We start from the raw sequence: 57,671 nt of genomic DNA on the forward strand, positions 1-57,671 counted from the left end.
AAGTGCTATCAACTGGGTTGAAATATTGAATCCTGAAAAAGGTAGTATGCTGATTACCAACAACCCCCACCACATACTTGGCATTGCTGGATTAAAGCGCTTTAAATATCGGCCAAATGCAAGTAGAGCAAAGCACAGCAAAACCCACACCATCGCATTAGCCAAGGGTGCTATTAATGCTACGAAACTCATGTTAACTTCCCTTTTTATCCTGCGCTGAGAGCGATTCTAATAGGTCTTCAAGTTCACTAAGTTCTTCTTTTTCAATGAGTCGGCTATCTGCAAACAAAGTAACGGGTAGCGGACCATCTAGCTCAAATACGTTTTTTGCAAACTCCTGCGCATACAGTGCAAGAGTAGCAACTTTATCTACTTTGGCTTGGTATGATTTCTTATTTCCATCTTCGCCAACAAGCAACAACCCTTTCTCCCCCATACGCTCTAGTGTTTTACGGGTTGATGAATAAGACCAATGAAACTTGCTCTCTATTGCTTCATGTATTTCTTTTGCGGTTCTTGGTTGTGAACGCCAGAGTAATTTTAATATTTCCAGCTCTGTACTATTGGGTTTCATCATAACAACATCTCCATGTGACATATGTCGCACTTTATCAAACAAAAAAGTGCGACACAAGTCGCACATTTGATTTATTTAAACTTTCCCAATGCTGCTAATTAAGAATGGGCGATAAGTGCTCCGGAGCAGTCACCAGATCTCGTACACCGTGCGCAGCATGTTCTTGGAATGGATTTTCACTGCACCATGTCCCCAAACTATGAATATCTACCTTCAGGACCTGTGGCCGAACATTCCAAGTAACCTTAAAAGGAGAACCCTTGCGATTATAATTTGGACCTGTTGTAGAACCTGTGTATTCAACACCCTGACCCGTATTTGATGGGATATTAGGCGCTTGGTAATAACCATTCACTTGCTCAAATTTAGTGAGTGAATTGAAATCCACCCCCTTGCCATCATTGGTCAATACCATTACCTGTGCCTCAACTCTCAGCTGAGGATTTTTAATATGTTCGCTCAAACAAGCACTCAAGGTCGACCCCGGCGCGACAGGTGCTGAACTATGTACGTAATGAAGCTCAATGGTGTCTCCAGAATTAAGCCCTAGTTTGTCTGAAGGACAAATAGGCTGAGCCACGGGTGCTCGCTGGGCTCGGCTTAGCGTACCAGAATAAACAAACCCCATTTGCTTTTCACTCGCATCGGCAGGTCGATTAAACTCACCTCCCCTGTGCTCAGCATTTTTATGGAAATGAATATTACAAAGGTTCATCACATCCCGCTTTGGGGCTGCGGAAAAAACAATAGGATTGAGTCCCTGCGTGCTATCTATGTCTCTGGGTGATTGCGGACCAAAACCATGCAGCTTATCGCTCACTCCTCGCGCGTTTGATGTTTTAGTCTCGTGTAAATGCGCGTGAATGCTTGCTAAATTCCCTGTGGCAAGAACATAGTTGGGTAGCAACACACTCAAGGCTACCGCCAAACCCTTGATATTTTTCATTGATTAATCCTTTTGTTAATAAAGCTCCAACTTTAACGTATGATGGGTAAAAAAAGATCAAACATGAAAATATAACATATTGAAATAAAACACTATTATGTTATTTTATTGAATAATACTAGTGGCAAAAGCAACGACCTGTTTATTGCTGTGGGTCAGCGTTGCTCGTGTAAACTAGCCAATATTGTTAAACCATGAGGAGCACTCTACGGTGTTTCATATTCCCGAATTAATCGAAAGCACTGCTTTTGCGCTGCTGCTGGCTAGTTTGCTGAGTGCTTTTGTGTCTCAACGGATCAGCTTGGTATTATTTCTAATCACCTTAATGGTGGCATTTTTTGGTAGCATTGTTACCTTCCCTGCCTTGCTCGCACTTGCCATTATTATGTCTCTGGCTTACCTTACGCATCATATTGATACGGCTAAATTTCGTTACCCTGTTACAGCCTTAACATTGCTAGCATGTATTGCGCTTGCCGCTCACCAGGTACCCGGATTCAATAACTTACTGGTGCTTGAACAAGTTCAAAAATCTTCAAATAGCTTACCATTTGACTTGTATTTTAACTTTGATAAGTCTGCTGTGCTGTTTGTTTTGTTGCTGTTGTACCCTGCTCTTTTACACAACGGGAGCCCTTTGATAACCGTCAGTGAGCAACACAAAGCGAAGCTAACCGCTTTATTTATGGTGTTGTTTTTTCTTGTTTTGGCAAGCGCATGGTCACTTGAGTTAATCATGCTACATCTACACCTGCCAGGCTGGTGGTGGTTATTTGCACTCAATAACTTAGTGGTAACCTGCGTGATTGAAGAAGCATTTTTCAGGGGCTATATACAGCAAAAACTCAGCGCACGACTCAATCCCTATTACGCACTTATCATATCCAGCCTCCTATTTGGCCTAGCGCATTTTTCAGGCCCGCTAGAGTATATGCTGGTTGCAAGTGTTGCGGGTGGTTTATACGGTGCCGTGTATGCATTTACTGGCAAGTTGTACTGGGCGGTCATCTGTCATTTTTTGATTAATTTTGTACATTTGGCGTTGTTTACATACCCGATGGTGCACCATAGCTAACCCCTTTTTAAAAAAGCATTTAAAACGCCAAAAAAGATGCAGACTGAATGAGCAGCATGACACACTACTGACATTCCCTGACAGTCATTCATGATTTACTACTTAGCGACTTAAACAACTCTGTAAGGAAATCAGAATGTCACAAAATGTCATTGAAATTGTTAAATTTAAATTAGCGGCTGGCGTAAGCGAGCAGGACTTTCTACCACTAAACGATGCGTTTCAAACGTTTATTGCAGCACAATCAGGACTGCTTTATCGATCATTAGCTAAACAGCCCGACAACCAAGGCTACATTGATGTGATCTACTGGCAATCTATGGAAGATTCAAAACGAGCTGCTGAGGCATTTAATCACTCAGCCGTGTGTATGGACTTCTTAACCGTTATCGACAAACAATCCGTAGTTATGACACACAATATGATCATTGCACAAAGTACCTGTACTGGTTAAGCTGCTCAGTCCAGCGGTTTCGAGTAACGTACGCTCACATGCATAAATCAGAACGACTTTTTCAGTTAGTAAACCTTCTAAAAGGGCGACGTTTGGCCATCACAGCCAAGCAGTTAAGCGAACGTTTTGACGTATCTGAGCGTACTATTTACCGCGACATAGAAAGCCTGCAAAGTTCGGGGCTTCCTATTTACGGCGAGGCAGGAGTTGGCTATATCATCCATGATCATCCTCTGCCTCCTATGATGTTCAGCCTTGATGAGCTCACGGCGTTATTACTTGGCAGTAAAATGGTCAGTGCATGGACCGACCCAACACTAAGCGGCCACGCAAAAGCCGCGATGGAAAAAATCGAAGCAGTACTACCCACTCAGCTAAAACAACAAAGTGAACAATCACCTTATCTTGTTGCCAGTTTTAATCATGGTGAACAACAACAAACTTTCAGCGCATTACTCAGAGAGGCTATCAACGCGAATTACTGTGTAAACTTACAATATCAAGATGCCAATGATGCACAAAGTGTCCGCATTATAGAGCCGCTCGGTATGGTTTATTGGGGCGGAAAGTGGACGTTAGTGGCACATTGCCAACTGCGAAATGATTACAGAGAGTTTCGCCTAGATCGCATGTTAGATCTCAGTGCTACCACAACCCCATTTGTCACCAGTACACGCAAAAACCTTGAACATTACGTTGCCTTGGTCAGAGCCAAATATGCAGAGCAAAATTAATCTTGCTATTTGTTGATTACATTTGAGCAAATACACGACAAATTAACATTGTATACATTATTCTTTAATCTTGATCTGTAACGCTACTTCGCTTTTACTAACCAAGGAAACTAGTTATGAAGTACGTGTTATTCGCTGTCAGCATCAATACTGCGGCACTCATAGGCCCAAATACGGCGCTGGCCCATTCTTTTCACGTTACCCCCTTTTTACAAACAGCCTCACCCACCAGCATGTGGATCAGCTGGGAAACCAGCGGTGGTGACGAGTCGATTGTACATTGGGGTACGAGCACAGCACTTGGCCAACACACCTCGGGAACAAGTAAGAGAGGTAACTTACTTAGCCGTATTCATGAGGTACAATTGAGTGAACTGCAACCTGATACGGTTTACTATTATCGCGTAAAAACGGGGGATGCATTGAGCGATATTTATAGCTTTAGAACGCCTCCCATTGCCTCTCAAGAAAAAAGCGCCCGTATCCTAGCCATGAGTGATATGCAGCAGGACTTGGCGAACCCGAATAAGTTTCGTGAGGTGATCAACCATGGAGTGATCCCATACATTGAAAACACCTTAGGCGTCAGTCTACATGATGGACTCAATATGACCCTGATCCCAGGTGATCTGGTTGACAACGGCAACCATTACGACAGTTGGCGTAACACCTTTTTCGCACCCATTGCGCCGCTTGCTGCACATGTACCAACTTATCCAGCGCCGGGTAACCACGAAAACGACTCTAGCCATTTTTTCAATTACTTTAACCTACCTAAAAATGGTTCACCGAACCATATAGAACACTGGTGGTATCAAGATCACTCCAACATCAGAGTCGTATCACTCGATACCAATACTGCTTATCGAACCGATGAACAACTGCAATGGCTCGACAATGTATTAGCACAGACCTGTACCAATACAGACATAGACTTTCTGTTCGCCCAGATGCACCACCCACACAAATCGGAAATGTGGTTAGCAGGAGAAACCGACTACAGTGGTCAAATTGTTGCCAAGTTAGAGCAATTTTCGAGTAACTGTAATAAACCCAGTATTCACTTTTTTGGCCATACACATGCTTATTCACGTGGCACCAGCCGCGACCACAAACACGCCATGGTTAACGTCGCATCTGCGGGTGGGAACTTAGATTATTTTGCTGAGTATGCCCAGACTGACTACACTGAGTTCTCGGTTAGTCAGGACGAATATGGCTTTGTGGTCGTGGATGTTCAAGCGGGTAACGATCCGGCTTTTGAAATCAAACGCATCTCATTGGGTGATGAGCACACCCCACTGAACAACACTATTCGCGATACCTTAAAAGTCAAACTTAACAACACCGCTCCGTACACACCTGAAATACTCTGGCCACAGGAAACTCACATAAATCCAAGCTGTAACTTGGCGGTTGCTTCGTTGTTTGCGGATGCCGACTTAGACAAATTCGGCGCGGCACACTGGCAAGTAAGCACGCAGTGTGACGACTTTTCGAACCCAGTATTTGATACATGGTATCAGCATCAAAATATTTGGAATGAGCGTGACACTCGCGCGGGCAAAGCGCCGAATCGCATCACGTTACCCGATCTGCAAGCCAATCAACAATATTGCGTTCGTGTGCGCATGCGAGACCGTGCTTTGGCATGGAGCCAATGGTCTTCTGGGGTGTCGTTTACAACCATACAAACCGCTCCTTTGAGTAATAACTTGCTCCACAACCCTGAGGCTGAACAAGGCATTGAACACTGGCAAGGAGTAGGACCAATAGAAAGCTTAGCGGATGGGCAATGTGATTCAGTCACCCCTTATAGCGGTACACACCTGTTCGCTGTGGGTGGCGTGTGTGGCAATGAACAAAGTGAAGGTGTGGCCTATCAGCGGGTTGATGTAAGTGACTATGCAACAATGATTGACCAAGGCAATATTAAAGCTCATTTTTCTGGGTATATGCGTAACTTTAACGGCAGTGACATCCCGCAAATTCACATCATTTTTAGAGGAGAACAACAACAAATTTTGGGCCTTAGCGACGCCCTTAAAGGCGCTAACTCAAGTTGGCAGTCATTCGCCAACAGTGCGATTATACCTGCTCAAACTCGCTACATTGACTATGTACTCACAGGCACAAGGAAAAATGGTACTGACAATGACAGCTACTTTGATTTACTGAGTCTAAAGATTGAGACTAAATCCTCTAATTGCCCTGTTACCACTGACCGCGGGCCCACTGGTGTACCCACAGAACATATCACTCAAGAGCACATACCGTCAGGGAACTTGCTGCAAAACCCAAGTGCTGAAATGGGGATTGATGGCTGGAGTGGCAAAGGACCTGTTGAATCACTAAGCGCAGGTCAATGTGATTCAGTCGCGCCCTATGAAGGCAATCAGTTTTTTGCCGTAGGCGGTGTATGTCAAAATGAGCGCGCCCTTGGTAGCGTGGTGCAACGTATTGATTTACAGGAATTTAGTCGTGTTATTAAAGCTGGTAACGTGACTATGAACTTTGGTGGCATGTTACGTAACTATAGCGGCAAAGACAGCCCAGCTATCAAGCTGTCGCTATTCAATGACTCTGGAGAACTCATTGAGCATAGTCAAACACTGACCTCACAAAGTGCGCAATGGCAAAGCGTTTCAGCACAAATTTCACTGCCCGATAATACCGATTTTGTGGATTTTGTTATGACAGGCACACGCAACCATGGTTCGGACAACGACAGCTATTTTGACGCACTCTTTTTGTCTTTCAACCAATGATCACATTACATAGGTGGCGAAGTAAAGCCACCTACTATCAATAAATACTGCCAATTTTAGCTACACAAACAAAAATCAATGTTGCCGATTTTGTTGCATGACATACAATAATAAAGGATGAGTTTTGATGTCGTAGTACTCTGAGAGGTGAAATGTTAGACGCTGAGAAGATGACCGCAGTACTCGCGGCGTTACCCGACCCAACTTTTTTAATTTCTCGTCGTGGCAAGTATGTCGCTATTTATGGTGGCCAAGATGAGCGCTATTATCACGATGGCAGCAGCTTGATTGGTCAGTACATTGGTGATCTAATCAAACCAGAAAAAGCAAATTGGTTTATTGCCACAATCGAACGCGCACTCACATCAAAAACACTATTAATCGAAGAATATGAACTAAGCAATAAGGACGTTAAGGGCCTGCCAGATGAAGGTCCCTCAGAGCCGATTTGGTTTGAAGGTCGTATCAAGGCGTTAGATTTCAAAATAGATGATGAAGATATTGTGATGTGGGTCGCCAGCAATATCTCGCAACGTCATGAGTTAGAAACTAGGCTGCGACAACAAAGTGACACCGACCAACTCACGGGATTATTTAACCGTCGTCGCTTGGAGCGAGAGCTGAGTTATCACTTCAACGCGTTCAAAAGGCATGGCTATGCCGTCTCTCTTATGATGTTCGACCTAGATCACCTCAAGCTACTCAATGACACCTGTGGGCACCATGCCGGCGATGAAGCGATCTGCAAAATTGCACATATTTGTCAGGGGTCTTTACGACAAACTGACATCACTTGCCGCTTTGGCGGCGATGAGTTTGTAATTGTATTACCACATCTAAACCTAGACCAAGCCACGATAACTGCAGAGCGGTTGCGCGTTGCTGTTGAGCAAGCGCTACTGAATACTCATCCGCTGCACACTCAAGAAAACATTCCAGTCAACATTTCGATTAGCATTGGTGTTACTGAGATTTCCGCTCAGGATGCGTCCTATGAACAGGCTCTAAAACGCGCTGACCGCGCATTGTACGAAGCAAAAAGAGGTGGCCGCAATCAGGTCGTCAGTGCCTAGCGGCGCACTCTATGTGTAGAACGACTCGTACAAAAGGTTTAGCCACTATACTGAGATTGTCTTAACAAGACCGACGATAAAAAATAAATTTTGCCACGCTTCATTAGCTTATCAGCTTTTCACAAAGTAATAACAACACCCTGAATTTTGCTGCCCTAAACTTAAAGTAATAGGTAATGAGTTATAGGTGATTTATGAGAAGATACCTCAAGTGGATAGCAGCAAGCTTGGCGGTGCTTGTAGGCGTTGTAACCATACTCATAACATGGCCAATGATCACGCAAGACGAGTATACACATAGACAAGTGAAAGCTACCTCTCCTGCAACTAGCAACCTGCTGCTAGATTTTCACCCACACATATCAAGGGTGACCCGCCCAGCGGAAACCTTTGCCTTTCCCATCGCGCTCGGGGAAGTTGGACCCAGCCAAAACCTCTACTCTGGCCCTAACCAATATCCCTTTTTCTGTATGACGCTCGATTCTGGGCTCGGCCAGCCAGAAGTTGACAATCAACAAGGTTATGGTGTGCCCGTTTACGATGAGCTAAATAATGTGGTGGGATATAGCAAAGACTGTAGCGTCAAGACTCGCCTGTCTTACTTTGCTATTGATGAGAATTTACAACCCTACCCTGTTTCGAGCGAACAGTTAACAACCAACACCGATAAGTTATTTAGAGTTGAACAAGGCACGATCAATCGTTTTATCTACACGCTGATCATGCCCATCACAGCGCAAGAAGTCGGTGATAGATTAGCTAAATCACAGTGGAATCAGCGACTTATCTATCAGTTTAATGGTGGCTCAGGCATCGGCTACCGCCAAGGTAGACAAAGCGCTTGGAAAGTCATGAAACGCCAAGCGCAGCAATTACTGGATGGTTATGCCGTCATCAGTTCAAGCGGCAATAAAACCAGTTACACATACAACATGTTACTCGCCGAAGACACCGCAAGACGCGTTAAAAAGCAATTCACGAGCCTGTATGGAGACCCTATTTATACCGTTGGCATTGGTGGTTCGGGCGGTGGTTTGGCGCAATATCTGATAGGCCAAAACAGTACAGGCATTTTAGATGGATTAATTCCTCTGTACAGCTACCCAGATATGATCACCCAGACCACTTATGCGCTGGATTGTGACTTACTAAACAACTATTTTACCTTCCGGGCAAAAAACCGAAAATCTTGGCGTGACTGGGAGCGTCGACGCCTGATTGAAGGCATGAACGCCATTAATGACTTTCCGCAACGTGCTGGATTCTTGCAACCCCTCAATCAGTTGATGGCAGGCTTCGTACCTTCATTTCCAAAGGGAAACAGTGAATGTATCAATGGCTACTTTGGCCTTTCTGCCTTCATTAACAACCCTAAGCAAGGCTTTTTACGCCAATTCTTTGCAAAGCCGGTTGTCGAGCAAACCAACTGGAGCTATTGGCAAGACATGCAACATGTATTTGGTACCGATGCCAATGGGTTTGGTCAAAGCACTTGGGACAATGTTGGAGTTCAATACGGCTTAAAAGCACTGCGAGATCAAAAAATCACCATGGCTGAGTTTTTGGATATCAATAAAAACATCGGCGCTTGGAAATATCAAAACGAAATGCACCGTGAGCATATAGTCACGCCTTTGGGCACGCAAATTCCCTTATGGCTATCATTGTGGGGAAGCGATAATATCACTGAATCTAATAGTTACTCCGCGAGTCGCCATCACGGCTCTTTGCAGGCCATGGAAGCGGCGTACCGTTCAGGTCAAGTATTCATCGGTCAAGTTCACCTACCAATCATTGATGCCCGCCACTATTTAGAGAATGACTTAGATATGCATCATATGTCGGCATCTTTTTACAGCCGACTCCGCATTGAAAAGTCACAAGGCCATCACCAAAATCACGTGATCTGGGTAGCTCACAAGGACCACGACCCAACCACACAAGCGTTCGCCATGATGGATAAGTGGCTGCTCAATATCAAACAGCCTACCCCTGAGGGCATCATCGCTGCCAAACCAATTGGTTTGCAAGACACCTGCTTTAACGCCGATGGAAGTGTTTTTGCCACCGGAGCAGAGGTATTTAATGGTCAGTGGAACCTGCAAAGTGATGGAGCCTGTCAATCTCGCTTTCCCATGTATAGCACTAGTCGTATTGAAGCCGGGGCGCCATGGGCCGGAGACATATTCAAATGTGCTCTGATGGATGTCGATACAGCAGTGCGCAAAGGAATGTATGGGAAAGACATCACCGCAAGAGAAATTATTGCCCTGAAGACAATTTTTGTTGATGGTGTCTGCGACTATAGTCAAGGTGATGTTGGTCGACCGAAGGATATTTAACCTGTTTCAGCGCTGATATTTTTGTTATAGTCTTGGTCCAATTTAGGCAACAGGAAGCAAACATGGAAGCGCTATTTTCATACGGCACATTACAACAATCACAAGTGCAGCTAGACACTTTTGGCCGCCTATTGGCAGGCGAACGTGATACTTTGCTTGGCTACCGCATTTGTGAAGTAAAAATCACCGATGCTGCCGTCATTGCCAGTAGTGGTAAAGATGTCCACCCCATTTTAGTTCACACAGGCAGTGCAAATGATAAAGTTGAAGGCACGGTTTTTATGATCACCGATGATGAACTGACACATGCGGACAACTATGAAGTAGATGAATATCACCGTGTATCTGCCAGACTTGCCTCGGGTAAACAGTGCTGGATTTACGCTGCGGCCGAGTAAAATGACCAAAACCGAGAAACGCCTTGAAAAAGCGCTAATACAACAACTAACACTCGCCTGTGAAGAACTAAAAGTGCTAACCCCACATTTTAGTTACTTAAGCCACACAGGCTCGATGAAAAAGCTCAATGCCACGCTAAATGTGCAACTCTATTGCTCTGAGCCGCTCACCAAAAGCGAGCTTGGTCAGGCGCAGGATTTAATCAACAATTACCTTGAAACACTTTCGTGTTCAGTTAAAGCCAATCAAATTAACGTAAAAGTCGATTCTAAGAACTGACTTGTATTAATTTGTTAATAATTGTTAGTTGCTATTTTATATACATGTAAGCTTCGCTAATATGACAAACTCATTTCTTGTGTACACTCTTATTAAGGATATTTGATGCGCCACTTCAAGCTTACTGGCATTGCGATATGCTGCCTGCTCGCAACGGCTTGTTCAACAGAAACAACCGATTCAAGCGATGTAAAAACAGAAGCCATTTGGTCAGATATTTACGTTACAACTAATGGCAATGACAGTCGAGTGATTGCCGAGCTCAACGTAAGCAGCCGCAATGGCAACAATCTCAATCTGGTTCAAGGCGATAAGTTGTTTGTCACCGCCAACAATACCAGCAAAGATATGGAGAAAGATGTCGATTTCTTTGACATAGACTATCGTGCAACCTTCCCTTTCTATGCAGAAGATACGCAATACGAGATAAAGCTTTATCGCGCTGAGGAAAAAGTTACCCTAAAAAGTACCGTAACCTTACCACAAGCAATTGATATCCTAGCTCCGCAAACTGAACAAACCTTTCCAGTGGACGAAATATTGGATCTACGCTGGATCAAAGCAAGCTCCCCCGCTGACAATGAAACATTAAAAATCACTATTTCCAGCAAGTGTAAAAACGGCAATGAAGAAATAAGCAGCACTCACATCCTTAGTGATGTTGAAGATGATGGTAAAAAATCAATTGATTTTGAGGCTCTTGAACTGTTCAAAAATGAAAAGCTAAACAATCGCTTTGATTGTAGTGTCAATTTTGAATTTGAACGTCGCCGCTACGGCAGTACAGACAGCCGCTATGCAGCGGGCAGTCGTACTTATGCCATCTCACACAACACGTTAGACAACATAAATATCACCCTAAAGTAGCACCCAAAATTACGGTAAGTAGACATTCTCATTACTTACCGTTCCCAAATTTAATAAAAATATAATTTTAGTTCCCTAAAAACAAACCTATAAGGTAGGCTATACTGACAAGCTTAAGACAAGTGCACGGAAGAGCGAAAATTTCTTGTCTAGAAGAATAAAAATCAAACTGTAACTAGGAAGTTATTCAAAGGATCTGGTTACAAATAAAAATTTATTGGAACAATTAGGCTATGTCGCTCACTCAGTTTTCAGATGAATTTATCACCTCGAGCTTTAATTCTGAACACTATGAACTCATTCACAAAATAGGTGAAGGTGGTTTCGGTAAGGTCTTTAAAGCTAAACATAAAAATACCAATCAACTGGTTGCAATTAAATTTCTCGCTCTTGAACCACACAGTGAAGAACAAAAAAAACAACGTTACATAGAGCGATTTAAACGCGAAACCGAGTTGAGCAGCCAGCTACAACACCCGCACATAGTGCGCTTGCTCGATAGAGGCCAGGTAAACGAAGATATTCTATTTGGCGTATTTGAATATGTAGAAGGTGTATCGCTTAGAGAATACCTCACTACAGAACACGCGCTTGATTCAGTGGCTGCGACCGACGTCATGTTACAAGTGCTTGATGCACTGATCCACGCGCACAGCAAAGGCATTATTCACCGCGATATTAAGCCTGCCAATATCATGTTGACCAAGTCAGGTGCCAAGACCTACGCCAAGATCCTTGATTTTGGTATTGGCACTTTAGTAACCGAGAATCGCCAGCCCGATTTTAATACACTGACGCTTACACAAGAAACGCTAGGCACACCGTCATATAGCGCGCCAGAACAATTGCGCGGTGAGCCCGCATCTGCCAAGTCTGACTTATATGTATGGGGCTTGGTATTTTTGGAGTGCTTAACAGGTCTTCCCGCCGTAACCGGTAACAGTATTGCATCGATTTATCACAAGCAACTAAGCGATGTGCATATTCCTATTCCCAGCGCTCTGCTTGGGCACCCTCTGTCTGAATTGCTGCGCAGGGTGCTACATAAGAACGCCACAGAACGGGTGATCACCGGAGCTGAAATCTATTCAGAGCTGTCAAAAATGAATGTCTCCAACCTAGTTGGCGTACTGGCAGATGTACAGGCACAACACGGCTTTGATGACACGACGATACTTATTCGTGATGACGATCCAAACCATAGGGCTGTGCAGGAATATACCGCACTCACCGAGCGCAAACAACTGACTGTACTCGCTGTAAGACTCAGCGTTAAAGCACTGAATAACAACGACAAAGACTATGACGTTATCGACACTGTTTATAAGTCACAGCGTAATAACCTAATCGATATCGCCACCCGTTATGGTGCCTATCATGTCGGTAATTTGGCTGATACTTGCTTGTTTTACTACGGCTACCCGGTTGCCAGTGATAACGACACCCGCTTGTGTGCGCGTACTGCCCTTGAAATGGTCAGTGAGCTCAGCAAACGTAATGCCCTAATGCACGAAGCGCATAATGTCGCAATCAATGTCCATTTAGGTATGCACACTGGCGTATTTGTTACCTACGCCAACGCAATTCCGGAAGGCTACAACGCTAACATTGCCGTAGCACTTGCCCGTGAAGCGGGTGAAAAGCAGATTTTATGTACCGCTGAATCAAGAGCCATCTTAGACTCTTACTCAGAGTTTACCTCATACGGACAAAGCCAATTTGGACCCATATTTGAACCAGTTAGCGTCTACAATTTAGTGGGTGAGCGACGTGTAGAAGCCTTTGGTTTTATGCGTGGTACGAGAAATAACCATGAGCTGATCGGTCGCCACCATGAGCTTGAGCAAACCCTGTCGATGATTAAAACGCAGGCAGATAATACCCGCATTGCGCACATTCATGGTGAAGCGGGTATAGGTAAATCAAGGTTGCTACAGGAAATTCGTGCCAATTCACCACAGTTCCAGCACTTGGTTGCGCAGTGTTTACCCGAACACCAAAATAACGCGCTCTACCCTATTTTGACGTTAGTTCGTTACCTATTTAACACCTCAAGCCTTGATGCTAAAGCGGCTATTTCTTTATTTACTAAACACTTAAGTGAACAAGACAGCACATTAAATATTGAACAAGCTTTGCCTATCTTATTAGTGTGGCTCAACATCGACTTAGCAGAAGAGCTACAACCATCGGCATTGGCACCAGATGCGCAAAAAGAGCTATTGTACAATGGTTTGAGCGCCCTGCTTTTGGCCAATCAACATAGTTTGAATGAATTCAAGCTATACATAGTTGAAGATATTCACTGGGCTGATGGTTCAACCCTTGAGTTTATCCATCATTTTGCGCAAAAGCTCACTGGCGGACACGTGCTGCTGAGCACATCAAGACAGAAAGTTCCTAGTCAGTTACATGATTTAACGCTGATGGAAGTGAATCTGCAAAAACTGACCGAGCAAGCCACCGAAGACTTTATCGTTAAACTGTTTGATGGCCGCAATGTGGCGCGTAACGTATTAGATGTATTAGTGAGCCGCACCGACGGTATCCCACTGTTTATCGAAGAATTAGTGGGGATGCTAAAACAAAAAGGCTTAGTTGCTGACAATGACGGACAGATTGACTTTGTAAACCCTGACAAACTCGACCAGGTACCCACCAGTTTACGTGAGTCACTACAACAAAAGTTAGATGGCCTGCAGTACGCCAAAGAAACCGCACAACTGGCCGCTACCATCGGCCGAGAGTTTGAATACGACCTGCTAGTCGCCGCCTCTCCTTTGAGCGAAAACCAAGTACAAAACGACTTAAATGAGCTAGTTGCCAATGATTTAATCATCCACCAACGCAGAGTCGAGAACGACAGCTATATCTTTAAACACGCCTTGGTGAGGGATGCGGCGTATGAGAGTGCTAACATCAGTGCAAAAGAAAAATCTCATAAGTTCATAGCTGTATCTATGGTTGAAGACGCCACAAAGACCTATGAACCACATGTGATTTCATCTCACTTCTATAAAGCCAAGCGTTTTAACAGTGCGATTGAATACAGGGTCAAAGCAATTGAAAAGCAAGTGAGAAACTCAGCACATATCTCAGCAATTGAAATGGGTGATGAGGCGCTCGCTTGGAGCGAGTTTAACAACACTGGTGAGAAACAACACATCCTTTGTGAGTTGGAACTACACAAAGCTATGTTACCTTCTATCATGACTATGTTTGGCTACGGAGCTGAGCGCGTACTCCATTGGGGTGAGAGAGTAGAATTACTCTCCACCGTGAGGCGTTTAATGCCTCAGAGAAACAGTCATTATTTGACATGTACAAAAAGAGTAAGTGGACATTATTTATGTCTGCTCACTACGCGTCACACCGAGTAAGAGCAAGAGAACTTGGCGAGAAACTGTTAAGTGATGTAACTAATTTTGGAACTAGGCAAGATCAAGTTGTCGTACTAGTTCACCTAGCCCAAGCCTACAATATTGATGGCGATCTGTTAAAAGCAAAAACTTTGTATGAACAGGCACTTGATTTATATGATGATGAACAAGACGAAGTGTTAGCCCTTGAATATGGAATGAACATCAAGGTGCAAATTTTAGCTTTGGCTTCATATAACTACCTGCACCTTGGTGAACTTTCAAAAGCAAAGTACTGTGCCTATGAAGCAGAACGCATAAGCGAGCATCTAAACTCTATTGGTGAAATCGTGTTTGCCAATATATTCATAGCGCTGTACCACATATTCTTAAAACAACACGACTTAGTTGTTGATAATTGGAATAAATTTAATGAAAAATACTCGAAGCAAGCTACCGGTAATGTTTTTCACTTACACTTCTTAGAATGCTACAGCTACTCATCCGCACGCAATACTGAGCTTTCTCGTAAAGCGCTAAATAAACAGATTGAAACTGGGCAAACTTTTGCAACTGGTTATTATGTCACACATTTAGCCGAAGCCTATATCGAAGAAATGAGGCTAGACGAAGCAATACAGCTAATTGAAGACTCGTTAGCGCGATGTGTAAAACAGGGTGAACTATCAGTCATTCCATTTGTAAAGAAAACTTATGCCGAGTGTTTATATTTAAAACACGGTAAAACCACTTCGCAATTATTAGATCTACTTCATGAATCTATCACGCAAGCACACAGCCAAGATGCCAAATTCTTCGAGCTAGAAAGTAGGCTTATGCTACATAAACTCGCCCACGATGCTGAAAACTATGAAAAATTAAAAATACTACATCAGTGGTTTATCGATCATGATGAAGTCGAAAATAGCCTTCTTTTCACAGAGTTGAAAGGATTACTTAAACAGGAGAATTTATAAATGTCTGAACAAAAAACACATAAACTTGGTGCGCGATACGGCTTTAATAGCGATGTAGCCAGCGAAGATAGCCCAACTCCTCTCGATAATACCTTAGCGATTAGTGCTTGGCATTCTGCATTAGGCAGAATGATTGCATATACATGGAAAAATTGGGATAACGATAAAGAACTCGGCTACATCATAAAGTTTCCAGAGTACTATTTAGCTAAATTTGGCTTTTTTCCACAAATCCCCGCGTACCAAACCAAAGTTAGATTTGTAATCAAGAAAGGTGACTCGGTTACGTTTACACACGGCAGTCCTGAACAAGGCGGAACGATTTCAGCTACAACTCAAGCACAAGAGTCAGAAAAAATAGTTGAATCCCTTCGTCCATGTCCTCAGTACATCGTGAACAATCCACAATTTCCAACTACATGCGACATTGAATCAGTAACAAGTGTTGTGGAAGGCGTCGATTCTCCGTCAGATGCACAAATCCGAGCGAGTCTATCAAAACAACTTGGTTTAGACGCTGATGCAGAATCAGATAGTACCGATTTCCCGTCACTACACAATGGTTGGCAGTTTGAAGATATGAGTGAGCTTACTGGTTGCTTCATAGTTACTATTCCGCCTAAGCCAAGCTTGCCTGATTCATTAAACAAAGAACAGCAATCTATGATTGAATCTCAAGCAATTAGTGACTTTATGGATATCTGTCGTAGCCAGCCATTTACTTCTTGCTAGTCACTCTACCTACAGCGCACATAGTGCGCTGTATCACCCTGATTTTTAGGCTGTTTTATGAAGATTTTCGACTGTGATCGGCATGTTATGGAGCCGCTCTATATTTGGGAAAAATACTTAGATAGTAAAATTTATCAGCAATATCCTGTTCATTTTAAGCACGATAACAAAAGCGATGTAAATTTACCCCCAACTTACTACATTGGCACTACTCCTATACTCAAGCATTGGAATGATGATATTCAGCTAGAGACAGCATTACGTCCACAAAACTCTGATGCCAGAAAACTTGCGATGTCAGGTCTTGGGCAACTTCAGAGCATGGACCAAGACGGTGTTGATAGAGCGCTGATTTTTCCAACATTTACAGGCTATATCGTTAATCACGAAAAACTCCCGAGTGAAGTATCACTCGCATATGCCCAAGCCTATAACCGCTGGATTTTAGACTACTGCTTGGTTGACAAAAACCGACTTATCCCTGCTGCGATGGTGAGCCGACAAGACCCCAGCTTACTTGCACAGCAAGTTCAGTTGATTGCACAACAAGGCTTCAAACTTATCACCATTCGCCCTGAGCCAATACAAGGGCATCACTTAGGGGAAGCTGTCTACTTAGACTTTTGGGAAGCTTGTCATCAGTTTAATATTCAAGTTGCTTTTCATGGCGGTACGCACTTACATGGAGACACCATAGGCACAAATAGGTTTAGCAGCCGATTTAGCTTACATGCATGCTCTCATGCACTTGAGGCACAAGTCGCCTTCTTAAGTTTGCTGGAAGGTAACGTTTTTGAATTATATCCAAGTATCAAATTTATGTTTCTTGAAGCCGGTGCCGCTTGGGTCCCCTATTGGCTATGGCGACTTGATAACATCTGTTACCCCGAGTTTCCCGCGCTAGTCAAGGACAAACTCCCCAATAAACCTTCATATTATTTTAAAAATAACTGTTATGTGAGCTTCGAATCTGGTGAACCATGCCTTGATGAAGTCGTCAATTGGATTGGCAGCGACAAACTACTTTTTGGCTCAGACTTCCCACATCCAGATCATCAAGACTTTGATCCACAAGAGCTGACACATGATCAAAGCTTGTCGTCAGAGCTTATTGAACGTGCGCTACAAGATAACCCTAAAGCATACTTTGGAGACTCTTTTGTATAACCAGTTTCAAAATGAAGGGTTTCACCTTTTTGACGAAGGCGCGATAGCCGTCGAACTTATAGACGCTGCATTTAATGCTATTCCAGATTTGTTTGATAACAAAAGTGACACAGGGCTAAGCCATTGGGGCATTACCAAAGGTCATGAGCAAGGTGCATTAACTCGTGTGGCACAGCCACACATTTGTAGTGAAGCTTTCTATAATCTACTCACAAAAAGCGATATTGGGACTAGTATTGCGCAAGTTTTACAATGCAATAAACTGCGTGTTTGGGGAAGTCAGTTATATTACAAGCCTCATGGTAACAACCCAAAAACAAACGTTGGCTGGCATCGAGATTCACAGCATATGCCATTTTTCAAAAGCGGCGTAGCGACCTTATGGATCCCACTGATTGATGTAACACCTGACACTGGTGCGCTATGTTATGTGCCCAAGTCACATCATTTAAACCTCTTCGAAACGCCAACAGGCGCACAAGATCTTGACTTAGAAACAGAAGCAATTCGTGTAATGGAGCACTCAACTAGCCAATGGACTGAGCACGCTTTGACGCTCTCTCGTGGGTCTTTTTCAATACATCAATGGGATCTCATTCACGGTAGCAAAGCCAACTATGCGAATACGCCAAGAGCAGCTTTGTCTGTTGGTATTTATACCGAGCATTTAAAAGTACAAGACACAGAGAATGATTACGGCTACAAGCAAATATTAGACAACGACTTTTATTGTCCAGTACTGTTTGAAAAATAATTAATTATGAATTTCCTATACCTAAACTGGCACCCTAAATTTACCGTCGCCACACACAAGAGCTCTAAAGTATTACTTTCGAGTAGTTCAACTAATTACATTTTAGATATCGCGCAATTGCCGTTTATCCAGTTTATTAACGGCACATTTACCGCTGCTGAAATAGAGCAAAAGCTAGAAAGCGCCTATGATAAATCCTCATTCCATTACTATTTAGATCACATGCGCAGCGCAGGCCTAGTATGCGATACAACACACATAGACAACGAAGCAACCGTACCTGCTGTGAAAATTTTACAACCGCAAAAAAACGCACACTTTTCAGCTTTTTTTGATACCTTAGATGTGCAGCTAATTGTGCTTACTAAAAATATTGCTCAGATAGATTACGCTCAAATACCACAGTCATCACGGTTTATCATCATTGAAGACTTTTACGACTCCTACGTTATAAGTCCAGTATTCTCGATTGATGAAACCTCACAAATTGACGCCTACATTGGCGCGAGACTAAATAATCTTCCACTAATTAATTTCATTGATCAGCATCAGGAGCATATTAAACTCTCCTACAGCGTTTACAATGAAGCATCACTCAATATATCAACGTCATTGCTCCATAACTTAGCTTATCATTACAACTGTACTGTTGTGACCAATGAACAAATTCTGGACAGTTACACAATCCCACACGCAGCAACCTCGCATCTTAGTGAGCCAAAAATAGAATTAGTAGACCAACCTATTGCCAATGATAAAGATGGTGGCTCCCGCGTTATTTCAGCACAATCAACGGTTGATAAGATATTGCCATATGTAAACCGCTACACGGGCCTTATTAATCAGTTATCACTGCTCACTGAAAACTCTTCGCCCATAAAGATATACAGAACAGCATTTTATAAGCAAGGGTGTCGTAGTTTAGCAACCGCTAAAATAGATCATTTTAATCAAACTTGTTTGGGTAAAGGGGTGGAACCAATTCAATCCAAAGCCAGTGCATTATGTGAAGCACTTGAACGAAGAAATGCTCAATTTAGAAGCTCTGATGTAGGTCTATACTCAACACCACAAGCTCTGAAAGCAAAGTACTACCAGTTCCAAAACCTCACTCCCTATAGTGAGTTACAATACAAACGCTTCAATGATAGGACCCACCCTGATTCAAAACGGCATCAAGCTGCAAAACCGTATAATGGCAGTGAGATATATTGGCAATCATGTTGGTCGCTGGCCCGTGATGAGGTTGTCTACATCCCCAGTGTACTGTGCTACGCAAATACTCCATATATAGAACAAGAATATGGCTGTTGGCATTCCAATGGGTGTGCAACTGGAAACACCCTAGAAGAGGCTATATTACAAGCAACCTTCGAGCTTATCGAAAGAGATGCAACCGCAATGTGGTGGTATAACAAAATCAATCGACCTAGCTTTGACCTAACCAGATTAGATCCTCAATATTTTACCCCCCTTGATGAATCGTTGACAGCAACCCATCACTATTGGGTATTAGACATCACCAATGATTTAGGTATACCTGTCATGGCAGCTATAGCTAGAGACAGAAAAACTAACGGCTTGATATTTGGCTTTGGTTGCCACTTAAACCCCGAATTAGCAGCACAAAGAGCGTTGACTGAATTGTGCCAACTTATCCCAATTCGTAACCAAAACTCAGCTCCGTTCGACTTTGATGCTATTACAGAGGAAAGCTTTCTAGACATTCATCGCAATGAGAAAGAGCAATCTTACATGATTGAGTCCACCTACAATCTTAAGCTTGATATTTTAAATATTGTTGAACACCTTAAAAGCTATGGTATGGATATGGTTATATTGGACTATAAACGCATAGAGTCACCAATGCACACAGCCAAAGTATTCGTTCCTGGTCTTTGCCATATCTGGCCTCAACTGGGCAACCCGCGTTTATACGACACCCCCGTCAAGCTAGGCTGGTTGGCAGAGCCGCTCACCGAGCAGACTATCAATCAGCAAGGTTTATATATCTGACATTTAATGTAGAATTGCGCTTAACGTTTAAAGTGTTTTGAGTGGTCTTCGCGTTTGCAAGGCCACATTGACAAGGAAATTCTATGAATAAATTACTCTGTGCTACGTTGGTAAGTGCTGCACTTGTTTCAGCACCAAGTTTTGCTGATATCGGTGTAACGGCCTATGCGGGTCAAACCTATAGCCAATCACTCACTACCAGCAAAGGTCAAGAACACGAAATTGCTGACGATGGCCATTTTGCTATCAGTGTCGACAGACATATGGATGGTACTAAATATGGCTTGTACTACAGCTTTTTTGGCGGTGAGTTAGAAAGTAACGCCGAGCAGAAGATAGACTCTGAGCTGCTGCTGTTTCAAAGCGCAGTGTATAGACCGGTCACAGAAAACCTCTCAACCTATGTCGGCGCTCAGCTAGGGGCAAACTACATCACCACCAACTTTGTAGAGAAAGATACATTCTTTGCTTCTGGTCTATTTGTAGGACTTGACTATCAACTCGCGGGCGGTTTAAGCGTGGGATCTGAGCTAAGATGGGTTGCTACAATCGTTAAAAATAGTTCTAAAATCAGCTGTGACAATGATTCCTCAACCGACGACAATTGCGGCTGGCACTTTGATGGCGACGTATTGAATCAATTTCAGGCAAGTCTCAATCTAACCTATCGCTTTTAATGAAAAAGCCCAGTATTCTGGGCTTGATGGGTCAAGAAGTGAGCTGTATATGATTACTTGTTGAATTCCTGTTTTGATAACTGGCCATCTTTATTGATATCCAAGTCATCAAATACTTGAATAAGTTGCTCTGACACGGCCGCTTCGCTTTTACTGATCGCGCCATCTTTATCGAGATCGTAATCGCTAAAGCTGCCAGCCATCGCGGCACCACTGGCCATAATGCCCACAGTTGTTACTAGTGCGTTTAGTTTTTTCATCATTCTCTCCTTAAATTGCAATTGCATTTATTTGCTGTTGATTAGTAGTGACTAAATTCAGTTTCGTTTAGCTTGCCGTCTTTATTGGCATCCAGCGCGTCAAAAATATCACTGAGCGCCTGAGATACAGCCGCTTCATCTTTGCTTATCAAGCCATCTTGATTTTTGTCAAAATCGCTAAAGTTTGCGGCCAAGGCTGCGCTGCTGCTTAAAATCAGCAAGCTACCGAAAAGGGTTTTAATACTGTACATACATAACTCCTATTGCTTAAAGCGAGCAAACTCTCTTGGACTCAAAGCATCGCTTTTGTCACTATCAAGCTGTGCGAATTGCTCAATCAGCGCGCTTGATATTTCTGCCTCGGATGGCGTGATAAGCCCGTTACCATCAACATCAAGTTCATGAAATGATAACCCTGCAGCCATGACGACCGAGGAAAAAAGCGCTAAGACTGTGGCGAATGTCAATGTGGTTGGGATATTCATTTACTATGCTCCTTATATTTGCTCGGTGAGCCCCCCATGGGAGCTCACCATGGCGTTTACAAGTTAGCCTGAGAACTTCTCGTACTCAGATTTAGAAAGCTCTCCGTTGCCGTCGGTGTCTAAATCTTTAAATTGCGCCATTAGCTTAGGGAGCGCTTTTGATTCGCTTAGACTGATAGCGCCGTTACCATCGGTATCTAGCCTGTCAAAACTGCTGCCTGCCTGTGCCAGCAAAGATACTGAAGAGATCAAAGTCAGTGATGTAGCAATAATGATGTTTTTCATAGTTAGCTTCCTTCTGTTTATTTAAGCGCTCGTACCGTAGCAGTACTGTTGAGCGATAATGCGTTCGGACTAACTATTCCAACTTTGATGCCAAACTTTAAAAACCTTTTATTTACAATTGGTTATGATTTTTATAGCACTTTAGTTCAGGGTAGGTTTAAGGGCGCTGTTGCTATTTGGCAACAACTTTTTATCCATGATGATAAGGCTATTTAGTTTTCAGTCAGTTAGCGTGTTGCTTTTTGGCAACAAGCCACCACTTGAGTGACCAAATGAGCAACGTCAAGCCGTAACAACGAGAAAAGAGCCTGAGGTTTGTGTGAAATGTTGAGGCTGTTAGCCAGTATCATAAGGGGTAAATTCAACAAACTTTTGATTGACCCACTGCAATTTGTTGCAAAATGGCAACAAACCAACGCTATCGCTGTGGAACTGACACTCTAAAGCGGATAACGCTGGTAAGCCTCTTGAAAACAACGCGCTATATTAGAGTCGTTCAGGCGCTCGTATTTAAGCCAAATTGATAGACTTCTAACTTTCTTATCAAGGTATTGTAGTTGTTAATAACCTCAGGTGTTGCCTGTCCCTGACCTTTCACTGTGGCAAGATTATCTTTCATGCTGGCGATGACGTTAAAACGTTCGCTGTTGGCCTGCTCAAGCGTTGTTCCCCCCAAGCTGCCATCATGCTCAATGAGCCCGTAACGGCCGGTCATAAATGCCATCTCTCCCATAGATAGCACTCCCTGTTCATACAGTACTTCAGCGGCATTTGACTGCTCCGATAAGGTCATATTGGTAAAATCAAACTCTCTGTCAACAGAACGGTTAGACAGTTCGGCAACCTCTTGCCCCTTGTTACTGTCACTCACCGTTTGCTCTACTTGGTGGCTCGCTCTAAAACTTTGATTTGTATAAGAAACTTGATAGTAGTTGCTCATCCCTTGCGTGATCATAATTAACCCTTAAACTGATTACGTGCATTAGTAAACTTTTAAGGCAAGTTGTGCTCCAGTTTTAGTCACTGTTTTCACACCACTGTGTTAATGTCACCTAACGCCTATAACCCATGCCACAAAAACATAGAGGATTGCTTACCTAATAACGAACAGCTAAATAACTCATCACTGGCCCTACCCGCCGCACCGTAGCAAACATGCAGCGGTAATAAATGTTCTTCTCGCGGGTGACAAAATCGCGCATCGGGCGCTTTTTCCCAGTGTGTTAATAACTGAGCACGCGTTTCTTCATTCAGATTTTGGCTGCTCAAGGTGGTACCCAGCCAAGTTTCAAAACGTTGATTTTTAACATTTTCACGCCCATCAGATGCAAAAAAAGCCGCCATATTATGAAACGAAAAACCTGAGCCTATGATCAGCAAATTCTGCCAATTTAACCTTGCGAGTGCCTTTCCCATCATTAAGTGTTTAGCTGCGTCGAGAGAGCTATCTAACGATAGCTGTACGCTGGGAATATCTGCCTCAGGAAACATGATTTTCAGTGGTACAAATAACCCGTGATCAAAACCGCGCTGCGAGTCTTGGTGAGCATCAATGCCTTGTTCAAATAAGCATTGCTGTATTGCCTGAGCTAATTGCGGTGCACCTTTACACGGATACTCTATCTCATAAGCGGGCTTCACAAATCCATGATAATCATAGATTAAGTTTGGCTCGGCTGCTGAGGTCAGAGTCGGCATTGCTGCTTCCCAATGCGCGCTTATCAGCAAAATGGCGGAGGGTTTAGCGATTTTGCTCACCATGATTTGTAACGTTTTAATCATGTTTTCGTGCGCAGGATCGCCCATTAGCGGCATTGGTCCGCCCCCATGAGCAATGTACATAATTGTGTGTGCGCTGTTCATCATCTACTCCAAAGTCGCAACCATCGAATAAACACCTGTTCAGTACTGAACAAGCCCGCATAGTGCATGAAGGCTTATTCCAGTGTTAGAAACTCAGGTTAACTGGCAAATTTATTACTTAGCCAATTGTCGGCAGAGTAACGTCCGCCACCTTGAATAGTCAGTGCCAGTGTGGCTGCAAGCAAGCTCAATGCAAATTCATAACCATTGTTTGACATAAACAAGCCATTGCTAAAGTGTACGCTAAAGATGGCGACGAGCATGGTAAAGGCGCTCACTAATGCCGCTGGGCGTGTAAGCAAGCCAGCGATAAGTGCTAAACCACCAAAAAATTCTGCGCTGCCAGCGAAAAATGCCATCAAATACCCAGGTTCTAAACCAATGCTTGCCATCCACTGACCCGTTCCTGCGAGGCCATAACCGCCAAACCAGCCAAACAGTTTTTGTGCGCCATGGGCTGCAAGTATAATTCCCACGGGAATACGTAAAACCAACGCCGCACTGCCCGCACCCGATGATAAAATTTTTAAAAGTGATTGCTTGTTCATAATCAATTTGCTCCAAATAAGTGTCTTTAGGCTGCCTGTGTACAGCCGCGTTCTGCTAGGTATAGATTACTGCCAACTTTTAAAACCATAAAGACGTGCTATATTGAATGATTATCAACATTTTGTTTATAAACTCGTATTCAGGAACCTCATGGACCGCGTTGATTTACTTAAAACCTTTGTCACAGTCGCAACACAGGGCAGCTTTACCAAAGCCGCAGACCAACTGGAAATCTCTAATCAGTTAGTCAGCAAATACGTCTCACAGCTCGAAAACTATCTGGGGGCAAGACTGTTTAATCGCACCACTCGGCGTATCCACCTGACCGAAGCGGGAGAGCAATGCCTGCAATATGCCAAACATATTCTAGAGGGTATCAGCGATATGGAAGGTCATGTCGGGCAGTTTCAGTCACAGGCGAAAGGCTTGCTACGAGTCAGTGCGCCCGTCACCTTCTCCACTTTGCATTTAGCATCTTTGATCAGAGACTTTAAACAAGCACACCCTTTGGTTGGTATTGATCTACAACTGAACGACAGAAAAGTAGCGGTTATCGAAGAAGGCTTTGATGTGGCGCTACGTATTGGCAACCTGAGTAGCTCATCTCTTATTGCCAAAAAAATCGCTCCGATTCGGTTAGTGATGTGTGCCTCGCCCGATTATTTGGCAAAACATGGTGAGCCCAAGCATCCTGAGCAGCTCAAAGAAGGCCACTATTTGAGATACAGCTACATGGATTACAGTCTAAACAACTCGCCCCTTATCAATACCTTGAAACAAAGAAGCCAAAGAGATGATTCAGGGTTGGTCATTAATAATGGTGAAATATTGGCTGAGGCAGCCATTGCAGGGCAAGGGTATGTCTTGCAACCCACGTTTATTGTCAGTAAAGCTTTGCAGCAGGGGAAATTAAAAATGATCCTATCTGATTATGAGCCAGCCCCCACAGCGCTGTATGCGCTCTATCCGCATCGTAAACTGATGTCGAACAAACTCAGAGTCTTTATAGATTTTTTGAGTAACTACTTTGGCCAGCCGCCGTATTGGGATAGTTTTGAGTAGCAGGGAAAAACACGAAGGTTCGCTGTAATGCCGTGAAATGTGAGCAGCCTTTAAGCATACCTGTTTTGCATTATACTGATCCATTACCAAACAGGTTGAGATAACCGCCAACGCCAAGCGTTGGTTTTCGTTCTCAGCTTTGTGTAAGCACAACGTAAAAGGACAGTTATTATGGCAACACCCACCCCAGTTAACGGCCAAGTCACTGATGCCGTGACACAAGTTAATACCAAAGTACTTGGCAATACCCACACCTGCAAAGCAAAACCTCTGACGCTGGCAGTACACTCAGCCCTTGTTGACGCTGCGCCAACCTCAGTTAACGGCCAAATCACCGATACCGTGACACAAGTTAATACCAAAGTACTTGGCGAAAGCCCAGCTCAAGTGATGGGTAATCTAATGATTTACACCAGTCAAGCGCTTGCTCAAGCCGCGCATAACACCGCACAGCAACAAGCGCAGGAAGGTATTGACGAGCAAGCCGCAACTGCAATGGCAATTAGTACTTTGTTTGATGTGGATACAGCAGCATCAGGGGTGGTCATTGAGAAGATATATCACTGAGGCCATACTTATCGGACCGCTAAAACACAAACAAAAAAGCCTGGCTAGGCCAGGCTTTGGGACGAGATTAAACTCTTCTAGGGGTTACTTGTTAAATTCGTCCTCTGACAGTTCCCCGTCTTGGTTTGAGTCCAACTCGTTGAACACTTTCATTAAGCTTTCAGATGCAGACGCTTCAATTTTGCTGATCACACCATCTTTGTCAGCATCCAAATCAGCAAAGGTTGCCGTTTCAGCCACTGCTGCTGCGCTGCTCATTATTACCATTGATGCAAATAGTGTTTTAAGTACGTTCATAATCACCGCTCCTACTTTTTAAATTGTGCAAATTCAACTGGGGTTAGTTCGTTGTCTTTATTGCTGTCCAAGTCTCTGTACTGCTTAGCAAGCTCTTCAGACACCTGTGCTTCTGTTGGGCTGATCACGCCATCATTGTTGCTGTCTAGCGTTTGAAATGTTAAATCTGCTGCAAAAGCAACGGCGCTGATCAAAGAAGCTGACGTTAGGGTAAAAACGTGTGTTAGTTTCATGTTGTACTCCAATTTTATATTTTTATCTCGTAATACCGTTATCTGGGCTTGTTATCGAGGAACTGTAAAGCCTTACTCGCTCTTGAAGTTCGCGAACTCTTCAGCGCTTAATGAGCCGTTTGCATCAGTGTCTAAATCTTTAAACTGGGCCATCAAACTTGGTAGCGCTTTTGACTCGCTTAAGCTGATTGCACCATCTTTGTCCGCATCAAGAGTCGTGAATACTTCAGAAGCCTGAGCCGTTGCTGATGCAGCCATAGCGAAAAATGCGATTGTGATAAGATTGTTTTTCATCATCTGATTCCTTATTTATTTGCTCAATGTCAACTCAGCGCCTACTCGCTGGTGACTATTGCGGCTGATAATTATTGACGCCAATGTGTGAGCGATTTATGCGTTCGACCTAGCTATTCCAACTTTGATGCCATAATTAAAAATCACTTTATAAACATAGAGTTATGAAAATATCCAAGAAATAGTTCAGTTTCGATTAAGGCTGACTGTTGCTTAATAGCAACATATCACACAAGCCACCAACTAAATTTCAATTTAATCAGTGACTTAGGGTGTTGCCTTTTGGCAACAAACGGTTTTGAAGGAAGCAACACATGGGAACAGTACGTTTAAAATGGCCTAAAATCCCGCACTTTGCGCAGATTAAAAACTCGCCTGCGAAATTTTTTTCTCAATCCTTAAGCCAACAGGCCAGGCTAGCAATGTTGTTGGCGCTGGTACCAATCATCATTCTGGCTTTATGGTACGCTCAACAAACTGCTTATCAGCAGCAAAAAACAAACGAAATATATAATAAGAATCAACTCCTTATACTCTCGTTTAATGGCTTGAAAAGTGATATCTCGGCACTTGAAAAAGCACATCTCAACAATCAACTGCTCAATAACGCCGAACTACAAAAAAGTATTGAAAGTAAATGGCAAACCACCAAAAAGCGAATCGACTTTTTAAAAAATTCTTATCCAGCTGAGCAACTGGTTGCCAAATGGCAACAACTGCAATTACTCACGCCCAGTGAGCGAGTTTCAGAAGTAGATTACGAGCAACTGCAACAACAGTTGCAGTCTATAGAGCAGCCCTTTCAAAATGTGCTGGAAACAAAATTAGAAGAGCAGGCACAACAACTCACCCTACTTAACCAATATTTTTTATTTGGCTTGTTCATCCTGATCCCCCTGCTGATCGCGATCAGTTTATTGGTGATCCGCCGAGTAACACGCCAGCTAAATGCCCTTGAAGAAGTGATCTGGCAACTGGGTGAAGGCCGTTTTGAGACACCAATAAATCTAAATGGCAGTGAAGAGTTTGTAGCTTTGGGAAAAGAGCTGGATTGGTTACGCGAAGAATTACAACGCAGCCACAAGCAAAAAGAAACTTTCTTACGTCATGTGAGTCATGAGCTGAAAACGCCACTGGCTTCACTCACAGAAGGAAATAGCTTACTGCAAAGCGGCAACTTTGGTGCTATCTCATCACCCCAGCAACGTATTATTAATATCATGGATGGTGCATTGAGCCGTTTAGCAACCTTAATCGATGACCTATTAAACTATAGTGCTGCAAGCCATCCACTGGCCCAGCAGCAACATGCATTTAGTCGTATAAAAGACGAGTTAATAAAGCATTTTGCAACGCAAATTGATGAAACAAACGTCACCGTACATTGGCCCACTAAAAATACCAATGTGCAGCTCCCCTACCTGCCCGTAAAACTTATACTCACCCAATTGATTGGTAACGCACTGCAATATGCCAACTCACGCATTGAAATAGAATATCGTATTGTGCGTAACGACGTGTACATCAGCGTAAAAGACGACGGCCCAGGTATTGACCTAGCTGAACAACATAAACTCACTCAACCGTTTTATCGTGGTAAGTACAGCGAAAACCATTCTGGTAGTGGCTTAGGGCTAGCCATTGTAGCCGAATGTATAAAACAGCTAAAAGGCACGCTAAGGTGGCAACATGCCCACCCAGGTTGCCATATCTGTATCCAGTTCCCAAACTATGGAGTACCGACGAATGCGTAATCTGATAACGATATTTATGATGTGTACTTTGTCTGCATGTCAGGCCATTTCCTCATCGGTAGGTCATGCCACTTTTGTTGGGCCTAGTAACAGTAAGCAATTTGAATTTGCGCCACTCACCGCCTTAGTCACTGCCCATCAAAGTGCTTGTGATAACGGCACCACCAAACAACTGGTTGGCTATCGAGCTTATCAACAACTTAATGACTTTTTACAGGCTTTTTGTTCGACGAGCTCCACCACCACTCAATTACGTTTGATAGCACAGCTGCATCAGCAAAACGATTGGCCACAAGACTATCTAAGTTATTTTGCCATGTTACATCAGCACATCACTACGTTGAGACTGTACAAGCTTGAAAATATAGCGCTTAAAAAACAATTAGCCGAACAACAAAGTGCTTTACAAAACGTTGAGTTAGCGCTGAGTAACCTTAAGCAAAAACTTGCACAGATAGAGCAGCAACGCTTGTTATCCCCTTCTCATGTAGAAACTGACAGTAACCCAGTAGGAGAACAGCAATGAGCAGAAATACGATTTTATTAGTGGATGATGACGCATCACTCATTGAATTACTGGCGATGCGTTTAGAGGCGAACAACTACCACGTGCTTACGGCACATCGCGGCACTCAGGCGCTGCAAATATTACAGCAAAGTGTTGTCGATTTGGTTATCACTGACTTACGCATGGCTCATATGGACGGCTTTGAGCTTTTTGAAAATATCAAAAAGAATCATGTCGGGCTGCCCGTGATCATGATGACCGCTCATGGCTCAATTCCCGATGCGGTGGATGCCATGCAACAGGGTTTTGTTAGCTTTCTCAGTAAACCGATAGAAAGCAAAGCGTTACTTGAAGCAATTGAAAACACGTTAAAAAATAACAAAAAACGTGATGGCGCAACCAATCGAAATCATTTCTATGGTTTAATCTATCAAAGCAGCGCGATGCATCAGGTTGTACAACATATTCAGGCTTTAGCACCCAGTCAAGCCAATATCCTTATTCAAGGTGCCAGCGGAACAGGTAAAGAAGTCACTGCCAACGCCATTCATAAAGCCAGTAATTACTGCGATGGGCCGTTCGTAGCCATCAACTGTGGAGCTGTCCCTGCTCACTTGCTGGAATCGGAATTATTTGGCCATAAAAAAGGCGCATTCACTGGCGCAATGCAAGATAAAGTTGGTCTTGTACAAAGCGCCAACGGCGGCACCTTATTTTTAGATGAAATTGGTGACATGCCAATGGATCTGCAGGTCAAACTGCTCAGGGTTTTACAAGAAAGAACCGTGCGCCCCGTCGGTGGCCAAGTTGAACAAAGCGTCGACATCAGATTCGTTTCTGCCAGCCATAAAAACCTACAGCAGGCCGTGATAGATAAAGAGTTTAGGGAAGACTTGTACTATCGCTTAAATGTAGTATCCATTCATCTACCTGCACTAAAAGAGCGTCCAGAAGACATTCCGTTATTGGCCAATAGCTTTGTTAAGCGCATTAGTGATGGGCAAAAAGTGATCAGCCCACAAGCGATGACTTGCCTGCTTAACTACCACTGGCCCGGCAACGTCAGACAACTCAACAACATTATTGAGCACGCCGTGGCACTTAGTTCTGGCAAATTGATCACCGCCGACATCATTGAAAACGCCATCCCGGAATTAGGCCAAGCCAGCTTTAAAGGCCTTAACGACGCCAAAAAGCAGTTCGAGTATGACTATATTCAAAAAGTTTTGTCTTTGTGTCAGGGCAACGTCGCTGAAGCGGCTAAATTGGCGCAACGCAACCGCTCTGACTTTTACAAACTACTCAAAAAACACCAAATAAGTTGCTAGAAAATATAGCGAAACTGGGCGTTAGTGGTTATTGTATCTATACTGTAACAAGTGCTACGTGCCACACTCAAGTGCGCCTAGCCTAACAATGCATTGAACCCTTGTGCAAAAGTGGTTCAATGCACTTGAATACACTTAGCTGTCTTCAAGGTTACTCAGTAAACAACACACAATGACAACCCTTTGTTAGATGGCATAGAAAACAAAAATCAAAACTCAATCCATCTACAAAATTATCCATAATACAGGAGCACCATATGAGAATGCGCCAAAAACTAATCGTCAGTTTTTTGCTCACTGTTATCGTGCCAATTCTAGCTATCTCCGCTGTAAGCATCTCGAAAACCAAGCATGAATCGCTGCAAAGCTTTTTAGATTTTTCCAGTAGTGAGATACGCCAGATAGAAAACACCTTTGTGCTATTTTTTGAACAAATGAAAAACAACGCAAAGTTTTTGGCACAACATAAGTCAGTCAGTGCAATGCCGGACAACATCACTCAGTATTTTGGTGCAGAAAAGCCCATGACACCGCTAGAGAACTCCCCAGAAGAAGGGGAAATTTTCGAATTCTACACCGCTTTTGGGCAAACTCACCCTGAATTATTGTTTGTGTATTTAGGGTCCGAGTCGGGTGGTTTTATCCAGTATCCAGCCGAGCCTTTGGGCAACTATGACCCACGTAAACGACCTTGGTATCAAAACGCTAAATCCACGCCAAGAAGCGTGATTATTACCGAGCCTTATCAAGGAGTAACAGGGCAAGCTATGGTGTCAGTTGCCACGGGTATTTTTAATAACGGTGAATTTGCTGGGGTGCAATCGCTAGACGTCACACTCTCAACTTTGACCGACATTGTGAGTAACATAAAACTGGGAGAAACGGGCTACTTGCTGTTACTAGACAGTAAAGGCACTATTTTGGCCGACCCTAAACGCCCTGAAAATAACTTCAAGAATATTAATGAATTGGATAACCCTCTTTATAAACAGATCTCCACGGTAGGTGATAAACCCTATATTAGTGTTGAGATGGAGAACAAAACCATTGATGCGAAGGTTTATCACTCCAAAAAACTGAACTGGCGCTTTGTGGCTGTGATAGACGAAGATGAAATCCTGTCATCGGCATATAGCATGTCATGGAGCATTACCCTGATTGCTTTGGTTATGTTGTTGATTTTTGGTGTGATAGCTGTCACCTTGGCAAATAAGATTGTGTTCCCAATTGAACGAGTATCGGAAGGACTAAGAGACATCGCACAAGGCGAAGGTAACTTGTCTAAACGTCTGCAAGTGATCGGTAATGATGAAATTAGCGAGCTTGCAACTTGGTTCAATCAATTCTTGAACTCAATCAACTCCTTGGTAAAAGACATCCAGCAAAATGCTCACACGCTCAACAGTTCTGCACAGCACTTTGAGACTCAGATCAACGACATTCGTAACCAGTGCCGCAGCCAACAAGGTACTGCAAATCAAGCTGCAAACAATACCGAGTCGGTCCACCATATGGCGCAAAATGTCAGTGATAACTGCCAAAGTTCCCTTGATGAGATTGCACAAACGGATCAGTTTACCTACTCAGGCAATACCTTAATAAGTAACACGGTAAAACAGGTCGCCCAACTCAATAACTCCCTTGATGCGTCAGCTGCTGAAATTTCTCAGCTAGAGAGTGAAAGTAATAATATTACCAATATTCTAGGTGTCATTCGTGGTATTGCAGAGCAAACCAACTTACTTGCGCTAAATGCTGCAATAGAAGCGGCCAGAGCAGGTGAGCAAGGACGAGGTTTCGCCGTGGTGGCAGATGAAGTCAGAACCTTAGCGCAGCGCTCACACGATGCCACTCAAGAGATCGAGCAAGTACTCACTAAACTGATTGAACAAACTCGCGCCGTTTCCGCCAAAATGACACAAAGCGTTTCTGCATCGGGTGAAGCCATAGCGCAATCAGAAGAAGCTCATCAAGCTTTTGAAAACATTGCCAGCAGCGTGACAAAAGTAAAAGACTTGGTCTCAACAATTGCCCACGATGCACAACAACAAGGCCATTCAGCCAGTCAAACACATGACCAAATAGCAGGCCTTACCGAGTCTGTAACTCAAGTCAGTCAAGCATCGGATAGCTTATCAGACGGTGCTAAATCCTTGGTTGAACTAGCCAAAAACTTAGATCAATTAGTAGGTCGTTTTCATATTGATTAAGGATGACACTCAAAATGAGTACAAAGTGACAGAAATTGATATCCACTGTCACTTTGTATTAATTTTTAACGGATTAGAATCAATTTTTAGCTGTTAGCAAAAGGAAGTAAAAGTTGGAAAACATCACCACTGATTACAGTAAGTCACAAGGGAATTGGTTATTACTGTGTGCCTTGTTGCAGGGTCTAGGACTGCTACTATTGCATCAAGCACTGAGCTTTGATTGGCCTATTACAAGCTCGCCATCATTATTATTTGCCTGTTATGCTGTACTTTTAACTGGTCCATCAATATTGATCTACGGTGTTAATAAAGACTCTCACCGAGTGTTTTACAACATTGTAATTACCTTTTCCTTAACCTCGGCCTTGTTGGGTGTTTATGTGGGTAGCCAAGCCCTTCACCCTAAATTTCCCGACTTAGCTCTACATGGTTTTGGCTTTGCTGCTGTAATGTCCTTACTCACCTTCAAAGTGTTTATTTTTGCTTCCTCTATTCATTTGCAAGACCATCAATGGCAGATCTGCTATAGCAGATTGATCAGCAACACCTGCCGCTTGCTTATTACAATCACGCTGGCCAGTATTTTCACTTTGTTGGTATGGCTTATCATTGTTTTATGGGCCGAATTGTTTAACAAAATTAATATCACCCTATTTAAAGATATATTTTACGAGCCTTGGTTTATTTATCCCATCCTCTCTTTGGCTCATGCGATTGGAGTCCTTAGAGTCCGTCGTAGTAATAAAATTGTCAGCACCGCCAATCAATTGATCCAAACGCTGTCGTTCGCTTTATTGCCTTTGTTGCTGTTGCTTAGCTCCGTATTTTTGGTGGCGATTGCCTTTGTGGGATTGACCGCGCTATGGAACAGTGGTGGTAGCAACCTAGTGTTTGTATTAACTGCGTTAATTCTGGTGACGTTAAACCTCGCCTTTCAGGATTCTAAGCAGACCCCAAAAATGCATCGCGTTGCCTACCTTTTAATCCTTGCAGGCATCGCCATTTTACCGGTGTATTTAGCTATCAGTGGCTACGGCTTATGGTTACGAGTGGAGCAATATGGCTTAAGTATAAGCAGGTTGTGGGCAATATTCATGTGGGTATTTCTTACTCTATATCTAACCTGTTATAGCATCAGCATTATTGCAAACACACGTAACTGGCTTGACTCATTGGCCACAATCAACACCCGTTTAGGACTCCTGTTGATAGCCGCGCTACTCGTTAGCCAATCGCCAATTTTGAATTTTAAACAACTTAGCGCACAAAACCAGCTAGCTAGGATCCACGCAGGGATCACACCAGTTGAAGATATTGATGTCTATTATTTTGCTCATGAATTAGGCGTGGCAGGGCGAGATGTACTCAAAGAGATTGATGCCCATTTTACCGAACAACACCCTCAACTGGGCGCGAGGATAGAAGCTGCGTTAAACAATGTGGCTAAGCACGACACCCCTGTTGAAAATTCCCAAACACTTCTCAGCGCTTTAGAAGTACATGGAGAAATACCAAAAGCTTCTCTTGAACCTTCGCTTGTCAGCGCAATGCAAAGCTATGCCAATGAACATAGCGCGACAATAGCAAATAGCTCACAATTAATTTTGCTCCCTGTGGAACTAACCAGTGATAAACGAAGCGAGTATTTACTAATAATGAAACAGCCTAGTTACTCAGAGCTCGCGCTATTCTACCTTGAGCAAGAACAATGGCATTCTCGGTCCATGTACTTTCACTACACCAATGAACACAGTGACAAGGAGCTGATCAAAGCATTGCTCGCCGGTGACTATGAGATCACCCCAGCCAAATTTAATGATATTCGAGTAAAAGATACTGCCCTAAAAGTGTCGGATTACTAATCAGCCAATTTGAGGCGCTGGCTTCTCGCCAGCGCCCCTTAAGAGATGACCTAAATCACTATAATCTCAATTTTACCATATCAATGTAGAGTTTTGCTTGGAAAACTTTCATTTCCCTTCTATTATTAACCACTTACAGCACGATTAATGAGCCAGCTAAGTTTGTCTTTATGAAATCATTTCCATCGTTATATTTTACGAATTTATTTTTGGTTGGTGGTACTGGCTTACTAACCACTTACCTCGCCCTATATCTTGGCCAACATAACGTCTCTACATTTTTGATTGGGTTACTCACGTCATTTTATTACATCGGCCTATTATTCGGTTCTAAACTTGGCTATCACTTGATTAAATCTGTTGGTCACATTAGAGCTTTTTCTGCAAGTACTGCGGTTGTAACCGCCTGTGTTGCAAGCCATGGCATCAGCGACAACATCTATCTATGGCTAGTACTACGCTTTGTTGTTGGATTAGGCATGATGTGTAATTACATGGTGTTAGAGAGTTGGCTCAACGAACAAGCTGCACCTGAGCAACGAGGCCGTGTATTTTCGTTTTATATGCTAACGTCATATCTAGGTATGGTTGCAGGGCAGTTTGCACTATCGCAATTCCCTGAATTGGGCTATGCACCACTGTTTCTTATCTGTATTGCCTTATCGTTTGGGATTGTGCCAATTTCAATAACGCGTAGGATACACCCAAAACCCCTTAAACCCCTGCAAGTCAGCTTATGGGGTTACTTTAAAAGAGTCCCTCAATCACTGACCGCAGTCTGTTTTGCAGGAATAATTAATGGCAGTTTTTATGGTTTAGCTCCCACTTTTGCAAGCCAAGCGGGTTTGAGCGCTAAAGAAATTGCCATGTATATGTCTGTTACCATAGTCGCAGGCTTACTGGCACAGTGGCCCATGGGAATGCTGTCCGACAGAATTCGCCGCAGTATCTTACTTCGTTCCAATGCATTGATTATTGGAATTGTGTCGTTGGCACTATTCTTTCTACCTACACAAGCGCCTTTAAGTTATTGGCTTACATTCATGTTTGGTTTGTTTGCCTTTACACTCTACCCACTGTCATCTGCATTAGCTAACTCAAGAGTTGATGATGAACACCGAGTCGGGGTGTCCTCTTCTTTGCTAGTCGCTTTTGGCGCAGGCGCCAGTGTCGGTTCAGCAGGTATCGCACAAGTGATGACCTTTTTCGGGCCACACTCACTGTATGCTTCGTTTGCGATATTGACTATCATCATGTACGCGCTGTTAACCTATATCAACGCTAGACAAAAAGCGGAACAGCCAGAACCCAGTGATTATATCGCTGCCACCTCTGATATTACCAGTTCGCCACTGGCTGCAACCTTGGACCCGCGTATTGAAGAAAAAACAGCGCAGGAGCAAATGCTTGTTGTTGAGGCTGATGAAGAAGATATAGATACAACCAATTTGTCCGATGAGGAACATACTGCACAAAGTGCTCAACCTCTTAATGACAAGCAAACGGATAAAGTAGAACAATTATAAAATAAGTAAACCCGGACACAATCATTGCTATTGTGTCCGGGTTTGTGTAGCAATAATCACACAATTTTTGCCATTACACGTCCCAGCTCACACCTCTAAGTCCATCTAACATGTTAAATTTTAATAAAAAATTGACTTGATAAATATGCTTTAGGTCTTAGTGGTACATGCTAACACCGCTTCACCAACGCATTGATGAAAAGTAAGAGCAGCTGTTCGTTTTGAAAAAAACAATTCGATATTTCTAGAAATATACTTGTTTTTTGATTTTTTGCTCGTTACACTCCTGCTATGCAAATAGAAATGGCTGCCAACCAACTGGCAGAGCTTGGGCATGTAACCCGGCTCGAAATTTATCGAATTTTAGTACGTGCAGGCCACCATGGCTTGGCGGTGTCTGCTATTCAAGAAAAATTAGATATACCCGGCTCAACGCTTTCTCACCATATCTCTCGATTGGTGAAAGTGGGGTTATTGAGCCAAACCCGTGAAGGTCGCGTGCTACGATGCCAAGCTCAATATCAAGAGCTTGAACGTCTTATCGACTTCCTATCTGAGGAATGCTGTAAAGGCTGCGACTAAAAAAAAATTTAGATTATATTTCGAATATTCTAGAAATATAAAACAAAGGAGAAGCTATGTTTACTTACCAACAATGGCAAAATGCACTCACATTTTTTGTGACAACATTTGCTGAACTCACCGTACTGTTTTTAGTGATCAGTTTTATTGTCAGTTTAGTTAATCACTATCTCCCCATGGCAAAAGTGCGTCAATTACTGTCTGGTAATAGAGGCTATACCGTTGCGATTAGCCTAGGTGCTGTAACACCATTTTGTAGCTGCTCAACCTTGCCAATGATGGTTGGGCTACTTAAAGCCCGAGCCGCATTTGGCCCCGTCATGGCCTTTTTGTTTACCTCACCTTTGCTTAACCCATTTATCATCGCGCTATTTTGGGCCACATTCAGTGCCAGCATTACGCTATTCTATACATTTTTCGCTATCTTGATGGCGGTACTCTCTGGCATGCTCATGCAACACTTTGGCTTTGAACGCTTTATTCGTGATGAGCTGTTCACGCCAGCACCAAGTGAGTCTTGCGATTCTGCCGACAAACCTAGTTGCCAAACAACGTCATCTGAGTGTTACGCTCCCCCCGCAACTAAGAAGCCACAAACGAAGACTCTTATCACAGTCCTATCTAAGGATGCCTTTAAACAGTTAACTATGATGTTGCCATACATGGCAATTGGTGTAGCTGTGGGAGCCGTATTACATGGTTTTGTACCCAGTGAACTGTTTAGCAAACTTGCCGATGTCCACCTTTTATTACTGATCCCCCTGTGCGCACTAATAGGCACCTTTTTGTATGTTCGGGCGTCAACCATGATCCCCATTGCCGCTTCGCTCGTCGCCAAAGGGCTGAGCTTAGGTGCGGTGATGTCGCTGACCATTGCCGGAGCTGGTGCAAGCTTGCCTGAAATGATCATGCTCAAAAAGCTGTTTCACTGGCCACTACTGCTCGCGTTTATCGGTTTGGTATTTACCACTGCCTGTTTAACGGGTGTGAGCATTGAATTATTAAATTTGTCATAACAGGAGAATCATCATGATCACCATACATTCCGATTTTGAAAGCGGCTCGATTGAAGTGATAAACGCCAGCAACGCAGAAAATATTGAGCTCAACATCAGCAAAGATAATCAAGCCTGTACTCGACAATGGTTTTATTTTGCTATAGAAAGTAGTCACATAGAGCCACAACAGATAACGCTCCGTAATGCAGCAAAAGTAAGCTTTGTGAATGCTTGGCAGGGTTACCAAGTGTTTGCCTCATATAACAATGTTGATTGGTTTCGGGTAGCAACCCAGTACCAGAACGAACAACTGATTATTCGTCACGAGGTAACAGAACACATCGTTTACTACGCCTATTTTGTTCCCTACTCCTTAGCAAGACAACATCAGCTCAATGATAAGTTGTTACAGAACCCTCACGTAATATCACAAGAAATAGGGCAATCAACGTTGGGAGAAAGCATTACCTTATTGCGTATTGGAGACCATCGTGAGCAAACCAAAAAGGTATGGCTGATCGCCAGACAGCACCCTGGTGAGACTATGGCACAATGGATCATCGATGGCTTGCTCAATCATTACTTTGACAACGCCACCACATTTGCCAGACAGTTTACCAACATCGAGTTTTTTGTTGTGGCTAACATGAACCCTGATGGCTGTAAGCTGGGCAATCATCGTACCAATGCTCAAGGTGTTAATCTCAACCGCCAGTGGCAAGACCCCAATGCCGCTAGCTGCCCCGAAGTCTCGGCAGTTAAACAAGCGATGGAGTCTTATGGCGTTGATTTATTCATTGATATTCACGGAGATGAACAGCTCCCATATAACTTTATGATGGTCGAGGGGCACCATCCAATGGGCGAAACGCTTAAGCGCTCATTACATCAACTCTACAGCAATTTCCAAATTAAGTATGACTACGACACGCCAAATGATGATGCGAATGATACCACTGTCAGCCCATGCTGTGGTTGTGCGCCAAAGGCATATTCAACCGCAACCCAGTATGTTTACCAACACTTTGGTGTTGCTGCGATTTTATTGGAAGCCTCCTTTAAACCACTTGCAGGTAAAACGCCAGCTGCTCGCTGGGACCACCATGATTGCCAACAACTGGGTGCCCGTTTGTTGCACGCTATAGCTGCCACAACTAAAGCATGGGACCACTCGTATACCAACGCTGTTAAAGTAAGTTAAATAGGTGATATGGGTAGTGAGCCAACCTAAAAAACAGGCACCTTAAAATAATAAGGTGCCTGCGATAAACTTGATGCGATATGGATATCAAATACCCGATATACACCTATTACAGTTTCAGTTCGCTGATTTGTTTTGCGACTCTTACCCCACTTCTAACAGCGCCTTCCATGTAGCCTAGATATAAAGTGTCGGTATGCTCTCCTGCAAAGTAGATTCGCCCTACAGGTTGTTTGAATAGATCCCAGTACGCGCTCATTTGTCCAGGCCCGTAGGCTAAAAAACCACCTTTTGTCCATTGCTCATTGAGCCAACTTTGAGATTTCGCTTCGATAAAATACTGCGAAGATCCAGGATACATCAGTTCAATTTCAGCTAATCTGGTATCGATGATCTGTTGATCGCTCCAATGCTGTTGCATCTTACTAAAATCACCGGATGTGTAAGCTATCAAGATGCCACCCTCGCCTCCTTGACGTTCAGTGGTCTCCCAAGTCCAGCCCGTTGGTAGACTTGCGACTACCGTATCACCACCTAAATTATGCTCTAACCAGAAACGCTTGCTGTAACGCAATAGCACTTTAGAATGTGTACCATAATTAATATTCTCAGCGGCTTGTGACAATTCACTTGGCAGTTCGGGAGTAAAGGTGATCTTGTTGAGCACTTTCAGCGGGACAGTCACAACTATCACATTGGATGTATAAGTATCATCTGATACTGTTTTGACAGTGATTTTATTGTCAGTTTGTTGAATATTTGTCACCGCTTGATTTAACAGAATATCGCCCGAGATATTTTTAGCAAACGCCGAAGTCATAGCCTGACCGCCTTTTAAAAAGCGAAATGATTCCACGTCGTCATCCGATACATTTTCATATACCTTGGCATACTGGGCTAAATGCAGCAGAGATAAGTCTTTTGGTTCATCAAACTCTCCTCTGACGAACTGTTCTGCAAGTTGCTTAGCGCTAGGGTGTAGTTGTAATTCATCGATCCAACTTTGCACGTTCCGTTTATCTAATTCGGCTGCAGCTGCCAATAGCAGTGGTTTTTCAGGATCGGGCACCATATCAGCTAACAGGCCAAGTTCATCATAAAAGCGGTAATAATCGGTAACTATCGGCGCACTATATGACTCATCAAAGTCATCGTAACCCACTAAGTTACCGTCAACGTAATATGCACCGCTTTGTACACTCCCTTCATACCCTGTGTCGGCTAATTCGACGTCAAACAAATGGGCATATCTATGAAGCTGCTGATGGACGGCCTCACCATCTATAAACTCGCCTCCGATTTCACCGGTTTGCTGACCCATCTCAACCGTCGCGACGCGACCGCCAATGCGGTCACGAGCTTCTAATACGGTTACCTCAAAACCCAACTGCTCAAGCTCATAAGCAGCACTTAGCCCAGATAACCCCGCACCAACAACAATTGCAGTTTTTTCGGTATTAGATGTTTGGGGATTAACAGGCAAACCCGCTTCATAGTGATCACCACAGGCACTAAGAAGCAGTAGCAATATACATGTGAAAGTACTTCGGAAAAAATCCATTTTCCAAATATTCATTATCAAGTCCTCATTATTAAATATATGATATAAGCCACCAAAAGCGGCGATAAATTATATTTACAACAATGAAAAACACCAAACTATATTTATAAAAAATAAGCTACCAGACAAAACGCAATAATGAATAATTTATTGTTAAATATAAATTAATACCCTCACAATAATAAAACAAATCGTAAGATTATACGTTATCTTCTAAATATTTGATAAAACCGGGCGACTCTATGTAATACTTATCGCCATACTGAGAGATAATAACCATTGATTTCAATTTCTTAATACTTGTCTGTATTGCAGAGGCGGTGATCTCACTTTTCGTTATTCGACTTAATTTATCAATAGTGTTGGTACTGTATAAAGCGGTGCATCCTTGTTTTATTAAACTTAAGACCGCGATATCTAATTCTCTGAGTCGCTTCTTGAGGTTTTCAAAGTCTCCATCTTGGATCATTAGTGCTTTAATATATTCACGGCCTTCTTTTAAGCTCGTCTGATTTGCCATCAAATAAGTCATCAACTTCATCATCCAAAATGGAGATTTATCTATTTCTTCATAAAAATCGCCCACTTCTAATGGGTTATAATGCAGGTTAAAATGCTTACTCAAGGTATCACAGCAATGCTTTACAAACTCGTCTCCCAATCTTGGAAAATCAATCATAAAAGCAGAGTCGTAAAATGGGCGGTCTTTATCAGTGAACATCGCATTCACACCAGAGCGGCTAGAGCCTGCAAATACAACACTGATGTCGCTATAAGTATCTAGTGCCGTTCTAAGCGCATGCTGGACCGATAGAAACTTTTCAGAAGAGGCTAGGTGCTGAATTTCATCAATAATGATCAGCGCTTTATCGCCACATTTGTTAAACAGCGCTTCCACTAACTGATTGATTTTATATAGCTCAGATTGGCTTGGTTTGTGTGCGTTGTTATCGCTAAACTCTATGGTGGCTTTGCCAAAAACGTTATTGCCCACCTCTAGCTTCTTAATCTCTGAGTTAGCAATATCGCTTAGTTTACCCTTTACCGACTGATTTAAGACATTAAGCGTGCTACTTAAAGCTTGAGTGATGGCAAGCGTCGGATTCTCAGGCTCGCCCCAAAGGTTTACATACACAGGAATAAAACCATTGTCTAAGGCAATGGGGTACAAGTCTTTGAGCAAGAACGTGGTTTTACCCGTTCGACGCACATCAAGTAGTGCAATACGGCTCACTGCACCTTGATACACTGTTTGTAGATATGACTCAGCAAGTGCTTTTCGTTGAAAATGCCAATTGATCTTTTTCATCTGAACTACCGCTATGCTGTTTTATGGTTAATTATGCCTAGTATACATAATTAACCATAAAACAGCATAGCCAGAAGCAAAGTCAAACATGTTTTTTTGCTTTAGCTTTACAAATCAAAACGTTGTTATTAAAAGAACAGACAACCCAATCGACTTGGGCTGTCTGCGACTTAGTCACGACTTAATTACTGACCACTGAAAAGCGCCAATATTTCATTCTCATCAAGGGCTTTTTTGAAAAAACGTACATCATCTATATCCCCTTCAAAGTGATTGCCGGTTGATTGGTTATCACCATTACGTCGTGCACCAATCAAAATGTCCATGCCATTACTTGGTACAGAGCCTGATACTTTGTTACCTAGTAACTGGCCGTCTAAATACACCTTGAAATACCCTGAACTATGGTCATTCACAAGCGCAGCAAAATGCCATTGCCCATCATCAATTGAGCCTGAGCTACTGCGGATTGATCTATATGCGCCTCCTCCCAAGCCAACCCTGCCATACAACGCACCATTGCTACCTGCAAACAGATAAAACTGCACATCAGAAGTGGCATCTTTCACTTTTGAGATCAATGCACCACTTTTTGTGGTTTTAAACCAGAGGGTGGTGGTAAAGCTATGTAGCTGAGGATTAACATCCATTAATTCATGAGCTGACAAGTTCACATAGTCATCACCATCAAAACGCAGCGCGCCTTCAATATGACCGTCATTCACCCAACTGGCACCTTGCACCGCACCATTTACTTCACTCAGGGTTCCAGTGTTAGTGGCAGTATTACCTGAGTACTCATCCAACGGGAGGTGAAGCAAATCCGCATAAGCTGGATCAAAACTAAAACTCGCTTCAATAACGTGGTTTTCACTCACATTATCAAATAGATACTCGTTAGCAACAGGAACAGATTCACCATCTACCAGTAGCGATGATACCTGATACAAAGGCGCAGGAGAGATTGTCATTGTTTGATTTGCACCACGCGCGACTGACACCGGTCCATTTGGCAAAATATCACCATGCGTGCCGCTAAAGGTACTGATCCTAACAACTTTGGGAGCAAAATTTGCTTTGATCACTTTGTGGCCCATCACTTCACAGCGTCCATCAATCACCTGATCGCAACCCTCCCAACCCAGAAAGTCGTGGTTGCTGTCTGCGACAGCACTCAAAGTAACCACTTGGTTGGTATCAAACACAGCGCCGCATGTTTGTGGACAGTCAACGCCGGTCGGATTACTAACAACACGCCCTCCTTCATTCATCAACACCCTGAGTGTTACGTATTCGAGTGCCCCAATATCATAAGCGCCTTGCAATGGTCGTGTTATGTTGACTAAGTCTCGGGTCAGTCTAGCTGCTTCCACTGCATATTCCGCAGGCATGTCAGTGCCGGTATTCACGGCGGCAGTATCACTTTTCAGTGCATACGGTATGTCATCTCCACCTTCCAAAATATCATCAGCCGCATTAAGGTTAGTGACAACTACCACATCGCCAGCCACATCCATTGGGGTGTTATCTGGTACAATTAGATTATTAGCAATTGAGTGAGTTTCTCGATACATACGAAAATCAACACTTTCTTTAGCTGGGTTAATAATCGTGTTGTTGACTACATGGTGAGATTTACCCGCATAAATTTGCTGCCAGGGTATGTGTTGGTCTTGTTCATTGTACATTTTGTGATGATCATCATCGGTATTAAAACGTACCTGAATAGCCGACTCTTTTCCATACTGGCTGCCTTTACCTGCATCTTTAATAACATTATTGGCTATAACGCCACCAAGAGTTGGTGCATGAACGCCCATACCATAACCCCCCTCGGAGCCACCTTCTAGGGTGTTGCGGTATACATCACAATGAGTGTTGGTTTGTAAGCTGATAGCGCCAATCTGATCACGGTTGTAATTGGCAGTCGAGAAGTTCGTTACGTGGTTAGCAAAAACTTCGCACTCAACTGCGCTAGATTTTACATTGATTGAATCCCAACCCGTTCTATCTACGATGTTGTTGTAAATTTTAACGCCAATCAGTTGCCCCGCCATGGGTTCGTTGTAATCGCCAAATGCAACCTGCTGCTGTTTGTCAGGCGCTTGATAATATTGGCAAATACGTCTTTCATTACCGCCCATACCGGAACCTGGTAAATGAAATGGATCGGCATGCTCACTCGCTTTATACAGACGATAACTGCCATTTGAGCCGATATACATCCCCTCTGTGCCTGTATTATGAATGTAATTGTCATGATAGCTGGCATTGTGGAAAGTCATATCACTGCGCGAACTCGCATCAAGATGATTAATGACCCCATCATTGTTGTAATCATGCATGTGCTCTTTTTGATATTGTTCCACCGAATCATGCAGCACCAAAGGTTCATTATATGCATCATAAAATTGTGGTGTTTCACCTTGCTCTGCGTAACGTGCTGGCACTGAGCCATCGGAGCAATTACTAAAGGTTTTCAGGTTAAAACCTGACTGCGTAGTGTGCCCCACTTCGATATGATCAAGTTCAATGTCGCTGCTGCGTTTGTAATAAGCCACACCTTTACGGACAGTGCCAACTCGACCATCGATTCTGAAACCGTAATCATAAGCCTGATTACCGGTTCCGGTAATGTGTAGGTGTTGGCTGTTTAACACGTCAATAGCTGTGTCGATATACCCATTGTTATCAAGGTTTTTAAACACTACTTGTCCACCCGTATTGATAACCGTGATAGGCGCCTGTGCCGTCCCAGCAACATTCTCAATTCTTAACTCATGACTTGCGCCTTCCGGTGCACCTTTGACACATAAAACCGCGCCGGGTACCAGCAGCTGAGCAGGATTAAGGGATTCATTGCCTTTGCCATCCACAGTGCTACTTCTACCATCAACGGTGATCCGCTCTTCATGACTTAATTGCACCGTATTGTTTGCTGAACACAATGGTTCGGTTTGTATCGCGGTGATAGCACCCTCAATCCAAGTATTTTTGGTTATACTCGCTGGAATTTGCTCATTAAAAAGTCGCAACAAAAAGCTATGCGACAGCCACTGTTCATAAGTAAGCGGGATCAGCGCATCACCCACAGGCTGATTGTTTGTTTCAAACTCAGTTAGCAAGTGCGTCGTGCGAACAGACAAGTCATTATCAGTTCGCATATCGCTTGGTACCACCAAATATGACCCAGCGTTATGTGGGTCTATCACCAGTCTGAGCTTTGACTTATCAGCATCCATCATTAACGATAGATCACCAATAGCTGCTTTATAACGAATACCCGCTGATTGAGACTCGGCTACATAATTTGGATAACTGCTTAAGTCATGCATCTGATCGTCATACCAGTATTCACCGGTGATGGGATCTGATACTTTGATTGTATTAGTTACCAGTGAGTGAGGATCATTTACCTCATTGACATAACCACTAAAGGTTACTTTATACAAATCAGCTAGGCTGTAAAAAGGTAAACAAATTATGCTTACCGCGACAAGCGCCCACCGAGGAGTTAAAAAAGTCATTTTATAATCCTTTTATATTAAAGTTGTTCATTAAGTTAAATTTATTTTATTTTTAGATTTTTTATTCCAATAATTTAAGGTGAGAGAATAACTTTAACAAAAACGTGGTAGTACACCTACATTTTATATGGATTAATATTGTAAGAATTTTTAACAAGTTATGGATTTTCACTCACTAAAATATGAAATATTTCATAGAAATTAAGGAGTTGAAGCAACCTCACCAAGCAAAAAAATAAAACTACAAATCATGTAATATACTACTTTTTAACTAGCCTGAAAGTGCAAATGACAGGATTAATCGACTGCCTGTGTGCTTTGGCAGATAGCGCTTGTTTATTGACCGCGTTTGGTTAAATATAACGCTATTAGCGTAGAATAAAAATAAACCAGTAGCTAGCGACAAGGACGCACTGATATGTTCAAAATACAATGGTTAATATTGACCGTTTGCCTGTCATTTACCGCAGCAGCAAAAGACAATCTCATCAGCAAACCATTTGAGTTTGCAAAAACACTGACATTTAAGTCACAGTCTTTGCAGCAATCAAGGTCTGTACATGTTTATTTACCGCCCAGTTACACGCAAAACAAACAACAAACCTACCCAGTTATTTACTTACTTGATGGCTCAAAGGATGAAGACTTTATTCATATTGCAGGCCTAGTACAATTTGCTAATTTCCCTTGGCTCAATATATTGCCTGAAACAATCGTGGTGGGTATCGAAAACATTGACCGAAAGCACGATTTCACAACCCCAAGTGACAACCCATTGGATCAAAAAGAGTTGCCAACCCACGGCGGTGCCAAGCGCTTTATAGACTTTATCAACCAGGAGTTACAACCTATGATAAAGCGACATTACAGGGTCAATGAAACCACAACCTTGATAGGACAGTCACTTGGCGGCTTGCTGGCAACTGAAATTTTGTATAATCACAGTGCACTGTTTGATCACTTTGTAATCATCAGCCCCAGTTTATGGTGGAATGATGAAGCACTTCTTAATCAGGAGTTTAACCCATCTCAACTACCTAAGTCTGTCTACATCGGTGTGGGCAAAGAAGGCGAACAGATGGAGCGTATTGCCAAACAGCTTCACGAAAAAGTCACCCCAAAACTACTGGGTAAAACCCAGCTTGAATTTGGCTATTTTCCACAGCTAAACCATGGTGATACGCTACACCTCGCAGTGTATGATGCATTTAAGAAAATCAACTATTGAGAATGAGATAAATGAGATATAAGCCGATTTTAGTCTTGAGGGCTAGCACCTTTGAAGACTTCAATTAGTATTATTGCCCACTAAGCTCAGCTGATTCAACACCAACTGCAAACAATCCCATGACAATGGCTTTTTAAGTGTATCTCATTAAGATTAAGGCCGAAGTAGAGCAAAAGCTCAAAGTCTATCCCTCTACAATTAACATGTAGCCACGTAATGCTACAAATTTGTTTATTATTGCGCACAAAGTCATAAAACTGTCATTTAACTGCGCAATAATGCGCCCCACTTAAAATCAACCACCACTCGAAGACGATGACACAACCACCAGTACTGCTGAGTTTTTCGGCTCGCGCATTAGATGAACATGCTGAAGATCAGGCATGTCTGCACGCATTGCAGTACGATACCTTGCAACTTGAATATCATGATATGGGTCTGCCGTTTTTATGTGAGCTGCCGTTTGATGCTCAGCTTGGCGATGCCATTGCGTTATACGCAACCTCTGTAACCGCCCGCGCTGCAAGCTTCAGCGCAGAAACCCCTGTGACAAAACATGCATTAGACACAGGTCACCAAAACCTCATATTGAAAGGTCAAGGGCAGTCGGGGGAGTACATAGTGCAACTAAGCTTGGTGGGTCGCCATGGTATGGTTAAAAATACGGTGGAATACAACGCCTATATCAATAACGCATCGTCTATGAATAAGTCGGTCGAAACAAAAGCTTCACCTTCTTTGGTTGCATCCGCTGTTAAACGCCATACAACCAACCTGATGGCATCTCTATTGGCTATTTTCTAGCACGCCTAAAGGCTAATCCGCAAAACTCACTTTGCCCATAGTGATATTTGGTACGGTTTGCCTGTATGCCTTGAACTTTTACCTGCTAAGCACTCATTGGCCAGCATTGCAAACAACACCGCTTCTTTGGCGTCAGGATGAATACCCAGCGTGTCACTGCTATACAAACTAATATGCGCTGCCAATTGTTGATTAATTTGCTGCATTAGCAAAGGGTTATGTACACCGCCACCGCTACAATACACCATGGTTTGCTCACGACACAGCGAATTAATGTGTGTCGCAATAACGTTAGCAGAGAGCGCGCTTAAAGTTGCCATTACATCTTGATGGCTGAGCTGGCGTGTATCAGAGTCTTGTTGTGCGCGTTGCAACATCGCCAAGTTAAACACCTCAGGCCCCGTTGTTTTTGGCAAGGAAAGCGTAAAAAAGGGCTCAGCCAATAACCTCTCTAACAACGCCTGATTTATCTTCCCTTGTTTAGCCTGCTTTGCACTCCCATCATAGGGTTGTGAAAAGTGCTCGCGCATATAAGCGTCCATTAGCGTATTTCCTGGGCCTAGATCGCTACACACAACACCTTCCAAGTCAGTTCCCTTTGGCAAATACGTCAAATTGGCAATCCCTCCCATATTCAACAACACGCGATGTTCTTTATCGCTTGCAAAATAGTAATAGTCTCCATATTGCGCCAAAGGCGCGCCTTCGCCCCCCGCGGCAATATGCTTTTGTCTAAAATCGGCCACCGTAGTGATGCCAGTCGTAACCGCAATATGGTCTGCATCACCTATTTGTAAGGTGGCATTACCAAAGTCGCTGTACTGGTGCTGATGCTTTGGACAGTGAAAAATGGTCTGTCCATGGCTGGCAATAACATCGACATCATCGGCGTCAATTTGCCAGTCTTTTAAACACTGGTTGATTAATTCGCCATGATATGTGCCGAGCCAAGCATTTAATAAAGTCAAATATTCTAGACTGACAGTTTGCTTCGCAAACACTGATAATATTTTATCTTTAACCGTCTGAGGGTAAGCACACGTGGTAAACGCCTGTACTTCCACTTGCGTATCTCGACCACTACCTGCAATGCGACATAACGCAACATCTAAACCGTCCAGTGATGTACCGCTCATCAGGCCGATGATCAAACGCTCAGATTTAGCTGCACTTTGGTATAGTTTTTCAATATGTGGATGCATAGAAATTGACATTGTTTATTTTAGTTTTTCAGAAGTATACACGCTTACAATCGGATAGTCGTGGCGGCCAAACTCTAACGTCAAAGTAACCGTTTGTAGCCCTTCCAGTGCTTGCTTGTTCACCGTCGTAACAGGCGTATGACGCGTACCATCGGCCAACACGGCCATTACATGCTCAGCTTGTAGAAAACGCTTGCCACTGGCGACGTTTTTAAGAGTGATCAGTGCCGCTCTATCCCCTTGCTCAGTACTCATCGGGTAATACCCTTGCACGCTGAAATCACTGATTTTCGGATACTGCCTACCGTCGTTAACAAAGGCGCTGGGTGGGATGTTGGTAATGTTGCCATCGAATGTATAAATACTCTGCCCTGCAATACTTACACAGCTAAACGCCAGTAAAAAAGATATTAAATACAATTTCATAATCATACTCCTATGACTCACATTATATTGGCATCGCTGAATATACGATGACCCTAGCAGGCTTAATGCTCACTTGGGACCAGCGCTAATTGCTGAACTTTATCTGATATTTGCGCAAAGCGCAGCCCTTCGCAGCAGGCAAAACCTGGTAGTTGTTTTAATTTATACTGACTGATAAATGGCGTAGTGACCCCCGCCAGAAATCGGATAACCGTCTCTTTACTAGGCTGAACACCACCTTGTCGCAAGTGCTTGTGCATGGCAAACACATAGTTACGCAGCGTATCATTTTCGGGCATATTGGGGGTCTGACTTAAACTCAGACGCACCACTTGAGCACAACAGACACTGCAATGGCCACAGGACTGGGGGACTTGATGATCATCAAAGTAGTATGCCAAATTTGCACTTAAACAACGGTCTAACTCAAAAAATCGTAACATCGCCGCTATACGCTTTATTTCAGCTTGCTCTTTTTCTTTAAAATAGTGATACAAATTATCGACTAACTCAGGCTGCGATAAGGCGTTGGTATTTACATCGTATACCTGCACCAATCGTTTACTTTCCAGCTCAATGAGGCCTTGTTCATGCAAATAATCAAGTGCAGCAACCACTCTTTGCCTGTCGGCTCCATTTGCAACCAGCGCCTGAATATCTACCGTTCCCCATACTTTCTTAAACTGGGTATGACTGAATATCAAGTTCAAAAATGCTTGTCTGGTGGAGTCAAAGCGATTGAGTAACTTTCCTTGGGGAGTAACAAACTTGAGCCTAAAGTCGGCATAAAAGGCATACTTGGCAGTGATTGCCCCTTGGATTTCCAGTTGTACCAACAGCGTTTTCAATGCCAAAACGCGAATATTGCTCGCTTTTGATAAAGGTAACTCCTGTACTTCCCACTTGCCACCAGTTTGTTCTTTCAGACATTGAGTTATGACATATTCAATGCCCGATCGCTCAGGAGTGTCACCATAAACAAAGTTTTCAACGGTTGCCACTGAGTCCAAATTGCCAAGTACGGTGCAATATGCTGGTTGACCATCTCGCCCCGCACGACCGATTTCTTGACTATAGTTTTCGATTGATTTGGGTAAGTCATGATGAATTACAAAGCGGATGTCAGACTTATCTACACCCATACCAAAAGCAATGGTCGCTACCACTACCTGAATTTGATTATCCATAAACTGCTGTTGCACACGGCGGCGAGTCTCATCTTCAAGTCCAGCGTGATAAGCCTCAGCTTTAACGCCAGAAGCTTGTAACTGCTTTGCCACCTGCTGTGCTTGTTGTTGCAACGTCACATAAACGATGCCAGCGCCTTGTTGTGCGCGGATCAATTGCAGCAACTGCACGAGTTTATCCTGCTCTTTTACGCTACGAACCGACAAATCTAAATTCGGTCGATAAAAGCCCGTTTGCACGATGTGCTGAGGCTCAATAGCAAAGCGTTTTGCCATATCGAACTTGACTTTCTTAGTAGCGGTCGCAGTCAGTAGCAGAACTAATGGAATATTTAGCTCACGTCGGTAGTCGGGAAGCTTTAAATAGTCGGGCCTAAAATTATGGCCCCATTCCGAAATACAATGTGCCTCATCGACCACCAACATCGACACCTCAATACCAGTGATGAATTCCCGAAAACGTTCATTTTTGAAACGCTCAACCGACACCATAAGAATTTTAATGTCGCCCTTACGTACACCTTGCATCACACTCTGGCTTTGCTCTGTTGATTGACTGGAGTCCAATGTTGCAGCGGCAATCCCATTGCGTTGCAAAAATGCCACCTGATCCTGCATCAGTGCCAACAAAGGAGAAACCACCAGAGTTAAATTGGGCAGGTGTAACGCTGTTAATTGGTAGCACAACGATTTGCCCGATCCAGTTGGAAAAATCGCAAGCGAAGAATGACCCGCCAATAAATGTGAAATTGTTTGCGCTTGACCAGGACGAAAACTGGCAAAACCAAAATGTTGCGATAAGCTTTCTAGCAACTGCTGTCCATGCTCCATGATAGGGTCTCAATTGAAGTAATTTCTTGACTTAAAAGTATCATATTTTGTGTTTAGCATTAACGCTAATACGCAACTTTTAGCGTGCGTTGGCAAATTCATTTCTGTGCATAAGAGGAGAAAGCCATGTTTAATCCATCCGAACCTTCATTATTGGTTTTTAGTTTTGACGGCACAGGGAGTGAACCCAGAGATAGCCAACAATACAGCGCTGAGCAGTTCAAAGAAGACTGTGAAATAAGCAACGTGTTAAAACTACACTTGCTGCTAGGGGGGCGTATTCACCCTCAGGCTCAAAGCCATTTCCCTTCTCAAAAGTGTTTCTATTACAGCGGCATAGGTAATCAGGGGAGCACAGTAAAAAAGACACTAAATCAGATTTTGGCACCACAAAGTTGTGATGTGGCCAGTATTTTGTCACACGCAATGCATGACTTTGAACAACATTATCAAGCAGGTGACAAAATTGTATTGATCGGTTTTAGTCGTGGCGCAGCATTAGCGAGAAGATTTGCAAAGTGCCTAGAGAAACATATTGATAGTAACGTATATCTGTGTGTTTTCGATACGATTGCCTCAATTGGATTTAGCAAAATTACCAAAGCAACCTGCGGCACGGAACATGTAATTTTTTCAGATCATGATGTTCCTGATAATGTAGCAGCGGCTCTGCATTGCGTTAGCCTTGATGACAAGCGCCGCGCCTTTGAAGCAACCTTATTTAACCACGCCCCAAACGTCCATGAAGTATGGTTCGCTGGCAGTCACTCTGACGTCGGCGGTGGTTTTTATCGCAGTGGCTTATCGGATATTTGTTTACGCTACAGCTTAGAGTGGCTATTGACACAACCTGTACAACTACAATTGCTCACTCGTGAACAAATAGATTATCAAAGCTTACTGCCAAACGATGGTACCTTGCTCATAGATGCCGATGATCTAGCCATTAAACCAGATGCGCTCGCACCCAGCCACCAGCATGATTATTTTTGGAGTAACATCAACTTCAAAGCAACACACCGATTATGTGTTGTCATGAAAGACAATCAAGTCACTGACATCCCTCCTATAGTTCACCACAGTGTTGCAAAACGGATCTATAACCATAGTAGTTATCGCCCCGAATCGCTTAAGGGTCTAAAGCATCAATTGGAATACGCCAATGGAGAAACCCTAGAGTGTGTTGGTATTAATCCACATATTGAACTGCCCACCCAACAACTCAATATTCTCCAAGTAGGTGAGCGTAGAAACGTCAAGGTGTATGCCTGTGAGCCCTATAATCACACCGGACTTTGGTTAGAAAAAGGCGCAACTTATCGAATGGAACCTATCAATAATCAAGTTTGGTACGACAAAGACATACGCGTCACAGCGAGTGGCTGGCAAAGAGACCATCGCACCATCGGCGTTAAACAACTCCCCATTGAAATGATGGAACCATATAAGCGATTACCGGGTAGGCCTTGGTTTTCACTCGTAGGTTGTATCAATGCTGATGACAACCTCGCCTTCTCGCTCAATGGTGGTGGTGATATAAAGATTCATGAACATGGCGAGTTCACACCTTTTGCCAATGATATTTGTTGTGATTATGGACTAAACCGCGGAGCAATTGAGCTAGAAGTGACTCGATTGGGATAAGGAATCATGAAGGTCAGCTTGGTATTTTAGCTCAATCGCTTTGAGTTGCTCTGAGACCAAGCTGATTGCCCGATTTATTTGCGCCACTTGCTCGATATCAAAAGCATCTTTGTTGAGCATAAAATGAATGCCATTGTCATGGATCACATAGGGATGCACTCGGAGCGTGTCATAACCCAAGCGGTTTTTGTAATATATGCCACTGGCCTCATCTTCAATTAAAAAGTCCACACGGCCACGACGCACTAATTCCATGCGCTGCGAGAGACTAGCTACCTCAAAGTAATTGTCTTTAAACTGTTCAATGCGTAAAATACTCGCTAATTCCTCACCATAATATGCACCGGGATTCGCTGTAAATAAATACCCTTGTGTAAACAACTCACTAAGACTTTCAACCTCATCCAACGCAGACAAGGTAAACAAACGCATCCGCTCTCTGCGATATTCGGCACTGAAATAAGCTATTTTAGCCCGCTGTTCGTTGTAACTAGCCGAAGGCAAAATATCGATAAAACCTTTTTCAAGTTCGGTGATCCCTCTCGCTGAAGAGGGTAGTTTAACAAAGCGAATACATAATCCGGCTTTAGCAAAGATGTGTTTGGTCGCGTCAATATCTACACCAAAGTAACGTTCCGCCTCGTACATGACATAAGGAGGCCAAGACGTGCCTACACCTACTTTAAAAGTGCGTTCACAACTATGAGAGTAATGCGTAAAGAAAATCAATAAAACGAAAATGAGTCTGTAATACAAGTTGCTACTTCAACCCAAATTAAAAGCGCTCACTTGAGTATGGAAGAATAACGAGATATTACCAATTAAGTACAGAGATCAGCTGCAACTATACCTGAAGTAAGGTTTCTATTTGTGGATTTTACCTTGATAACGGACTAGGTCAGTAATTTTTGCGTAATTCTTTGCGCAACTGGCGCACTGAAAAATGAAATCACCGCGGCGGCAGGCCAAGCTAACAAAAATGCCCGTCCCCAATCAATCAAAAAGTGCTCTCCTAACCCCAGATTGATATAGGTCACCCATAACGTCATTAGAATTGAGAGAAAAAGTGACAGTAACAAAGTAAAAACGATACGGTGTTTGAGTGATGGCATGGCAGCGAATGTCCTACAGCAATTCCAGAACGGGCAGGATATAAGATCATGCTCGTTAAATCTAGACGTAATACTGCTTTAGCAAAATTGACAAACAAAAAAGCCAGCGCTTTATGCGCTGGCGTCATATTACTCAATTGGCATTTGCTGCGCTCGTCCTTGAGTCAACCCTCAGGTATTCAGCATTTTGCTCATTGTGATTAAAGCGCTTGCCAAACCATCGCAGTGCCTGGTTCTTCACCACGAGTCCACCACTTAGCTCGATACTGCTTACCTTGGTGAACAACAACATCGCCACCCCAGTAAACCGTGTTGCGATCCCAAGCATTTACTGGCTCTGACACGTCTTTCACTGTCACTTTAAAAGACTCAGAAACTGATGCTTTACCATCTGAAACCGTCACCGACACGGTATACATAGTGTCTTGTGCAACTTCACCCGCACTGAGGCTAACATTTGCACCAGAGCCCACTAGTGTCAGACCAGCTGGTACATCCCAAGAGTAAGTCAAGGCATCATTATCAGCGTCAGTCGCCGTTGCACTGACACTGACTTGAGCCGACTCATCTACCATCACATCAGCAATTGGTTGTAACACTGGTGCTGAGTTTGAGGCAGTAGTAACAGTCACTGTGACATCTTTAGACACCGCAACTTTACCGTCTGACACCGTAACAGTCAGTACATAGTTTGTATCTGATGCAACTGTAGGTGCTGTCACTGAAACACTAGCTGAGTTGGTATTTGCAAGCGTTAATGCCGCATCCCCCGTCCACGAATACGTAAGCGCATCACGATCGGCATCTGTTGCCGTTGCCGTAACAGTCACAGTGCCGCCATTGCTTACATTTACTTGACTATCAACTGATACTACCGGTGCACGGTTAGGCGGTAAATCGCCAGCGAGACCTTCATGCATAGCGTTTAAAATATCACCGTTATCCGCGTCAATTTCCCAAGCGAATAAACCGCCCAAATCGTTCACTTTTACATAGCTACCTTTGGCCATCACTGAGCGAGGGTTATCATAAGTGAGCAATTTACCATTGCTACGGTTCCACACATACGCACCTTCAGCCTGATCATCATAACCCGCTTCAAAACCGTTGATACCTGTGCCATTTGGACCTAACAAGTTAGCAACAATGCCTTTGTAGTCCATGATGCCCGCTTCCCAAACACCTTCAGAAGTAGAGCCTGTGAATTTACCATTCCCCGGCGCAGTCATTGGGTTACCCGGAATAGTTGCGTTTGCTTCCATTACGCCTTCCCAACCACGGCCGTACATTGCTGCACCCATTACCAGTTTCTTAGAGTCAACACCTTGCGCAAGTAGCAACTTGATAGCGTTGTGAGCACTATAAGCTGGGCCTTTACGCGGCTCACCTTTGTCATCTAGACCTGTACCATTACACTCATCCGTGCTGATGTGAGAACCACAATAAAGAGCAGTTTGGTGACCTGTGACGTTGTTCCAACCACCGTAGAAGTCATAAGTCATCGCGAAGATGTAATCCATGTACTGAGAAGCAGCTTGATAATCAACATCTTCAATCTTGTCATAGCCTGAGCCGATTGCAGAAGTAAGTTCGTACTGACGTCCTGTTTCAGCTTCAAGCTCATCTAACATCGCGCGCAGCTCTTGCATTAATGCGACATACGCAGGACCATCATTAACCGGATCGCCTAAGTCAGGGTTAGGACCATCACCTCCTGGGAATTCCCAGTCGATGTCCACACCATCATAAAACTTCCAAGTTTTGAGGAATTTCTTCATTGATGCGACAAAAGTGTCACGATTCGCTTTGGTAGTAAAACCATGGAATGGGTCCGAAAGTGTCCAACCACCTACTGAAGGTAGAATTTTCAGATCAGGATAACGTTGCTTAAGTGCCATTAACTGCGCATACGTACCACGGATAGGATCTTTTGAGTCAACACCCGGCAATGCTTTTTGAACCGCAGCCCAAGGGTCATGAATAACCACTTCATAATCTGCACTGCCCGCACAAGCAGTTTGTAGCGCTCGCCAACTGTTACCATTTTCGATTTGTTTCAGTGATTCATTCTCGCCACAAATTGGAATGAAGCCATATAGTAAATGCGATAAGTTCTGGGCAGGAATTTTTGTTACATCAAAATTACGGCCATAGATACCCCACTCTACAAAATACGCGCCTGTCACGTAGTTCGGGTTAGTACCATAATCTTTATTATTTGGGTTCACATTCATAGGTAGTGGGTCTAAATGACCACCGTCTGTGTCTGCAATCACAATCGGCTTACCTGCACTGCGCGCACAGGTTTGGCCTTCACATAGCTCAACATACAAAGTATGGCGACCTGAACTGGTGTAAGGGAACTCAATGGTGCCGCTCTTTGTTCCAGCAGGTAACGACCCTTCATTTACAAGCATGTCATCAAAGTACACTTTGTAGCCATCGCCACCCGAGCCACTCCAAGCATTCCATTTAATGCTGATGTTAACCTGCTCTTTTGCTTTTACTAGATCTTTATAAGAGCCAGCGCCGTCTAGGTTTACTTCAACAAAAGAGTATTGCTGTGCTTCCCAGCTTAAGCTTGGTGTTGACGGAGCCGCAACGACCGCTCCAGACATCATCGCCAGGGCAATTGCCCCTGTAAGTTGTTTTACTTTCATTACTTTCTCAACCTTATTTACATGTTATATCCAGCCAATAAAGGTGGATGATTGTTGTACCAATACCAAATTAACCCAACTGCTCACAATGTACCGCCACCCATTTGTGGCGGTATTTAACTCATTACAGCGCAAGCCAAACCAAAGCGGTGCCAGGCTCTTCACCTCTCGTCCACCACTTCGCCTGATAGTTTTTACCATTGTGAGATACTTTATCTCCGCCCACATAGGTCGCCTCTGGACGCCACGCTGGAAACTCAGACTGAATGACATTTTTCACCGTTACTGACACTTTCGCCGATGTACTCAATTCGCCATCAGACACAGTTACATCGATGGTATACTCAGTGTCTGCTGACACCTCAGGGGCCGACAACTCAATCGTTGCACCCGTTCCTGTCCAGCTCAGTTCTTGTGGCACCTGCCATTGATATGACAAAGTTTGCTGCTCATCATCAAAAGCATGAAGATGTAATGTTGCACTCGACAGTTCATCCATCACAAGCGGATCTGGCTGATGGATTTGCGGTGGTGTATTGTCCGGTGCAGATTGTAGTGTCAGGTTGTAGCTATACCCTGAGTTACTCACAAACACTTCATTAGAGAGCAGATTTTGCGCATCAAACTGGATCTCGCCATCGCTGTTTTTAACCCCAATTTTCATAATACTGGCATGATCAAGGTTTAACATTTGCGCCAATTGTTCAGCCCAGTTGCCATGGTTGAAATCGGTCACCTTCAACGACGTACTCACCAGTTCTTTACCTGTTTCATCGAATACCCGCGCCCATGCCGTGTCACCCACCTGTGCTTGCTGCCCTTGGGAAACAAAGTAACCGGCGCTGCTCCATTGAATGGGCCCGGTATCACGTACGATGGTCACATCGCTACAGTTGTAAAAACCTTCGCCCACCACATCAATGCGCTGCCAGCGTGTATACAAAACAGCCTCACCAACGCGGTCCTGAGGAATGCTCACCTTCATGTCATAAAAGCGTTTACCATCTGGGTCTTTGACAAACTCTACGTTACCCAACTCAGTGATAAGCTCTAAGTCTTCCCAACGCACGGTGTCCGTTGCTCTGTCGAAACCCGGCTTGGTAAGGTAGAACTTCCA

General features: G+C 43.4%; 52 protein-coding genes and 1 pseudogene (2 of these 53 running past the window's edge). 30 read left to right on the plus strand and 23 right to left on the minus strand.

Annotated elements, in window-relative coordinates; genetic code table 11:
• The 3 genes from C2M32_RS18845 to C2M32_RS18855 form a co-directional block, all read right to left on the minus strand.
• Window positions 1-192, minus strand: the 5' portion of a protein-coding gene (locus C2M32_RS18845; protein ID WP_105169845.1) for a M23/M56 family metallopeptidase. 1,155 nt of this gene lie to the left of the window's left edge; only the first 192 of its 1,347 coding nucleotides appear in the window; its start codon is at window positions 190-192; the stop codon falls past the left edge of the window.
• Between the two features lies 1 nt (window position 193).
• Entirely contained in the window at window positions 194-574 is a 381-nt protein-coding gene (locus C2M32_RS18850) for a BlaI/MecI/CopY family transcriptional regulator (protein WP_105170146.1), read from the minus strand.
• Between the two features lie 97 nt (window positions 575-671).
• On the minus strand, window positions 672-1,523 hold the full coding sequence (locus C2M32_RS18855) for a delta-class carbonic anhydrase (RefSeq protein ID WP_105169846.1): 852 nt from the start codon (window positions 1,521-1,523) through the stop codon (window positions 672-674).
• 211 nt (window positions 1,524-1,734) lie between these two features.
• Here C2M32_RS18855 and C2M32_RS18860 point away from each other — a divergent pair, with 211 nt between their 5' ends.
• From C2M32_RS18860 to C2M32_RS18935, 16 genes are all read left to right on the plus strand, one after another.
• Entirely contained in the window at window positions 1,735-2,598 is an 864-nt protein-coding gene (locus tag C2M32_RS18860; RefSeq protein WP_105169847.1) for a CPBP family intramembrane glutamic endopeptidase, read from the plus strand.
• 136 nt (window positions 2,599-2,734) lie between these two features.
• Entirely contained in the window at window positions 2,735-3,052 is a 318-nt protein-coding gene (locus tag C2M32_RS18865) for a hypothetical protein (RefSeq protein WP_105169848.1), read from the plus strand.
• Window positions 3,053-3,090: 38 nt separating this feature from the next.
• On the plus strand, window positions 3,091-3,786 hold the full coding sequence (locus tag C2M32_RS18870; RefSeq protein ID WP_105169849.1) for a helix-turn-helix transcriptional regulator: 696 nt from the start codon (window positions 3,091-3,093) through the stop codon (window positions 3,784-3,786).
• 116 nt (window positions 3,787-3,902) lie between these two features.
• Window positions 3,903-6,554 (plus strand): fibronectin type III domain-containing protein, encoded by a 2,652-nt coding sequence (locus C2M32_RS18875; RefSeq protein WP_105169850.1) that lies wholly within the window; start codon window positions 3,903-3,905, stop codon window positions 6,552-6,554.
• A 152-nt stretch (window positions 6,555-6,706) separates the two neighbouring features.
• Complete coding sequence (locus C2M32_RS18880) at window positions 6,707-7,627, plus strand: GGDEF domain-containing protein (protein WP_105169851.1); 921 nt, start codon at window positions 6,707-6,709, stop codon at window positions 7,625-7,627.
• Window positions 7,628-7,821: 194 nt separating this feature from the next.
• A complete protein-coding gene (locus tag C2M32_RS18885; RefSeq protein ID WP_105169852.1) occupies window positions 7,822-9,969 on the plus strand; it encodes a DUF6351 family protein in 2,148 nt (715 codons plus the stop codon).
• Window positions 9,970-10,031: 62 nt separating this feature from the next.
• Window positions 10,032-10,367 (plus strand): gamma-glutamylcyclotransferase family protein, encoded by a 336-nt coding sequence (locus C2M32_RS18890; RefSeq protein ID WP_105169853.1) that lies wholly within the window; start codon window positions 10,032-10,034, stop codon window positions 10,365-10,367.
• Window position 10,368: 1 nt separating this feature from the next.
• Window positions 10,369-10,647: a hypothetical protein gene (locus tag C2M32_RS18895; RefSeq protein WP_105169854.1), complete on the plus strand. Its 279-nt coding sequence runs from the start codon at window positions 10,369-10,371 to the stop codon at window positions 10,645-10,647.
• A gap of 105 nt (window positions 10,648-10,752) precedes the next feature.
• Entirely contained in the window at window positions 10,753-11,514 is a 762-nt protein-coding gene (locus C2M32_RS18900) for a hypothetical protein (RefSeq protein WP_105169855.1), read from the plus strand.
• A gap of 233 nt (window positions 11,515-11,747) precedes the next feature.
• The gene (locus tag C2M32_RS18905; protein ID WP_105169856.1) at window positions 11,748-14,894 is read left to right on the plus strand and encodes a TOMM system kinase/cyclase fusion protein; all 3,147 of its coding nucleotides are present in this window, start codon (window positions 11,748-11,750) and stop codon (window positions 14,892-14,894) included.
• Window positions 14,864-15,850 (plus strand): hypothetical protein, encoded by a 987-nt coding sequence (locus C2M32_RS18910; protein ID WP_105169857.1) that lies wholly within the window; start codon window positions 14,864-14,866, stop codon window positions 15,848-15,850. Before C2M32_RS18905 ends, C2M32_RS18910 begins: the two co-directional genes overlap by 31 nt.
• Complete coding sequence (locus C2M32_RS18915) at window positions 15,851-16,582, plus strand: hypothetical protein (protein ID WP_105169858.1); 732 nt, start codon at window positions 15,851-15,853, stop codon at window positions 16,580-16,582. It abuts the gene before it with no gap.
• A gap of 87 nt (window positions 16,583-16,669) precedes the next feature.
• Window positions 16,670-17,749: an amidohydrolase family protein gene (locus tag C2M32_RS18920; protein ID WP_234401356.1), complete on the plus strand. Its 1,080-nt coding sequence runs from the start codon at window positions 16,670-16,672 to the stop codon at window positions 17,747-17,749.
• Entirely contained in the window at window positions 17,742-18,503 is a 762-nt protein-coding gene (locus tag C2M32_RS18925; RefSeq protein WP_158678283.1) for a phytanoyl-CoA dioxygenase family protein, read from the plus strand. Before C2M32_RS18920 ends, C2M32_RS18925 begins: the two co-directional genes overlap by 8 nt.
• A gap of 6 nt (window positions 18,504-18,509) precedes the next feature.
• Window positions 18,510-20,519 carry a YcaO-like family protein gene (locus tag C2M32_RS18930; RefSeq protein WP_105169861.1) on the plus strand — a complete coding sequence of 670 codons (2,010 nt, stop codon included), beginning with the start codon at window positions 18,510-18,512 and terminating at the stop codon, window positions 20,517-20,519.
• A gap of 83 nt (window positions 20,520-20,602) precedes the next feature.
• On the plus strand, window positions 20,603-21,196 hold the full coding sequence (locus C2M32_RS18935) for an outer membrane beta-barrel protein (protein WP_105169862.1): 594 nt from the start codon (window positions 20,603-20,605) through the stop codon (window positions 21,194-21,196).
• A gap of 53 nt (window positions 21,197-21,249) precedes the next feature.
• Here the strand turns inward: C2M32_RS18935 and C2M32_RS18940 are convergent, their stop codons facing one another.
• The 7 genes from C2M32_RS18940 to C2M32_RS18970 all read right to left on the minus strand — a co-directional run bounded on the left by C2M32_RS18940 (window position 21,250) and on the right by C2M32_RS18970 (window position 24,637).
• Complete coding sequence (locus C2M32_RS18940; RefSeq protein WP_234401357.1) at window positions 21,250-21,459, minus strand: EF-hand domain-containing protein; 210 nt, start codon at window positions 21,457-21,459, stop codon at window positions 21,250-21,252.
• Between the two features lie 38 nt (window positions 21,460-21,497).
• Window positions 21,498-21,707, minus strand: coding sequence for an EF-hand domain-containing protein (locus C2M32_RS18945; protein ID WP_105169864.1), 210 nt, complete (start codon window positions 21,705-21,707; stop codon window positions 21,498-21,500).
• A 9-nt stretch (window positions 21,708-21,716) separates the two neighbouring features.
• Window positions 21,717-21,941, minus strand: a complete 225-nt coding sequence (locus C2M32_RS18950; RefSeq protein WP_105169865.1) for a hypothetical protein — start codon at window positions 21,939-21,941, stop codon at window positions 21,717-21,719.
• A 63-nt stretch (window positions 21,942-22,004) separates the two neighbouring features.
• Window positions 22,005-22,226 carry a calmodulin gene (locus tag C2M32_RS18955; RefSeq protein ID WP_105169866.1) on the minus strand — a complete coding sequence of 74 codons (222 nt, stop codon included), beginning with the start codon at window positions 22,224-22,226 and terminating at the stop codon, window positions 22,005-22,007.
• A 496-nt stretch (window positions 22,227-22,722) separates the two neighbouring features.
• The gene (locus tag C2M32_RS18960; protein ID WP_105169867.1) at window positions 22,723-23,181 is read right to left on the minus strand and encodes a hypothetical protein; all 459 of its coding nucleotides are present in this window, start codon (window positions 23,179-23,181) and stop codon (window positions 22,723-22,725) included.
• A gap of 104 nt (window positions 23,182-23,285) precedes the next feature.
• Window positions 23,286-24,068, minus strand: coding sequence for a DODA-type extradiol aromatic ring-opening family dioxygenase (locus C2M32_RS18965; RefSeq protein ID WP_234401358.1), 783 nt, complete (start codon window positions 24,066-24,068; stop codon window positions 23,286-23,288).
• Between the two features lie 119 nt (window positions 24,069-24,187).
• Window positions 24,188-24,637 (minus strand): DoxX family protein, encoded by a 450-nt coding sequence (locus tag C2M32_RS18970; protein WP_105169869.1) that lies wholly within the window; start codon window positions 24,635-24,637, stop codon window positions 24,188-24,190.
• Window positions 24,638-24,788: 151 nt separating this feature from the next.
• On the opposite strand from C2M32_RS18970, the gene C2M32_RS18975 reads away from it, so the two are divergent.
• Both C2M32_RS18975 and C2M32_RS18980 read left to right on the plus strand, forming a co-directional pair.
• Window positions 24,789-25,700, plus strand: a complete 912-nt coding sequence (locus C2M32_RS18975; RefSeq protein WP_105169870.1) for a LysR family transcriptional regulator — start codon at window positions 24,789-24,791, stop codon at window positions 25,698-25,700.
• A 171-nt stretch (window positions 25,701-25,871) separates the two neighbouring features.
• Window positions 25,872-26,267: a RebB family R body protein gene (locus C2M32_RS18980; protein WP_105169871.1), complete on the plus strand. Its 396-nt coding sequence runs from the start codon at window positions 25,872-25,874 to the stop codon at window positions 26,265-26,267.
• 84 nt (window positions 26,268-26,351) lie between these two features.
• Here the strand turns inward: C2M32_RS18980 and C2M32_RS18985 are convergent, their stop codons facing one another.
• From C2M32_RS18985 to C2M32_RS18995, 3 genes are all read right to left on the minus strand, one after another.
• Window positions 26,352-26,564, minus strand: coding sequence for a calmodulin (locus C2M32_RS18985; protein ID WP_105169872.1), 213 nt, complete (start codon window positions 26,562-26,564; stop codon window positions 26,352-26,354).
• Between the two features lie 11 nt (window positions 26,565-26,575).
• Entirely contained in the window at window positions 26,576-26,797 is a 222-nt protein-coding gene (locus C2M32_RS18990; protein WP_105169873.1) for a calmodulin, read from the minus strand.
• Between the two features lie 72 nt (window positions 26,798-26,869).
• The gene (locus C2M32_RS18995) at window positions 26,870-27,094 is read right to left on the minus strand and encodes an EF-hand domain-containing protein (RefSeq protein WP_234401359.1); all 225 of its coding nucleotides are present in this window, start codon (window positions 27,092-27,094) and stop codon (window positions 26,870-26,872) included.
• Window positions 27,095-27,405: 311 nt separating this feature from the next.
• Between C2M32_RS18995 and C2M32_RS19000 the strand changes: the two genes are divergently transcribed.
• From C2M32_RS19000 to C2M32_RS19040, 9 genes are all read left to right on the plus strand, one after another.
• Window positions 27,406-28,845, plus strand: coding sequence for a HAMP domain-containing sensor histidine kinase (locus tag C2M32_RS19000; RefSeq protein ID WP_105169875.1), 1,440 nt, complete (start codon window positions 27,406-27,408; stop codon window positions 28,843-28,845).
• The gene (locus tag C2M32_RS19005) at window positions 28,838-29,371 is read left to right on the plus strand and encodes a hypothetical protein (protein ID WP_105169876.1); all 534 of its coding nucleotides are present in this window, start codon (window positions 28,838-28,840) and stop codon (window positions 29,369-29,371) included. Before C2M32_RS19000 ends, C2M32_RS19005 begins: the two co-directional genes overlap by 8 nt.
• Window positions 29,368-30,681, plus strand: coding sequence for a sigma-54-dependent transcriptional regulator (locus tag C2M32_RS19010; RefSeq protein ID WP_105169877.1), 1,314 nt, complete (start codon window positions 29,368-29,370; stop codon window positions 30,679-30,681). The genes C2M32_RS19005 and C2M32_RS19010 overlap by 4 nt, the downstream gene beginning before the upstream one ends.
• 263 nt (window positions 30,682-30,944) lie before the next feature.
• A complete protein-coding gene (locus C2M32_RS19015; RefSeq protein WP_325047883.1) occupies window positions 30,945-32,891 on the plus strand; it encodes a methyl-accepting chemotaxis protein in 1,947 nt (648 codons plus the stop codon).
• 113 nt (window positions 32,892-33,004) lie between these two features.
• Window positions 33,005-34,756: a DUF4153 domain-containing protein gene (locus C2M32_RS19020; protein WP_105169879.1), complete on the plus strand. Its 1,752-nt coding sequence runs from the start codon at window positions 33,005-33,007 to the stop codon at window positions 34,754-34,756.
• 170 nt (window positions 34,757-34,926) lie between these two features.
• Window positions 34,927-36,282: an MFS transporter gene (locus C2M32_RS19025; RefSeq protein WP_105169880.1), complete on the plus strand. Its 1,356-nt coding sequence runs from the start codon at window positions 34,927-34,929 to the stop codon at window positions 36,280-36,282.
• Window positions 36,283-36,573: 291 nt separating this feature from the next.
• Window positions 36,574-36,864 carry an ArsR/SmtB family transcription factor gene (locus tag C2M32_RS19030; protein WP_105169881.1) on the plus strand — a complete coding sequence of 97 codons (291 nt, stop codon included), beginning with the start codon at window positions 36,574-36,576 and terminating at the stop codon, window positions 36,862-36,864.
• 56 nt (window positions 36,865-36,920) lie between these two features.
• A complete protein-coding gene (locus C2M32_RS19035) occupies window positions 36,921-37,880 on the plus strand; it encodes a permease (protein WP_105169882.1) in 960 nt (319 codons plus the stop codon).
• Between the two features lie 13 nt (window positions 37,881-37,893).
• Window positions 37,894-39,063 (plus strand): M14 family metallopeptidase, encoded by a 1,170-nt coding sequence (locus C2M32_RS19040; RefSeq protein WP_105169883.1) that lies wholly within the window; start codon window positions 37,894-37,896, stop codon window positions 39,061-39,063.
• Window positions 39,064-39,172: 109 nt separating this feature from the next.
• Here the strand turns inward: C2M32_RS19040 and C2M32_RS19045 are convergent, their stop codons facing one another.
• The 3 genes from C2M32_RS19045 to C2M32_RS19055 all read right to left on the minus strand — a co-directional run bounded on the left by C2M32_RS19045 (window position 39,173) and on the right by C2M32_RS19055 (window position 45,460).
• Window positions 39,173-40,639, minus strand: a complete 1,467-nt coding sequence (locus tag C2M32_RS19045) for a flavin monoamine oxidase family protein (RefSeq protein WP_105169884.1) — start codon at window positions 40,637-40,639, stop codon at window positions 39,173-39,175.
• A 184-nt stretch (window positions 40,640-40,823) separates the two neighbouring features.
• Window positions 40,824-41,933, minus strand: coding sequence for a hypothetical protein (locus C2M32_RS19050; protein WP_105169885.1), 1,110 nt, complete (start codon window positions 41,931-41,933; stop codon window positions 40,824-40,826).
• A 185-nt stretch (window positions 41,934-42,118) separates the two neighbouring features.
• On the minus strand, window positions 42,119-45,460 hold the full coding sequence (locus C2M32_RS19055) for a LamG domain-containing protein (protein ID WP_105169886.1): 3,342 nt from the start codon (window positions 45,458-45,460) through the stop codon (window positions 42,119-42,121).
• Window positions 45,461-45,878: 418 nt separating this feature from the next.
• On the opposite strand from C2M32_RS19055, the gene C2M32_RS19060 reads away from it, so the two are divergent.
• Window positions 45,879-46,688, plus strand: a complete 810-nt coding sequence (locus C2M32_RS19060) for an alpha/beta hydrolase (RefSeq protein ID WP_105169887.1) — start codon at window positions 45,879-45,881, stop codon at window positions 46,686-46,688.
• Window positions 46,689-47,003: 315 nt separating this feature from the next.
• Window positions 47,004-47,492 (plus strand): hypothetical protein, encoded by a 489-nt coding sequence (locus C2M32_RS19065; RefSeq protein ID WP_105169888.1) that lies wholly within the window; start codon window positions 47,004-47,006, stop codon window positions 47,490-47,492.
• Between the two features lie 12 nt (window positions 47,493-47,504).
• Here the strand turns inward: C2M32_RS19065 and C2M32_RS19070 are convergent.
• The 3 genes and pseudogenes from C2M32_RS19070 to C2M32_RS19080 all read right to left on the minus strand — a co-directional run bounded on the left by C2M32_RS19070 (window position 47,505) and on the right by C2M32_RS19080 (window position 51,138).
• Window positions 47,505-48,694, minus strand: a pseudogene (locus tag C2M32_RS19070) (anhydro-N-acetylmuramic acid kinase).
• Window positions 48,695-48,709: 15 nt separating this feature from the next.
• Window positions 48,710-49,120 carry a hypothetical protein gene (locus C2M32_RS19075; RefSeq protein WP_105169889.1) on the minus strand — a complete coding sequence of 137 codons (411 nt, stop codon included), beginning with the start codon at window positions 49,118-49,120 and terminating at the stop codon, window positions 48,710-48,712.
• Between the two features lie 62 nt (window positions 49,121-49,182).
• Window positions 49,183-51,138 carry a RecQ family ATP-dependent DNA helicase gene (locus C2M32_RS19080; RefSeq protein ID WP_105169890.1) on the minus strand — a complete coding sequence of 652 codons (1,956 nt, stop codon included), beginning with the start codon at window positions 51,136-51,138 and terminating at the stop codon, window positions 49,183-49,185.
• Between the two features lie 126 nt (window positions 51,139-51,264).
• On the opposite strand from C2M32_RS19080, the gene C2M32_RS19085 reads away from it, so the two are divergent.
• Window positions 51,265-52,782, plus strand: coding sequence for a phospholipase effector Tle1 domain-containing protein (locus tag C2M32_RS19085; RefSeq protein WP_105169891.1), 1,518 nt, complete (start codon window positions 51,265-51,267; stop codon window positions 52,780-52,782).
• On the opposite strand, the gene C2M32_RS19090 is transcribed toward C2M32_RS19085, so the two are convergent.
• The 4 genes from C2M32_RS19090 to C2M32_RS19105 form a co-directional block, all read right to left on the minus strand.
• Window positions 52,759-53,538 (minus strand): substrate-binding periplasmic protein, encoded by a 780-nt coding sequence (locus tag C2M32_RS19090; protein ID WP_442792723.1) that lies wholly within the window; start codon window positions 53,536-53,538, stop codon window positions 52,759-52,761. The two genes, C2M32_RS19085 and C2M32_RS19090, sit on opposite strands and share 24 nt — an antisense overlap.
• A 137-nt stretch (window positions 53,539-53,675) precedes the next feature.
• Complete coding sequence (locus tag C2M32_RS19095; RefSeq protein WP_105169893.1) at window positions 53,676-53,894, minus strand: DUF2798 domain-containing protein; 219 nt, start codon at window positions 53,892-53,894, stop codon at window positions 53,676-53,678.
• Between the two features lie 200 nt (window positions 53,895-54,094).
• Window positions 54,095-56,554: a glycosyl hydrolase family 18 protein gene (locus C2M32_RS19100; protein WP_105169894.1), complete on the minus strand. Its 2,460-nt coding sequence runs from the start codon at window positions 56,552-56,554 to the stop codon at window positions 54,095-54,097.
• Between the two features lie 124 nt (window positions 56,555-56,678).
• Window positions 56,679-57,671: the 3' portion of a lytic polysaccharide monooxygenase gene (locus C2M32_RS19105; RefSeq protein WP_105169895.1), read on the minus strand. Its footprint extends 444 nt past the window's final position; only the last 993 of its 1,437 coding nucleotides appear in the window; its start codon lies off the right edge, out of view — the gene reads right to left on this strand; it ends in the stop codon at window positions 56,679-56,681.

Source organism: Pseudoalteromonas sp. T1lg23B (genome assembly GCF_002964665.1).
In the GTDB taxonomy this organism is placed as follows: Bacteria; Pseudomonadota; Gammaproteobacteria; order Enterobacterales; family Alteromonadaceae; genus Pseudoalteromonas.

Bases quoted from the DNA above. Each gene is read 5' to 3' on its own strand.
- C2M32_RS18850 (WP_105170146.1), bottom strand. From the start codon at position 574: ATGAAACCCAATAGTACAGAGCTGGAAATATTAAAATTACTCTGGCGT.
- C2M32_RS18855 (WP_105169846.1), bottom strand. From the start codon at position 1,523: ATGAAAAATATCAAGGGTTTGGCGGTAGCCTTGAGTGTGTTGCTACCC.
- C2M32_RS18865 (WP_105169848.1), top strand. From the start codon at position 2,735: ATGTCACAAAATGTCATTGAAATTGTTAAATTTAAATTAGCGGCTGGC.
- C2M32_RS18870 (WP_105169849.1), top strand. From the start codon at position 3,091: ATGCATAAATCAGAACGACTTTTTCAGTTAGTAAACCTTCTAAAAGGG.
- C2M32_RS18875 (WP_105169850.1), top strand. From the start codon at position 3,903: ATGAAGTACGTGTTATTCGCTGTCAGCATCAATACTGCGGCACTCATA.
- C2M32_RS18880 (WP_105169851.1), top strand. From the start codon at position 6,707: ATGTTAGACGCTGAGAAGATGACCGCAGTACTCGCGGCGTTACCCGAC.
- C2M32_RS18885 (WP_105169852.1), top strand. From the start codon at position 7,822: ATGAGAAGATACCTCAAGTGGATAGCAGCAAGCTTGGCGGTGCTTGTA.
- C2M32_RS18890 (WP_105169853.1), top strand. From the start codon at position 10,032: ATGGAAGCGCTATTTTCATACGGCACATTACAACAATCACAAGTGCAG.
- C2M32_RS18895 (WP_105169854.1), top strand. From the start codon at position 10,369: ATGACCAAAACCGAGAAACGCCTTGAAAAAGCGCTAATACAACAACTA.
- C2M32_RS18900 (WP_105169855.1), top strand. From the start codon at position 10,753: ATGCGCCACTTCAAGCTTACTGGCATTGCGATATGCTGCCTGCTCGCA.
- C2M32_RS18905 (WP_105169856.1), top strand. From the start codon at position 11,748: ATGTCGCTCACTCAGTTTTCAGATGAATTTATCACCTCGAGCTTTAAT.
- C2M32_RS18910 (WP_105169857.1), top strand. From the start codon at position 14,864: ATGTCTGCTCACTACGCGTCACACCGAGTAAGAGCAAGAGAACTTGGC.
- C2M32_RS18915 (WP_105169858.1), top strand. From the start codon at position 15,851: ATGTCTGAACAAAAAACACATAAACTTGGTGCGCGATACGGCTTTAAT.
- C2M32_RS18920 (WP_234401356.1), top strand. From the start codon at position 16,670: ATGGAGCCGCTCTATATTTGGGAAAAATACTTAGATAGTAAAATTTAT.
- C2M32_RS18930 (WP_105169861.1), top strand. From the start codon at position 18,510: ATGAATTTCCTATACCTAAACTGGCACCCTAAATTTACCGTCGCCACA.
- C2M32_RS18935 (WP_105169862.1), top strand. From the start codon at position 20,603: ATGAATAAATTACTCTGTGCTACGTTGGTAAGTGCTGCACTTGTTTCA.
- C2M32_RS18940 (WP_234401357.1), bottom strand. From the start codon at position 21,459: ATGATGAAAAAACTAAACGCACTAGTAACAACTGTGGGCATTATGGCC.
- C2M32_RS18945 (WP_105169864.1), bottom strand. From the start codon at position 21,707: ATGTACAGTATTAAAACCCTTTTCGGTAGCTTGCTGATTTTAAGCAGC.
- C2M32_RS18950 (WP_105169865.1), bottom strand. From the start codon at position 21,941: ATGAATATCCCAACCACATTGACATTCGCCACAGTCTTAGCGCTTTTT.
- C2M32_RS18955 (WP_105169866.1), bottom strand. From the start codon at position 22,226: ATGAAAAACATCATTATTGCTACATCACTGACTTTGATCTCTTCAGTA.
- C2M32_RS18960 (WP_105169867.1), bottom strand. From the start codon at position 23,181: ATGATCACGCAAGGGATGAGCAACTACTATCAAGTTTCTTATACAAAT.
- C2M32_RS18965 (WP_234401358.1), bottom strand. From the start codon at position 24,068: ATGTACATTGCTCATGGGGGCGGACCAATGCCGCTAATGGGCGATCCT.
- C2M32_RS18970 (WP_105169869.1), bottom strand. From the start codon at position 24,637: ATGAACAAGCAATCACTTTTAAAAATTTTATCATCGGGTGCGGGCAGT.
- C2M32_RS18975 (WP_105169870.1), top strand. From the start codon at position 24,789: ATGGACCGCGTTGATTTACTTAAAACCTTTGTCACAGTCGCAACACAG.
- C2M32_RS18980 (WP_105169871.1), top strand. From the start codon at position 25,872: ATGGCAACACCCACCCCAGTTAACGGCCAAGTCACTGATGCCGTGACA.
- C2M32_RS18985 (WP_105169872.1), bottom strand. From the start codon at position 26,564: ATGAACGTACTTAAAACACTATTTGCATCAATGGTAATAATGAGCAGC.
- C2M32_RS18990 (WP_105169873.1), bottom strand. From the start codon at position 26,797: ATGAAACTAACACACGTTTTTACCCTAACGTCAGCTTCTTTGATCAGC.
- C2M32_RS18995 (WP_234401359.1), bottom strand. From the start codon at position 27,094: ATGATGAAAAACAATCTTATCACAATCGCATTTTTCGCTATGGCTGCA.
- C2M32_RS19000 (WP_105169875.1), top strand. From the start codon at position 27,406: ATGGGAACAGTACGTTTAAAATGGCCTAAAATCCCGCACTTTGCGCAG.
- C2M32_RS19005 (WP_105169876.1), top strand. From the start codon at position 28,838: ATGCGTAATCTGATAACGATATTTATGATGTGTACTTTGTCTGCATGT.
- C2M32_RS19010 (WP_105169877.1), top strand. From the start codon at position 29,368: ATGAGCAGAAATACGATTTTATTAGTGGATGATGACGCATCACTCATT.
- C2M32_RS19015 (WP_325047883.1), top strand. From the start codon at position 30,945: ATGCGCCAAAAACTAATCGTCAGTTTTTTGCTCACTGTTATCGTGCCA.
- C2M32_RS19025 (WP_105169880.1), top strand. From the start codon at position 34,927: ATGAAATCATTTCCATCGTTATATTTTACGAATTTATTTTTGGTTGGT.
- C2M32_RS19030 (WP_105169881.1), top strand. From the start codon at position 36,574: ATGCAAATAGAAATGGCTGCCAACCAACTGGCAGAGCTTGGGCATGTA.
- C2M32_RS19035 (WP_105169882.1), top strand. From the start codon at position 36,921: ATGTTTACTTACCAACAATGGCAAAATGCACTCACATTTTTTGTGACA.
- C2M32_RS19040 (WP_105169883.1), top strand. From the start codon at position 37,894: ATGATCACCATACATTCCGATTTTGAAAGCGGCTCGATTGAAGTGATA.
- C2M32_RS19045 (WP_105169884.1), bottom strand. From the start codon at position 40,639: ATGAATATTTGGAAAATGGATTTTTTCCGAAGTACTTTCACATGTATA.
- C2M32_RS19050 (WP_105169885.1), bottom strand. From the start codon at position 41,933: ATGAAAAAGATCAATTGGCATTTTCAACGAAAAGCACTTGCTGAGTCA.
- C2M32_RS19055 (WP_105169886.1), bottom strand. From the start codon at position 45,460: ATGACTTTTTTAACTCCTCGGTGGGCGCTTGTCGCGGTAAGCATAATT.
- C2M32_RS19060 (WP_105169887.1), top strand. From the start codon at position 45,879: ATGTTCAAAATACAATGGTTAATATTGACCGTTTGCCTGTCATTTACC.
- C2M32_RS19065 (WP_105169888.1), top strand. From the start codon at position 47,004: ATGACACAACCACCAGTACTGCTGAGTTTTTCGGCTCGCGCATTAGAT.
- C2M32_RS19075 (WP_105169889.1), bottom strand. From the start codon at position 49,120: ATGAAATTGTATTTAATATCTTTTTTACTGGCGTTTAGCTGTGTAAGT.
- C2M32_RS19080 (WP_105169890.1), bottom strand. From the start codon at position 51,138: ATGGAGCATGGACAGCAGTTGCTAGAAAGCTTATCGCAACATTTTGGT.
- C2M32_RS19085 (WP_105169891.1), top strand. From the start codon at position 51,265: ATGTTTAATCCATCCGAACCTTCATTATTGGTTTTTAGTTTTGACGGC.
- C2M32_RS19095 (WP_105169893.1), bottom strand. From the start codon at position 53,894: ATGCCATCACTCAAACACCGTATCGTTTTTACTTTGTTACTGTCACTT.
- C2M32_RS19100 (WP_105169894.1), bottom strand. From the start codon at position 56,554: ATGAAAGTAAAACAACTTACAGGGGCAATTGCCCTGGCGATGATGTCT.